The organism is Lysinibacillus sp. NPDC093197 (assembly GCF_044754025.1).
In the GTDB taxonomy this organism is placed as follows: Bacteria; Bacillota; Bacilli; order Bacillales_A; family Planococcaceae; genus Lysinibacillus.
Window position 1 is genome coordinate 116334 of record NZ_JBIVOH010000007.1, and the last position, 57671, is coordinate 174004.

The 57671-nt window shown below is 37.3% G+C and carries 58 protein-coding genes (2 of these 58 cut by a window edge); 43 read left to right on the forward strand and 15 right to left on the reverse strand.

Annotation, left to right across the window (positions count from 1 at the left end; genetic code table 11):
• Positions 1 to 78, forward strand: partial view of a CheR family methyltransferase gene (locus ACIP9G_RS17360; protein WP_340821651.1) — the 3' portion only. The gene continues 780 nt to the left of window position 1, outside the view; only the last 78 of its 858 coding nucleotides appear in the window; the start codon falls outside the window, past its left edge; it ends in the stop codon at positions 76 to 78.
• Between the two features lie 108 nt (positions 79 to 186).
• Here ACIP9G_RS17360 and ACIP9G_RS17365 read toward each other — a convergent pair whose 3' ends face one another.
• From ACIP9G_RS17365 to psiE, 3 genes are all read right to left on the reverse strand, one after another.
• Positions 187 to 1329 carry a SpoIIE family protein phosphatase gene (locus ACIP9G_RS17365; RefSeq protein ID WP_340821652.1) on the reverse strand — a complete coding sequence of 381 codons (1143 nt, stop codon included), beginning with the start codon at positions 1327 to 1329 and terminating at the stop codon, positions 187 to 189.
• 275 nt (positions 1330 to 1604) lie between these two features.
• A complete protein-coding gene (locus ACIP9G_RS17370; RefSeq protein ID WP_401021015.1) occupies positions 1605 to 2615 on the reverse strand; it encodes a hypothetical protein in 1011 nt (336 codons plus the stop codon).
• A 605-nt stretch (positions 2616 to 3220) separates the two neighbouring features.
• On the reverse strand, positions 3221 to 3670 hold the full coding sequence (gene psiE, locus ACIP9G_RS17375) for a phosphate-starvation-inducible protein PsiE (protein ID WP_401021018.1): 450 nt from the start codon (positions 3668 to 3670) through the stop codon (positions 3221 to 3223).
• 264 nt (positions 3671 to 3934) lie between these two features.
• Here psiE and ACIP9G_RS17380 point away from each other — a divergent pair, with 264 nt between their 5' ends.
• Positions 3935 to 4159 carry a phosphate-starvation-inducible protein PsiE gene (locus ACIP9G_RS17380; RefSeq protein ID WP_340821658.1) on the forward strand — a complete coding sequence of 75 codons (225 nt, stop codon included), beginning with the start codon at positions 3935 to 3937 and terminating at the stop codon, positions 4157 to 4159.
• 176 nt (positions 4160 to 4335) lie between these two features.
• Here the strand turns inward: ACIP9G_RS17380 and guaC are convergent, their stop codons facing one another.
• Positions 4336 to 5319, reverse strand: coding sequence for a GMP reductase (gene guaC / locus ACIP9G_RS17385; protein ID WP_340821660.1), 984 nt, complete (start codon positions 5317 to 5319; stop codon positions 4336 to 4338).
• Between the two features lie 291 nt (positions 5320 to 5610).
• Between guaC and ACIP9G_RS17390 the strand changes: the two genes are divergently transcribed.
• Positions 5611 to 6033: a VOC family protein gene (locus ACIP9G_RS17390; RefSeq protein WP_340821662.1), complete on the forward strand. Its 423-nt coding sequence runs from the start codon at positions 5611 to 5613 to the stop codon at positions 6031 to 6033.
• 53 nt (positions 6034 to 6086) lie between these two features.
• Here the strand turns inward: ACIP9G_RS17390 and ACIP9G_RS17395 are convergent, their stop codons facing one another.
• On the reverse strand, positions 6087 to 8036 hold the full coding sequence (locus ACIP9G_RS17395; RefSeq protein WP_401021022.1) for a methyl-accepting chemotaxis protein: 1950 nt from the start codon (positions 8034 to 8036) through the stop codon (positions 6087 to 6089).
• 228 nt (positions 8037 to 8264) lie between these two features.
• On the opposite strand from ACIP9G_RS17395, the gene ACIP9G_RS17400 reads away from it, so the two are divergent.
• Positions 8265 to 8639 (forward strand): VOC family protein, encoded by a 375-nt coding sequence (locus ACIP9G_RS17400; RefSeq protein ID WP_401021024.1) that lies wholly within the window; start codon positions 8265 to 8267, stop codon positions 8637 to 8639.
• 156 nt (positions 8640 to 8795) lie between these two features.
• Here ACIP9G_RS17400 and ACIP9G_RS17405 read toward each other — a convergent pair whose 3' ends face one another.
• Positions 8796 to 9542: a hypothetical protein gene (locus ACIP9G_RS17405; protein ID WP_340821666.1), complete on the reverse strand. Its 747-nt coding sequence runs from the start codon at positions 9540 to 9542 to the stop codon at positions 8796 to 8798.
• 278 nt (positions 9543 to 9820) lie between these two features.
• On the opposite strand from ACIP9G_RS17405, the gene ACIP9G_RS17410 reads away from it, so the two are divergent.
• From ACIP9G_RS17410 to ACIP9G_RS17440, 7 genes are all read left to right on the forward strand, one after another.
• Complete coding sequence (locus ACIP9G_RS17410) at positions 9821 to 10987, forward strand: acyl-CoA dehydrogenase family protein (protein WP_401021027.1); 1167 nt, start codon at positions 9821 to 9823, stop codon at positions 10985 to 10987.
• A 35-nt stretch (positions 10988 to 11022) separates the two neighbouring features.
• Positions 11023 to 11892 carry a transporter substrate-binding domain-containing protein gene (locus tag ACIP9G_RS17415; RefSeq protein WP_340821668.1) on the forward strand — a complete coding sequence of 290 codons (870 nt, stop codon included), beginning with the start codon at positions 11023 to 11025 and terminating at the stop codon, positions 11890 to 11892.
• 115 nt (positions 11893 to 12007) lie between these two features.
• Positions 12008 to 12715 carry an amino acid ABC transporter permease gene (locus ACIP9G_RS17420; protein ID WP_340821669.1) on the forward strand — a complete coding sequence of 236 codons (708 nt, stop codon included), beginning with the start codon at positions 12008 to 12010 and terminating at the stop codon, positions 12713 to 12715.
• A gap of 12 nt (positions 12716 to 12727) precedes the next feature.
• Positions 12728 to 13429 (forward strand): amino acid ABC transporter permease, encoded by a 702-nt coding sequence (locus ACIP9G_RS17425; RefSeq protein ID WP_401021030.1) that lies wholly within the window; start codon positions 12728 to 12730, stop codon positions 13427 to 13429.
• 12 nt (positions 13430 to 13441) lie between these two features.
• Positions 13442 to 14197 carry an amino acid ABC transporter ATP-binding protein gene (locus ACIP9G_RS17430; RefSeq protein ID WP_340821672.1) on the forward strand — a complete coding sequence of 252 codons (756 nt, stop codon included), beginning with the start codon at positions 13442 to 13444 and terminating at the stop codon, positions 14195 to 14197.
• Between the two features lie 820 nt (positions 14198 to 15017).
• The gene (locus tag ACIP9G_RS17435; protein WP_340821673.1) at positions 15018 to 16430 is read left to right on the forward strand and encodes a YfcC family protein; all 1413 of its coding nucleotides are present in this window, start codon (positions 15018 to 15020) and stop codon (positions 16428 to 16430) included.
• Positions 16431 to 16458: 28 nt separating this feature from the next.
• Positions 16459 to 17628, forward strand: coding sequence for a M20 metallopeptidase family protein (locus tag ACIP9G_RS17440; RefSeq protein ID WP_401021031.1), 1170 nt, complete (start codon positions 16459 to 16461; stop codon positions 17626 to 17628).
• A 327-nt stretch (positions 17629 to 17955) separates the two neighbouring features.
• Here the strand turns inward: ACIP9G_RS17440 and ACIP9G_RS17445 are convergent, their stop codons facing one another.
• Positions 17956 to 19146, reverse strand: a complete 1191-nt coding sequence (locus ACIP9G_RS17445; protein WP_401021033.1) for a coenzyme F420-0:L-glutamate ligase — start codon at positions 19144 to 19146, stop codon at positions 17956 to 17958.
• A 133-nt stretch (positions 19147 to 19279) separates the two neighbouring features.
• Here ACIP9G_RS17445 and ACIP9G_RS17450 point away from each other — a divergent pair, with 133 nt between their 5' ends.
• Positions 19280 to 20200, forward strand: a complete 921-nt coding sequence (locus tag ACIP9G_RS17450; RefSeq protein ID WP_401021034.1) for a LysR family transcriptional regulator — start codon at positions 19280 to 19282, stop codon at positions 20198 to 20200.
• Positions 20201 to 20235: 35 nt separating this feature from the next.
• Here ACIP9G_RS17450 and ACIP9G_RS17455 read toward each other — a convergent pair whose 3' ends face one another.
• Positions 20236 to 21123, reverse strand: coding sequence for a LysR substrate-binding domain-containing protein (locus ACIP9G_RS17455; RefSeq protein WP_401021035.1), 888 nt, complete (start codon positions 21121 to 21123; stop codon positions 20236 to 20238).
• A 114-nt stretch (positions 21124 to 21237) separates the two neighbouring features.
• On the opposite strand from ACIP9G_RS17455, the gene ACIP9G_RS17460 reads away from it, so the two are divergent.
• Positions 21238 to 22254: a YeiH family protein gene (locus ACIP9G_RS17460; RefSeq protein WP_401021037.1), complete on the forward strand. Its 1017-nt coding sequence runs from the start codon at positions 21238 to 21240 to the stop codon at positions 22252 to 22254.
• Between the two features lie 162 nt (positions 22255 to 22416).
• Here the strand turns inward: ACIP9G_RS17460 and ACIP9G_RS17465 are convergent, their stop codons facing one another.
• Positions 22417 to 22752 (reverse strand): heme oxygenase, encoded by a 336-nt coding sequence (locus ACIP9G_RS17465; protein WP_173479220.1) that lies wholly within the window; start codon positions 22750 to 22752, stop codon positions 22417 to 22419.
• Positions 22753 to 23067: 315 nt separating this feature from the next.
• Between ACIP9G_RS17465 and ACIP9G_RS17470 the strand changes: the two genes are divergently transcribed.
• The 7 genes from ACIP9G_RS17470 to ACIP9G_RS17500 all read left to right on the forward strand — a co-directional run bounded on the left by ACIP9G_RS17470 (position 23068) and on the right by ACIP9G_RS17500 (position 30476).
• Entirely contained in the window at positions 23068 to 23754 is a 687-nt protein-coding gene (locus ACIP9G_RS17470; RefSeq protein WP_340826394.1) for a response regulator, read from the forward strand.
• Positions 23738 to 25162, forward strand: coding sequence for a sensor histidine kinase (locus ACIP9G_RS17475; RefSeq protein WP_340821681.1), 1425 nt, complete (start codon positions 23738 to 23740; stop codon positions 25160 to 25162). The genes ACIP9G_RS17470 and ACIP9G_RS17475 overlap by 17 nt, the downstream gene beginning before the upstream one ends.
• A gap of 185 nt (positions 25163 to 25347) precedes the next feature.
• Positions 25348 to 26211: a peptidyl-prolyl cis-trans isomerase gene (locus ACIP9G_RS17480; protein WP_401021041.1), complete on the forward strand. Its 864-nt coding sequence runs from the start codon at positions 25348 to 25350 to the stop codon at positions 26209 to 26211.
• A gap of 19 nt (positions 26212 to 26230) precedes the next feature.
• Positions 26231 to 26932 (forward strand): polyphosphate polymerase domain-containing protein, encoded by a 702-nt coding sequence (locus ACIP9G_RS17485; RefSeq protein WP_401021044.1) that lies wholly within the window; start codon positions 26231 to 26233, stop codon positions 26930 to 26932.
• A gap of 16 nt (positions 26933 to 26948) precedes the next feature.
• Positions 26949 to 27632 (forward strand): DUF4956 domain-containing protein, encoded by a 684-nt coding sequence (locus ACIP9G_RS17490; protein WP_173479225.1) that lies wholly within the window; start codon positions 26949 to 26951, stop codon positions 27630 to 27632.
• A gap of 48 nt (positions 27633 to 27680) precedes the next feature.
• Positions 27681 to 29627, forward strand: coding sequence for a CotH kinase family protein (locus tag ACIP9G_RS17495; protein ID WP_401021047.1), 1947 nt, complete (start codon positions 27681 to 27683; stop codon positions 29625 to 29627).
• Positions 29628 to 29873: 246 nt separating this feature from the next.
• Entirely contained in the window at positions 29874 to 30476 is a 603-nt protein-coding gene (locus ACIP9G_RS17500) for a class I SAM-dependent methyltransferase (RefSeq protein ID WP_401021049.1), read from the forward strand.
• An 86-nt stretch (positions 30477 to 30562) separates the two neighbouring features.
• Here ACIP9G_RS17500 and ACIP9G_RS17505 read toward each other — a convergent pair whose 3' ends face one another.
• Positions 30563 to 32020, reverse strand: a complete 1458-nt coding sequence (locus ACIP9G_RS17505) for a cryptochrome/photolyase family protein (RefSeq protein ID WP_401021051.1) — start codon at positions 32018 to 32020, stop codon at positions 30563 to 30565.
• 50 nt (positions 32021 to 32070) lie between these two features.
• Between ACIP9G_RS17505 and ACIP9G_RS17510 the strand changes: the two genes are divergently transcribed.
• From ACIP9G_RS17510 to ACIP9G_RS17540, 7 genes are all read left to right on the forward strand, one after another.
• Entirely contained in the window at positions 32071 to 32505 is a 435-nt protein-coding gene (locus ACIP9G_RS17510; RefSeq protein WP_401021054.1) for a hypothetical protein, read from the forward strand.
• 307 nt (positions 32506 to 32812) lie between these two features.
• Positions 32813 to 34036: an ABC transporter substrate-binding protein gene (locus tag ACIP9G_RS17515; RefSeq protein ID WP_340821695.1), complete on the forward strand. Its 1224-nt coding sequence runs from the start codon at positions 32813 to 32815 to the stop codon at positions 34034 to 34036.
• 213 nt (positions 34037 to 34249) lie between these two features.
• Complete coding sequence (locus ACIP9G_RS17520) at positions 34250 to 35125, forward strand: branched-chain amino acid ABC transporter permease (protein ID WP_340821697.1); 876 nt, start codon at positions 34250 to 34252, stop codon at positions 35123 to 35125.
• Between the two features lie 13 nt (positions 35126 to 35138).
• A complete protein-coding gene (locus ACIP9G_RS17525; protein ID WP_340826395.1) occupies positions 35139 to 36074 on the forward strand; it encodes a branched-chain amino acid ABC transporter permease in 936 nt (311 codons plus the stop codon).
• Positions 36074 to 36853, forward strand: coding sequence for an ABC transporter ATP-binding protein (locus tag ACIP9G_RS17530; protein WP_340821698.1), 780 nt, complete (start codon positions 36074 to 36076; stop codon positions 36851 to 36853). Before ACIP9G_RS17525 ends, ACIP9G_RS17530 begins: the two co-directional genes overlap by 1 nt.
• Positions 36853 to 37560: an ABC transporter ATP-binding protein gene (locus ACIP9G_RS17535; RefSeq protein ID WP_139859965.1), complete on the forward strand. Its 708-nt coding sequence runs from the start codon at positions 36853 to 36855 to the stop codon at positions 37558 to 37560. Before ACIP9G_RS17530 ends, ACIP9G_RS17535 begins: the two co-directional genes overlap by 1 nt.
• A gap of 113 nt (positions 37561 to 37673) precedes the next feature.
• Positions 37674 to 38171, forward strand: a complete 498-nt coding sequence (locus ACIP9G_RS17540) for a cupin domain-containing protein (RefSeq protein WP_401021057.1) — start codon at positions 37674 to 37676, stop codon at positions 38169 to 38171.
• Between the two features lie 165 nt (positions 38172 to 38336).
• Here the strand turns inward: ACIP9G_RS17540 and ACIP9G_RS17545 are convergent, their stop codons facing one another.
• Together ACIP9G_RS17545 and rluF are read right to left on the reverse strand one after the other, a co-directional pair.
• On the reverse strand, positions 38337 to 39056 hold the full coding sequence (locus tag ACIP9G_RS17545) for a DUF6904 family protein (RefSeq protein ID WP_401021059.1): 720 nt from the start codon (positions 39054 to 39056) through the stop codon (positions 38337 to 38339).
• 22 nt (positions 39057 to 39078) lie between these two features.
• Entirely contained in the window at positions 39079 to 39780 is a 702-nt protein-coding gene (rluF, locus tag ACIP9G_RS17550; protein ID WP_401021062.1) for a 23S rRNA pseudouridine(2604) synthase RluF, read from the reverse strand.
• Positions 39781 to 40023: 243 nt separating this feature from the next.
• On the opposite strand from rluF, the gene adh reads away from it, so the two are divergent.
• From adh to ACIP9G_RS17585, 7 genes are all read left to right on the forward strand, one after another.
• Positions 40024 to 41544, forward strand: coding sequence for an aldehyde dehydrogenase (gene adh, locus ACIP9G_RS17555; RefSeq protein ID WP_340821702.1), 1521 nt, complete (start codon positions 40024 to 40026; stop codon positions 41542 to 41544).
• 21 nt (positions 41545 to 41565) lie between these two features.
• Positions 41566 to 41928 carry a DUF779 domain-containing protein gene (locus ACIP9G_RS17560; RefSeq protein WP_340821704.1) on the forward strand — a complete coding sequence of 121 codons (363 nt, stop codon included), beginning with the start codon at positions 41566 to 41568 and terminating at the stop codon, positions 41926 to 41928.
• Positions 41929 to 42254: 326 nt separating this feature from the next.
• The gene (locus ACIP9G_RS17565) at positions 42255 to 42470 is read left to right on the forward strand and encodes a hypothetical protein (RefSeq protein WP_401021065.1); all 216 of its coding nucleotides are present in this window, start codon (positions 42255 to 42257) and stop codon (positions 42468 to 42470) included.
• A gap of 280 nt (positions 42471 to 42750) precedes the next feature.
• A complete protein-coding gene (locus ACIP9G_RS17570; RefSeq protein WP_340821707.1) occupies positions 42751 to 43095 on the forward strand; it encodes a DUF3969 family protein in 345 nt (114 codons plus the stop codon).
• A gap of 121 nt (positions 43096 to 43216) precedes the next feature.
• The gene (locus ACIP9G_RS17575; RefSeq protein ID WP_401021067.1) at positions 43217 to 43468 is read left to right on the forward strand and encodes a hypothetical protein; all 252 of its coding nucleotides are present in this window, start codon (positions 43217 to 43219) and stop codon (positions 43466 to 43468) included.
• Positions 43469 to 43509: 41 nt separating this feature from the next.
• A complete protein-coding gene (locus tag ACIP9G_RS17580; RefSeq protein WP_340821710.1) occupies positions 43510 to 44937 on the forward strand; it encodes an aldehyde dehydrogenase family protein in 1428 nt (475 codons plus the stop codon).
• A 69-nt stretch (positions 44938 to 45006) separates the two neighbouring features.
• Positions 45007 to 45486, forward strand: coding sequence for an acyl-CoA thioesterase (locus ACIP9G_RS17585; RefSeq protein ID WP_340821712.1), 480 nt, complete (start codon positions 45007 to 45009; stop codon positions 45484 to 45486).
• A gap of 51 nt (positions 45487 to 45537) precedes the next feature.
• Here ACIP9G_RS17585 and ACIP9G_RS17590 read toward each other — a convergent pair whose 3' ends face one another.
• Positions 45538 to 46848 carry a protoglobin domain-containing protein gene (locus ACIP9G_RS17590; RefSeq protein ID WP_401021070.1) on the reverse strand — a complete coding sequence of 437 codons (1311 nt, stop codon included), beginning with the start codon at positions 46846 to 46848 and terminating at the stop codon, positions 45538 to 45540.
• A gap of 334 nt (positions 46849 to 47182) precedes the next feature.
• Between ACIP9G_RS17590 and ACIP9G_RS17595 the strand changes: the two genes are divergently transcribed.
• Positions 47183 to 47392, forward strand: a complete 210-nt coding sequence (locus ACIP9G_RS17595) for a hypothetical protein (RefSeq protein WP_139860492.1) — start codon at positions 47183 to 47185, stop codon at positions 47390 to 47392.
• A gap of 181 nt (positions 47393 to 47573) precedes the next feature.
• On the opposite strand, the gene corA is transcribed toward ACIP9G_RS17595, so the two are convergent.
• Together corA and ACIP9G_RS17605 are read right to left on the reverse strand one after the other, a co-directional pair.
• Positions 47574 to 48536 (reverse strand): magnesium/cobalt transporter CorA, encoded by a 963-nt coding sequence (corA, locus tag ACIP9G_RS17600; protein WP_401021072.1) that lies wholly within the window; start codon positions 48534 to 48536, stop codon positions 47574 to 47576.
• A gap of 141 nt (positions 48537 to 48677) precedes the next feature.
• Positions 48678 to 49355 (reverse strand): class I SAM-dependent methyltransferase, encoded by a 678-nt coding sequence (locus ACIP9G_RS17605; protein WP_401021074.1) that lies wholly within the window; start codon positions 49353 to 49355, stop codon positions 48678 to 48680.
• A gap of 124 nt (positions 49356 to 49479) precedes the next feature.
• Here ACIP9G_RS17605 and ACIP9G_RS17610 point away from each other — a divergent pair, with 124 nt between their 5' ends.
• From ACIP9G_RS17610 to ispD, 8 genes are all read left to right on the forward strand, one after another.
• Complete coding sequence (locus tag ACIP9G_RS17610; protein ID WP_340821720.1) at positions 49480 to 49785, forward strand: magnetosome magnetite crystal formation protein family; 306 nt, start codon at positions 49480 to 49482, stop codon at positions 49783 to 49785.
• A 330-nt stretch (positions 49786 to 50115) separates the two neighbouring features.
• Positions 50116 to 50586 carry a CtsR family transcriptional regulator gene (locus tag ACIP9G_RS17615; RefSeq protein WP_340821721.1) on the forward strand — a complete coding sequence of 157 codons (471 nt, stop codon included), beginning with the start codon at positions 50116 to 50118 and terminating at the stop codon, positions 50584 to 50586.
• A 13-nt stretch (positions 50587 to 50599) separates the two neighbouring features.
• Entirely contained in the window at positions 50600 to 51142 is a 543-nt protein-coding gene (locus ACIP9G_RS17620; RefSeq protein WP_340821722.1) for a UvrB/UvrC motif-containing protein, read from the forward strand.
• Positions 51139 to 52248, forward strand: a complete 1110-nt coding sequence (gene mcsB / locus ACIP9G_RS17625; RefSeq protein WP_340821724.1) for a protein-arginine kinase McsB — start codon at positions 51139 to 51141, stop codon at positions 52246 to 52248. Before ACIP9G_RS17620 ends, mcsB begins: the two co-directional genes overlap by 4 nt.
• Positions 52238 to 54682 (forward strand): ATP-dependent Clp protease ATP-binding subunit, encoded by a 2445-nt coding sequence (locus ACIP9G_RS17630; RefSeq protein ID WP_401021076.1) that lies wholly within the window; start codon positions 52238 to 52240, stop codon positions 54680 to 54682. Before mcsB ends, ACIP9G_RS17630 begins: the two co-directional genes overlap by 11 nt.
• Positions 54683 to 54793: 111 nt before the next feature.
• Positions 54794 to 56170, forward strand: a complete 1377-nt coding sequence (gene radA, locus ACIP9G_RS17635; protein ID WP_340821728.1) for a DNA repair protein RadA — start codon at positions 54794 to 54796, stop codon at positions 56168 to 56170.
• 365 nt (positions 56171 to 56535) lie between these two features.
• Complete coding sequence (locus ACIP9G_RS17640; protein WP_401021079.1) at positions 56536 to 57621, forward strand: PIN/TRAM domain-containing protein; 1086 nt, start codon at positions 56536 to 56538, stop codon at positions 57619 to 57621.
• Positions 57622 to 57633: 12 nt separating this feature from the next.
• Positions 57634 to 57671 carry the beginning of a 2-C-methyl-D-erythritol 4-phosphate cytidylyltransferase gene (ispD, locus tag ACIP9G_RS17645; RefSeq protein ID WP_340821732.1) on the forward strand. Its footprint extends 655 nt past the window's final position, so only the first 38 of its 693 coding nucleotides appear in the window; the start codon lies at positions 57634 to 57636; its stop codon lies beyond the right edge, outside the window.

A 57671-nucleotide genomic window follows, 5' to 3' on the forward strand; every position in this document is an offset into this window, starting at 1 on the left:
ACACTTCGCTGTGAAGCAATTATTTCGAAATATAAAGAAACCGTAGGCGTTGAGAAAATTTATCAAAAATTAGATTAATAAGCGATAGCAATAATAAAAATCCGCTATACTTTCTGCTTAGACATTGCTTTAATGCATGCTAGTAGCAGAAGTGTATGCGGATTTTTGTTTTTGTCGCTGTCTAATTCATTTTGCCTGTGCTTGAATCATTAATACACACATATCATCAGGTTGGTTTGTTTGCTTTTCTTTAGGAAGCAAATTATCAATCAGACATTGGGTATAATTCCATTTACTAGATGTTAGCGTTTGCAAATGTTTTTCAGACTCTATTTCACATGGGCCCATCGCCTCTAACACACCATCTGTATATAAAACAATTTGGATATCTTTTTCATATTTAATAAGTTGTTTTTCTACCTTTATTTCTTCAAAGAAACCGACAGCACAACTTCCTTGATTTAAAGGAACTAATGTTTCTTCGTCAACAAGAGCATATCCAGAAGGGTGACCCGCGTTTACGTATTCAATCGTTTTTTGTTCAGTATCAATCACTATGTAAATAGCTGTAAAGTAATGAATATTTTCTTCCTTAGCATTCTGTAAAAGCGTCATATAACGGTTCAATTCCTTTATGACCAACTCGGGTTCCACGAGCTGTTTAACAGCTTCTCTTAGGACGGACGAGATAAACATACAAACAAGTGCAGCTGAAATACCATGACCCATCATATCAAGCAAAATGATGGCATAGCGGTTATCGTTTATTTTGTACCAATAATACATATCGCCTGCTAAATTAGAGGATGGGAGGTAGGAAACCTCGATTTGAATATTATCCTCATGTAAAGGTGCACTTAATAAACTGCGTTGTACATGTGTAGCCAAATCTAATTCATATTTAATTTTTGCTTCTTGTTTTGTATGCCAATCTAATTCCGCCTTCAATCGTAGGGCAACACGAATTCTTGCAAGAAGTTCCGTCTTATTAATGGGTTTTGTAATATAATCGACCCCTCCAATATCAAGTGCTTCTGCGAGTTTGTTTTTATCTTCTAATGCTGTAACGAAAATAATTTGAATATCGTTGAATTTTTCATTTTGTTTAATTCGTTTACAAGCTTCAATACCATCTACCTCAGGCATCATAATATCTAATAGTATTAACTCTACGGAACTACCCGCTGGATTTTTAGCATCTAACTGAAGATAGTCAAAAAGCTCATAAGCTGATGAAAGAGATACACAGTTTTCATAACCTGCATTTTTTAAAATTTTTTCAATTACAAATAGATTGACTTGATTGTCATCTACAAGAAGAATTGTCATAGTTTTTACCCCTTATTCTGCTTGGATGTTGATGAAATGCAGATTATAAATTGTATTAAAAATACTCTTAATATCATTATTATACAAAACATTAGAAAATAACGGTATTTTAATGAAATTAAGGCATATTTTACTAGGTAATAAGTTTGCGTTATTATAGAGGGGACTATGTTTTTCATAGGTGAAAGTCGTCGATGAAAAGCGAAATAATAACAACTACATTAATACCCTAAAAAACCGTTTAACTAACCTATTTTTTTAATAAAGTTTCAACTTTATTTAATTTTAGCCTTCTTAAAGCCGCTATAAATATCAAACGCACTTGCTAGAATGGTAATAGCAATACAAACGAATAGTATACGATCTAATGTTACCATAATCTTTGCAGCTGTGGTTTCCATAATAGCTGCCATATATGGAATAGCAGCACTATGAATAAAATCAGGCTGGTTCGCCATGGCAATAAAAACAATGGTACCAATACAATGAAGAAATGCACTTGTAATGGCAATCGGCATGGTCCATTGCCGAATCTTCCATTTATATAGAGTTAAGGCAAAACTTAATATTATCCAACATAAAATAATGGGTTTAAAGGACAAAAGGGTATCTTGATTGAAAATTGGCATGACAAATTTTAAACCAATTCTGTCATCAGATGAGTAAATTCCGATAAGATGAGAAGCGTTAAAATAAATGAAAGAAAAAAAGGCTATTCCTAAAAAGCTAAATATAATATCACTTAGTGGTATGTTGTTGCTTTTAGAGTTTACTATAATTTTGTTTAAATCTTCAGGTGTCCATTCATTGCTCCCCGTGATAAAAGGAATTTGAATTTTAGTGGTACTATAGCGCTCCGCTATAATAAAGGTAATGGTAACCCAAAAAAGTACGTGGAATACTACGCCAATAACGCTGACAATTGTTGTAGTAAATGCTTTGATAATTGTAGTTAAAAATATTTCTTGTTCTGGAAATGAAAAAACACTACTAACAAGGTGAACAATCAATGTTATAAGAATTGCCCAGGGAATAATCATCTTAATTGTCTGAATGTAAGTATTGTACAATTCAGGACCAATTAAATATTTTGGGCCGTCTTGATAGTTCACAGCAAGCTTTGCAGGGTCCCCTAGCTTCAATAACACTTCTTTTACCTCTAATTCTGAATAATTGTCGGGTAACATATCCTCAATTGTTGATTTTAGCTCAAGCTCAATAGCATTTCGCTTGTTTTTAGCGATCCTTCTCGTCACTTCATAAATATATGCATCAATCAGATCCAACTTTTTCATCCTCCTCAGGTAATGTATATAGCTCTTACAACGTTGTTAGAAGCTGTACAAGAGCTAACGTACTGATACATAATCTTTTGGGGCCATCTTTTATACTGTGTTTGCTTTTTCACAGTAGGTTAATTTATAGAGAGTAATCATTGTTGTTTATGGATGCTCTCCGTTTGAGACGCAAGCTCATCATTTCATGGTGCTTTATTGTTATCATACAGCATTAAAAGTCTTGTGGTAATATATGTTATTAATAGATGCTTGAAATAATGTAAAAGCAATTGGCCTAAACCTAAATTATTTTGGACATTAGGAGGGTGTAAATGCGAATTGTAAAGAAATTACTACAGGAAGATGAGATTTTAAAGTATGTAAATATTGTGATTGGTGCCTATCCAGGGGTAGAACAGAATGATTAATATCTGTTTTTAAGCATAACCTAAGCAATGAACGTTCTATAAATGTTTTAGGGGAAGGACGAAATGGCTCTAATCATTTAATTCCAAGTGCATATCAGGCATTGCACAAACTTTTCTTTGTTTTTGAAAAACCAATGTGTTTGACAGCCTTTTAAGCGTAAAGAGAAGTACACTGCATATAGCAGATTACTCCTTTTTAAAAAGAATCGATGAACGAATAGGTCTTTCTAATGGGGTAATATTAATAATAAAATAGCTAATAATTAAAATTAAAATAATAAGGGAATAAATTAAAGTGTTAATAGGATGATCGTGCTCAACGATAATTAATCGAATCATGGCAGTTATGCCAATATAAATAAAGTATCTTAGTGGGAAATGATAATCCTCTTTAAAGTACTTAATAATCATCGTAATAAATTCAAAATACAAAAAGAAAATTAGAATATTCGCGAGGAAAAGTTTATAATCACCAGTACTATCTGCTAATAATATGTGTAGAAATTCAATTAGTTCTTTCATAAGCAGGAAGGCTAATATAAGAGCTAACAATACAAGGCATACGTTTAGAAACAGTTGTAAAGTTTTTGGCACAGCTTTCACGAGTTGCGTATATGTATAATGCTTTTGGTTCATGTTATTCCTCCATTTTCTTATTTAAAAATAATATTTATTTTATAGAATATGAAAAAAACATTATAAAGAGAATGGTGACTGACAGAATAATTGTTACTATTTCGTGTATTTTATTAATACTATAGAATATAACATGACAACGTAAACATGGAATGCGTAATACTGTAAATTACTGTATAGTATTGTAAAAGAAAGTTTTTAAAAAAATTAGGCGGTATGCTAAAATAGATGTGCATGAATATAAAATAAAAGGGGTTTTTTTAAATGGCAAATGCAGCAAAAAATGATGCAAAAATTACACCAGAGCGTTTGGAAGAAGCGTTAGATGTTCGTGACCGTCTTATTATTGAATTATTAGTAAAGGTACTTGACGAGAAATTAGTCATTGAACGTCCTGTATTACGTGAGCGCTTAGGTAACCTTGTTGAGCTTGCTAATCATGATGCAGAATTAAAAGAAACTTTACATGCAGTAATCAACAAGCTGTAAAAATTATTTCTGACTATAGACAAATTCAAAGCAATTTGAGTTTGCCTATAGTCTTTTTTTATTAGCATAAACGAGAGATAATCGCGTGCTCTACAAATAAAAAAACAAAATATCTCGAAAGTGCACGAGATATTTTGTCTATTTGAGCGACTTTGAAAACAGCCGTTTTTAAAATATTAATATACTTTATCGCCGTTGAAAATTGAATTCTTTACGATTACATAATCTACATTTCGAATAGCTTCTAGCTTAGTGCCACCTGCATACGAAATAGATGATTGAAGGTCTTGTTGCATTTCAATTAAAGTATCTTTTAGGCTACCTTTATGTTCTACAAACATTTTTTTACCTTCAACATTTTTCTTCTCACCTTTTTGGAATTCAGAAGCAGAGCCGAAGTATTCTTTTACTAATTTACCTTCGATTTCGATTGTTTCACCTGGTGATTCCTCGTGACCTGCAAATAAAGATCCAATCATAACCATTGAAGCACCGAAACGAACAGATTTAGCAATATCCCCATTTGTGCGAATACCACCATCAGCAATAATTGGTTTAGTCGCAGCCTTTGCACACCAGCGTAATGCTGCTAGCTGCCAGCCGCCTGTGCCGAAGCCTGTTTTAATTTTTGTAATACAAACTTTCCCTGGTCCAATCCCAACTTTAGTAGCATCTGCGCCAGCGTTTTCAAGTTCACGCACAGCCTCAGGCGTACCAACATTACCAGCAATAACAAAGCTATTTGGTAAATGTTTTTTAATATGTTGAATCATACGAATGACAGCGTTTGAATGACCATGTGCAATATCAATTGTAATAAATTCAGGAACTAATCCAGCAGTTGCTAACTCTTCTACAAATGCATATTCCTCTTCTTTTACCCCAACACTAATCGAAGCGATTAAATTGCGATTTTGCATATCTTTAATGAAATTAATGCGTGTTTCGGGATTGAAGCGGTGCATAATATAAAAGTAACCGTTTTCAGCAAGCTTTGCTGCGATATTTTCATCAATAATAGTCTGCATGTTTGCAGGCACTACAGGTAATTTAAATTTGTGTCCACCTAAAGTTACAGATGTATCACATTCTGATCGACTTTCTACGATACATTTTGCGGGAATTAGTTGAATATCCTCATAGTCAAATACGTTATCCATTATATACACTCCTAAAATACGAATATTTTTAAATGTTTGTTTTAAATTGTTCGCCATTTGGTAATTTACATGATTTTTAAGTAAAAGTCAAAGATTTTAACAAAATAAATAAAAAATATGTAGGAGGAGACAAGAAAGTGTTTAAAATATAGAAAATCGCAAACCTTTTTATAAGTATAATATGTAATTGAAATAGTAAACCTATACAGGATTTCACATGATAAGACTAGCTTATCGTTCGTAATCTAAGTACAATATAGTTGTTTCAGAAAATTCAGAGGAGTGGTGGAAATGGCGGTAGAGGTGTATTTAATTTTTAATGGGAATTGTCGAGAGGCTGTATCATTTTATGAGCAAGTTTTTAATACGGACAAGGCTGAAATTATGACATTTGGCGATTCACCAAGTGATCCAAGCTATCCATTACCAGAAGAAGCAAAAAATCTCGTTATGCATACACGTTTATCGATTATGGGAAGCACGGTAATGTTTTCAGATACTTTCCCTGGTTCACCATTTACAATTGGCAACAACGTAACATTAGCTGCTGTGTCTGATGATGAAGCCCAATTGCGAAAAGCATTTGAGGGACTTAAAGAAGGTGGCAAAGTAACGATGGAGCTACAAGAAACTTTTTGGAGTAAATGTTACGGGTCTCTTACTGATAAGTTTGGAATTGAATGGCAGATTAGCCATGAAGAAAAAGCTAAATAAATATATAAAGAAGCACGATGAGCAGAGAGAAACCTTTGCTCATCGTGCATTTTTTAATATTTAAAACGGTTTACATAGCTTTGTAATTCATCAGCCATATCGAGTAAAGCTTTGGCAGATGCAGTCATTTCCTGCATTGAGGATAGTGTTTGTTCAGTTGAAGCAGCAACTTCCTCTGAAGCCGCTGCATTAAGCTTAGCATGGTCAGTTAACTCAATAGCAGTTGCTGAAACTTCCTCCACTACCGCTGAAATTTCTTGCGCAGAAGCTGAGATACCCTCCATTTTTGGTGCAATATTACGTAAGCTTTCAGTAATACTAGCAAATTTTTGGCTTGTGTCTTCTGATAACAGTATACCTTCTTGTACATCTGAAGATGCTTTCACCATTGTTTCAACAGACTTAGCAGTATCTTGCTGAATACCTGTAATGAGCGAGGAAATTTGCTCTGCAGATTGATGTGACTGCTCGGCTAGTTTTCTTACTTCATCGGCCACTACGGCAAAACCTTTACCATGTTCACCTGCTCTAGCAGCCTCAATTGCAGCGTTTAAAGCTAGTAAATTCGTTTGGTCTGAAATAGCACTTATAATTTCTAAAATGGAACCAATTTCTTTTGAACGATCGTAAAGCGACTTAATCATTTTGTCTGATTGCGCAACCGACTCATTAATTGAATTCATTTGGTTGACAGTCCGTTCAACAGATTGACCTCCTTCTTCTGCTTGCACAATAGCGTTGCTAGAAAGATCTGTAACTTGCATGGCGCTATCAGCCACTTCAACGACGCCTTGTGCAATTTCCTCAATAGAGATAGCATTTTGGTCACTACCTGTTGTTTGACTTTCTGCACTAATTGCTACTTGTTGCATCGCCTGTGCAACTTGCTCTGAAGATGCAATATTTTGTTCTGCATGTGCAGATAATCCGTGTGCAGATGCTTGTACATGTTGGACGCTTCGATCAACATTGCGAATAAGCTTTTTCAAATTAACTTTCATTGAAACGAAAGCCTCTCCAAGCTGTCCAATTTCATCCTTAGAATGTATTTCAATAAATTCCGTTAAATCGCCTTCGCTAATTTTAATAGCACTATGCTTTAGTCGATTAATCGGATTCACAATAGATTTAATCATCAGTAGCATAAACACAACGCCGACAATAATTGAAATAACAATAATGATTAAGTTGATATTAAAGGTTGAAGCTGCAGCTTTTGTTGCTTCAGCTGAAAACATTGTACCAACAAGCTTCCAACCTGTTAGTTCATTGGTGATAAATTGTAGCTGTCGATCCTTTTCAACAATTGTGCCACTGTCTTGCTCATAAATTTTTGAAATGTAGCTTTCAGTAGCCTCTGAACCACTTTCTTTATCATGTTGGGAAATATACGTTTTGTTGTTATCTAAAAGTGAGGCAAAGCCCGTTTTTCCAATGTGAATATCGTTGGTAATGTCACTTAGTGTAGATATATTGAGATCTAAACCAATGACACCGGAACCATCTGGTAAAGCTTGTGTAATCGTAATAACCATGGCACTTGAAGCTTGTGAAATATAAGGTGCTGTAATGGCTATTTGCCCCTTATTACTTAATGCTTGCGTATACCAAGGTCTTGTACGTGGATCAAAGTTACTTTGGTATTGTTGTGCAGGCTCATCTATAATCTTACCTTCATTAGTGCCGAGATAGACGAGCTCAACTTCTGGGTGCATATTTACATATTCTTGTAATAGCGATCGAAGCTCTGGAACTTTACTTTCTTGTAAATAAGATTGATTAATTTTCTTGGTAAAATATTGAATGTCCTCAATCTTCGGTTTAATAGTACCTGTAATATTCGTATCAAGCATGCGAATACTTTCGGTAGCACTTGCTTGCTGTTCCTTAGAAATTTGCTTCTCCGCACTTTGGTATGAAATGATACCAATGATTAATGTTGGGATGAGAAGTATTGCTAAGAATGAAAAAATGAGCTTTTTTCGTAAACTTAGTTTTGTCACTTGTGTTATCCTCACTATAATATTATTGTTCTATACATTTCCCGAGAAGGTAAATAATAGATGACTAGCTCATTTTAACAAAAAAAAAATAAAAGTTAAGTCTTTATCAGTTTTTCTTTTATTAAGATAATTAAGAAAATCTCAAAATTACACTAAAAATAATAACTGCTACAGACATATAAAATTATGTTTTGATGTATACTATTGTTCAAAAGGGAGGGCTTTGTCATGATTCAAAAAATTGGACAAGTAATGTTGTATGTAAATGACCAAGATGCAGCTGTAGCGTTTTGGACAGAAAAAATTGGATTTGTAGTAGTAGCGGATAATACAGAGGCGGAAATGCGCTGGATTGAAATTGCCCCTACAAAAGACGCACAAACGTCATTTGTACTACACAACAAAGAAATGATTGCTAAAATGCAGCCCGAATTAAATTTAGAAACACCTTCTATTATGTTTTATGCCGATAATATAACGGAGATGTACCAAGATTTCCAAACGAAGGGAATTAAAGTGGGCGACTTAGTAATGATGCCAATGGGTAGAGTTTTTAATTTCGCGGACCACGAAAATAATTACTTCGCTTTAGTTGAAAAATAACATGTAGGTCGTTTTTTACGTCCTACAAAATTAAAAATCCGCTTGCTTTCCGTTGAACATTGCGTAGGACAGCCTTATTTTCTCTCAGGGCTTATGTTTTATGCTGTGTTCGCAGGAATGTATGCGGACTTTTTAGTTTATTTCGGTATTCTCGTTTTATGTTAAATCCTCGCCATATATGGACACGGATTGTCGATCAACTACAAATTCTCGACCATTCCATTTTAAAATGTTTTCAACAAATCCTAAACCATCCGCATGATATCTGCCCGCAATTTCTTGATAGGCTAATAGTTGATATGTTCCTTCCCGAGCATAATCAATAGGATATAATCCGCTAATAGGGTCAACCCAGCCTTCAATCGGTTGCTTCAATGTACCATCTTTATTATAAATTTCTGCTAAATATTCGGCTCCTTTATATTGTAAATCGAGAATATACTGTTTTTTAGGATTCGTGCTACGAACGGATGCTTTGTAGTTATTTAAATAATTGACCGAGTAAGTGAGTTTATTATTAAATGACTCCGTATCAAATATCGAAAGCAATTTCCCATTTATCGAGGAAAAAATCTCACCATTAATAATGCCACCACTGCCACCAGTATCAGAAATAATAAGAATATCCTCTATATGATCCCCTGTAAAATCGCCTAGAAAAATCGTAGGGTTATAGCCAATGTTTTCTTTCAGCCCAATTTGTTGGAATTGTCTTGTTTGTCCGTAAAAAACAACTAGTGTTAGATTCTGCCATAGGGGACTTTCCGGCGTCTTAGTACCCATTAAAAAAACTGTATCGAAAAAGCCATCACCGTTTATATCTCCAAATTTCGTTTGAATAATTTGAGGAGCTATATGTGTGATGTTTACAGTATTTGGAGACGGACTCGTATTTTTGGTCATTTATACACCTCTTTCTTAGTGTTAGCATATGTTTTAAATACAGCTTGGTGCACAAAATAAAGAGCTGAAATAAGGAGAAAATAAAACCCTATAATTCTTACAAAAAAACTTGTGATTAACCATTGACAATTAAACATGTTGAAAGTATCATAATGACAATGAATCTGAAAATTCAGTACTAAAGTGATCTCACCACTAATGTAGGTAGAGATTTTTTTACAACATTAATTCTTAGTAAATATATATGTTTTATATAATTTAGGAAGAAGGAGATTTTCTTGAAAGAGTTATTTATTAAAACTGAGCGCCAGCAATACTGGCTGGAGCAGCTCGCTTCAATTGCGGAACCAATTAAATCAGAGGCTGTAGAAGTCGATGAGCAATCGCGTTTCCCATTTGAGGCACATAAGCTATTACTGCAAATAGGCTATCCAAAACTAACATTACCAAAACAATATGGAGGAGAGGGACTATCTGTTTACGATATGATCCTCGTTCAAGAAACACTAGCTAGCTACGACGAGAACGCCTCTCTTTCACTAGGATGGACTCTAGGCGTTGTTGGTGAGATATATGATAAGAAGCTGTGGGCAGACGATATTCTCGAAGAGTTTGCTTTGGAAGTACAAAAAGGTGCCATCATAAATCGAGCTGTCAGTGAATTAGCAACTGGTAGTCCGACACGAGGTGGTCGCCCTGGAACAACTGCTGTATCAACAGATAATGGCTGGTTATTAAATGGCCGTAAAATATTTACGACTGCATCACCTGTACTAGATTATTTCTTAACGTCTGCTTGGATTGAAGAAAAAGGGCAAATAGGCTTCTTTCTCATTCATAAAGATGTAACAGGGCTATCGATTGTAGAAAACTGGGAAATGTCTGCGATGCGTGGCACAAGCAGTCATGATTTAGTGTTAGAGAATGTCGTTGTCCCTAAAAACCATTTAGTAGAATTGCCGAATCACCCAAGCGGTGGCAAAATCAATGGCTGGATTTTACATATTCCAGCAACTTACTTAGGGATTGCACAGGCAGCCCGAGACTATGCGTTGCATTTTGCTAATCATCATCAACCAAATAGTTTAAATGCTCCGATTAGTACATTGCCTAATGTGCAGCAGCTATTAGGTGATATTGAATTGAAGCTTCATCAGGCACGATTTGTGCTATATGGAGTAGCGGAAGCTTATGATGATCCAGCTAGACGCGATACTTTAACGAATGAAATGGCGGTTGCAAAGCACACCGTGACAAATATTGCGATAGATATTGTAGATAAGGCGATGCGTGTAGTTGGAGCAAAAAGTTTGCAGCTTACGAATCCATTACAGCGCTATTATCGCAATGTCCGTGCAGGTTTACATAACCCGCCAATGGATGATATGACAATTATTAAATTAGCGACAGCTGCTATTGAGCAGCAGAAACTAACGGAACATTAATATTAAAATCACTTGAGATTAAGGGGAAATGACATATGTTTAAACAGAAGAAAAAATTATTACAATTTGCAGCAGTCGGGTTGGCTTCTCTTGCTATTTTAGCAGGATGCAGTTCTGGCGAAGCATCTAAAAATGAAACTGAAGATGGGGTTAAAGTTCGTACTGTAAAGGTAGCTTACGATCAAGCTTCTAAGCCAATTAGCTATATTGATGATAAGGGAAATCCAACTGGTTATGATGTGGAAGTAATGAAGCTAGTAGATGAATTATTACCAGAATATAAGTTTGAATACGTAGGGACTACAAGCGATGATTTACTAATCGGTGTAGAGCAAGGAAAGTACCAAGTAGGTGTAAAAAATGCATTCTTTACGCAGGAGCGTACAGAGAAGTTTATTTTCCCTAAAGAGTTTTTAGGGTTAAGTAGTGCAGGTTTAGTGCTACGCAAAGAAGATGAAGGTATAAAAACATTAGCTGACTTTGCGACAAAGGGCTACTCGCTAGCGCCAATCGCTGCAAACAATGCACAGTATACAATTATTGATGAGTACAATAAAGCAAATCCAACTAACGAAGTTAAATTACAAGCTGGTGATGCATTTACTGTCGATGTGGTGCAATGGGTAAATGAAGGTCGCGTTGATGGTGGTGTCATGATTGAAGGGCCATTCAAACAGCAAGTATTAGCCGATGATGGCGCTTATCATAACTTAAAAGATGAAGTTGTTTACAATGAATTTGCAGTGATTAAAACATGGCCATTGTTCAACAAAAAAGAGCAAGAATTTGCGGATGCTTACGATAAAGCTATTGCCCAAATTAAGGAGCAAAAGAAAACAAGTGAATTAAGTAAAGAATTTTATGGCCGTGATTTATTTGAAGTGTTAGAAAACGTAAATCGATAATTTTTTAAAGGCTGCCTGAGTCAACATACTCAGCAGTCTTTCTTAATAAACGGAGAACAAAGGTGTTGTTTCGTAGCAGCCTTTAGTGAAGACATTTTATAAAGTTGGTGAGGAAATGGAGAAATATTTTGATGCATCGTACATTTGGAACGCTATTCCCTTATTATTGCCGTTTTTAAAAGTAACCTTTTTAGTTGCAGGTTCTTCCATTGTGTTAGGTACATTTTTCGGCTTGTTATTAGCTGCAGCAAAGTTAAGTTCAAAGAAAGTGTTACAAAAAATAGCGAATTTGTATACAACGGTTATGCGTTGTACGCCATCTATCGTTCTATTATTCCTTGTATATTACGGGGTACCTGCATTAGCAGAAAACGTTGGTTTAAATCTTCATGCGATAGATACAGCGTTCTTTGTTGTCGTAACATTCACATTGCAGTTTGCTGCAATCATGTCAGAAGTGATTAGATCTTCTTATTTAGCTATTAACAAGGGGCAGTATGAAGCGGCTGTCAGTGTAGGGTTAACACCATTTCAAGCCTATCGTCGTATTATTTTCCCCCAAGCACTTGTTATTGCATTGCCGAACTTCGGGAATGGCATGATTGCGTTATTACAAGAGGGTGCATTAGCTTACACAATCGGGTTAATCGATATTGTTGGGAAAGCGAATTTAATTATAGCTAGTAATATCAATGCGCATGCACTAGAAATTTATATTGCACTTGCGATTGTCTATTGGGTACTATCCATTGTTATTGAAAAATTCTTTGCTATGTTGGAAAAGTTTTTCGGCAAGGGGAAAAGAACGTTAGAAACGACGTAAGGAGGCGTAATCATGAACTATCAATTTTTAGTTGAAACCCTTTTTGTGGCATTATCCGGCGTACCGATTGCACTCCTTGTAACGGTTGTTGCGTTGCTCGTTGCCCTACCACTAGGATTTTTATTAGCACTAACACGCATCAATAAAATTCCGGTTATTCATCATCTAGCAAAAATTTATGTATCCTTTGTTCGAGGTACTCCAATTATTATTCAGATATTCATTATTTATAGTAGTATTCCACTAATTCTAAAAATGATTTTTGAAAAATATCATATTGCCTACGATATATATAAAATCAATCCGATTTGGTATGCATTTATTGTCTTTGCTTTTAGTACAACAGCTATTTTAATAGAGGTATTCCGCTCGGCTTTAAGTACTATTGAGAAGGGCCAGCTTGAGGCAGCACACGCGGTCGGTTTAACGACATTTCAAGCATATCGACGAATTATTATTCCACAAGCTTTAGTCGTTGCTATGCCGAATATTTGTACAGCAACAGTGAACTTAATAAAAGCGACGTCATTGGGTTATGCAATGTCATTGCCAGAAATTACACTGAAGGCCAAAGTAGCTGCTAATGTCGGCTACAATTATGTGGAAGCATATCTTGATATTTTCATCGTGTATTTAATTTTGTGTAGTACGGTTGAATACCTGTTTAAGCGATACGAGAAACATTTGAGCAAATACAAAATGGCAAATGCCTAAGGGGCGATTATCATGTTAAAAATCAAAAATATTCACAAATCATTTGGCAACAATGAAATTTTAAAAGGTGTAGACTTATCAATTGATAAAGGTGATGTAGTTGTTATTTTAGGTCCGAGTGGCTCCGGTAAAACGACATTATTGCGTTGCATTAACTTTTTAGAAAAGGCTGATCAAGGGCATGCAACGTTTGGGAATATCGATGTAGATTTTCAAAACGTAAAGAAGAAGGATGTTCATGCTATTCGACAACGTGTCGCTTTTGTATTCCAAAATTACAACCTCTTTACTAATAAAACAGCTTTAGAAAATGTTACGGAAGGGCTTGTTATTGGTCGGAAAATAGCAAAGGCTGAGGCTATTGAAATTGGCAAAAAAGCGCTCGACAAAGTAGGTTTATCAGAAAAATATGATGCTTATCCAAGTCAGTTATCAGGTGGTCAACAGCAGCGTGTTGGTATAGCTCGTGCAGTTGCCTTAAATCCAGATATTATTTTGTTTGATGAACCAACCTCTGCGCTTGATCCAGAGTTAGTAGGAGAAGTGTTGACCGTTATGAAAAACATTGCGAAAGAAGGCACGACGATGCTTGTAGTAACGCATGAAATGGGTTTTGCAAAGGATGTCGCAAACCGCGTTATTTTCATGGACGGTGGTGTTGTGGTGGAAGAGGGAAGCCCACATGATATATTTGTTAGTCCGAAAGAAGAGCGGACGAAAAAGTTTTTAAAGCGTGTAACACCAGAAGACTATACGTTTTATATTTAGCTTTCTTTAACAAATGTTCACTACTTCTATAGCGGTAAGGGTGAATGTACTTAAAGTTAAATGCTCGGGAATTTTTAAAGGTCCTTTTAAGCCGGCTCTAAAAATCTGATTGCAAGCCAATGCGTAAAGCCGACAATATAGATGTTCCGCAATTTCTACGTTTCAATATATAGTGAAATCTGCTAGACAATTAATGAATGTCAAGTGGATTTTTACTATTTTTTACAGATTGAAAATGGGTAGCAAACGAGGAAGATTGTTATTGTATTAGTTGCATAAATATTCATTATATACATTTGGTATGCATATAAACTATTAGGATGAATGTTTTATTGTTTGTCTGGAAAGAGACTGCTCCGAAAAAAACGGGCAGTCTTTTTTCTTTTTCAAATGATAGATTTTTATTAAAAATGAGCCTGTTTTTGGATAGCTATGTAACGGGAGTTTATTCAAAAGAGGGCTAAAATCGCACTCTTACTTTTTAAACATAAACGTAGAATGATAGTGAAATGAGTTGATAGCGAGCGAAGTAATTACATATTTTTTAATATTAAAATTGAAATGATTTTGCATTGTTCTAATTGATTAAAGTAGTAGATTTTCGCTGTATTATGTATAAAATTTTAATACTTTATTAAACAGAATTATCAAAAAATATTGACATTTAAGTTTTAATTTTTTATATTTTTACTAATATATTTCCGTTTATCGGAATATATTTCCGTGTAACGGAAAAGGGGGTGGAGTAGATTTCTTGTCTAATGTAGCAAGTTTCTACTTTTGAAAAGGTTTTAAACTACGAATGTAAAGGGGAGAGAGAATGGCAAATCTACAGGAAGAAAATAATTTAGAAGAGCCAAAAACTAAAGGTATTAATGCGTTTGTTTTAATGTTTATCATTATTTTGGTAATGAGCGCCCTTACTTATATTATTCCAGCAGGTCAGTACGATCGAGTAGAGAGTAATGGTCGAATGGTTGTGAATCCTGAATCATTTCAATATATTGATTCGAGCCCAGTTGGTTTTCTTCAAATATTTAATAGTGTCCATTTAGGGTTGCTGGAAGGTGCCTCCATTATTTTATTTGTATTTTTATTTGGTGGCGCACTTGGTATCATGCAAAAAACAGGAGCTATTGATTCATTTATTAAAGTAATGGCTTCTAAGTTTGGCAAGAAGGAGTATGTATTAATTCCGATTCTTATATTAATCTTTGGTAGTTTAGGCACTTTAATCGGTTCAGCTGAGGATACACTAGTATACATTGCGATTATTATTCCATTAACGATGGCTCTTGGAATGGACGCAATTACAGGATTTGCGATAGTAATGCTAGGGACATTAGCTACTGGATTTACATCGGGGATTACGAATCCGTTTAACATCGGGGTTGCTCAAACGATAGCTGAATTGCCAATGTATTCAGGTATGTCCTATAGAATTATCGTATTTTTTGTTTTTTATCTTTTAACGGTAATCTATATTATTAGACATGCTAAAAAAGTTAAAAAAGATCCGTCTAAAGGGATTTACGGGAAATTTAAGCCAGAAGAAAGTGTTGAAATATCATTAGACTTTAAAATGAGTGGGCGCCACTTATTAGCATTGCTTGTGTTATTGGCGAATTTTGTCGCATTAATTGTTGGGGTTATTAAGTTTCAATGGTATATCAGTGAAATTGGTGGCGTGTTCCTATTAAGCAGTATTATTATGTCAATAATTTGTAAAATGAGCCCGAATAAAATGGCTGAAGGCTTTATTTCAGGAGCTAGAGATATGGTAGAGGGTGCGCTTATCATCGGCTTTGCTCAAACTATTTTAGTTATTACTACATCAGGTGGCTTAATTGATACGATTTTACATTTTGTAGCGAATGCAGTAAGTGTACTACCTGCTTCCATTAACGCTGTGGGCATGTTCTTACTACAGCTTTGCTTAAATTTCTTAGTGCCATCAGGAAGTGGACAAGCGGCTTTGACAATGCCAATTATGACACCGTTAGCAGACTTAATTGGTGTATCAAGACAGACAGCGGTATTGGCTTTCCAGTTTGGAGACGGTATTTCAAACATGGTAATCCCTACAAGTGGTGTATTGTTAGCAGGTCTAGCAATCGCAGGTATTCCATTCTCTAAATGGTTTAAATGGGTGTTCCCATACTTCGCTATTCAAACAGCTTTAGCTATAATTTTACTAATTATCGCTCACGCTATGAATTACGGACCGTTTTAACTTGGTAGAATGATAGGAGGATTCGAAAATGATAGAAACAAAAGATTTAAAACAACAAGTCATTGCCTGGAGACAGCATTTACATATGCATCCAGAGTTATCACATCAAGAATATGAAACAGCAAATTATATTTATAACCAATTAATAACATTTCCACATTTAGAAGTGAAGCGCTTAACTGAAACGAGTGTTTGCGCATTTTTAAAAGGAACGAAAACAGACGGTAATGGTCAAACTATTTTATTACGTGCTGACATCGATGCATTGCCAATTGAGGAAGAGACCGATCTGCCGTTTAAATCAAAAAATCGAGGTGTCATGCATGCTTGTGGGCATGATGCACACCCAGCCATGTTATTGGGGGCTGCAAAAGCATTAGCAGAGCGAGGAACAGATTTCAATGGTGAAATTCGTTTTGTTTTCCAACACGCAGAGGAGGTAACACCAGGGGGAGCGGCACAACTTGTTTCTCTAGGTATCGCAGAAAATGTAGATTATGCATTTGCATTACATGTAAGTCCTGATTATAAAGTTGGTCAGTTTGCCATGAAGGATGGGAAATTTACAGCGGCGGCGGATGATTTTGAGATTAAGATTTATGGACGTGGTAGCCATGCCTCTATGCCTGAAGTAGCGATTGATCCGTTGTTAATTGGTTCAGAAATGGTTGTTGCACTGCAAACAATCGTGTCGCGTAAAGTACCAAGTATCCATGCTCCTGTCTTAACGGTAGCACAATTCCATTGCGGCACAGCATTAAATATTATTGCTGATACTGCTGAGCTAGGTGGTACAATACGTTCACTAGACGCGACAGTACGTGTCGATGCTCGTCATCATTTAGAAAAGATTGTCAATGGTATAGCGGCAATGCACGGAGCAACAGTAGAGATTAAATGGGAGCTTGGCTGTCCTTCAGTGACAAACGATAAGGAGCTAACGGCATTATCACGTCGCATAGCGGGCGATATTGTTGGAGCAGAGGGTGTACAAGAATTAGCTGCACCAATGTTCGGCACAGAGGATTTTGCAGATTTTTCTGAGGCTGTCCCTTCTTCTATGCAGTTTATAGGGGTGCATAACGAGGAGTTTGGTGAAGCATATCCGTTGCACCACCCACGCTTTAAACTAGATGAGGATGCCCTTATTTACGGTGTACGCTATTTTGAAAATATCGCGCGGACATTATGTCCATAAAAAATACCCGCCAGTGTTGGCGGGTATTTTTTTGTAGAGGTCTTCCGCTGTTGATTTCCGCTACGGGCGGACGCTTTCCGCGGGCACACCGTAAGCCGTAACCCACGCTAACGCGCGATCTGTTGCGGCTTACGTTTTGTGCTGTTCTCGCAGGAGTCGCGCCCTCCGCTCCAATCAACTAAACCAGTAGGCAGGGAAATTCTACTTTTGGTCCACGGTATGGATAAAAATAACAAAAGATATAACAGGAGTGAATTTCTTGTTGCCTTTTGTCGACATTTTAAAACTCCCGCATATGAAGGCGGGAGTTTTTCTTGTTAAAGCGTATTATTTTGTATAGTTATCGAAGTAACCTTGAATATAAATCATTGGTGTTCCTTTGTCGCCTGAGCCTGAAGTTAAGTCAGAAAGAGAACCGATTAAGTCTGTTAATTTACGAGGTGTTGTACCTTGAGCGGCCATTTGACCAGTTAAATCCTCGTCTTTATTTTGAATATATTCAGAGATAGCTGCTTTTAATTCTTCTCCACGAAGATCAGCAAAATCGTTATCTGCTAAGTATTTTAATTTCACTTCATTAGGTGTACCATCTAAGCCTGCAGTAAAGGCAGGAGATACAACTGGGTCAGCAAGCTCCCAAATTTTACCTACAGGATCTTTGAATGCGCCATCGCCATAAACCATTACTTCTACTGTTTTACCAGTAGCTTCTTTGATTTTTGCTTGAATGCCGTCAACGATAGGTTGGCAAGTATGTGGGAATAATTTTACACTTTCTTCTGTCGCTTTGTTTGAACCAAGTAAGCCGTATTCAGCATTGAAGCCTGAACCATTTACAGATACAGCTAAAATGTTATCTAACGAGAATACTTTTTCAGCACCATTTGTTGTTAAAATACGTTTTGTACGGAAGCGAGTGTGAATATCACATGTTAGTACGCTTTTTGTATAGTCTAAAATTGTTTTCGGGTTGTTTGAGAAGATTACTTCACAAGCAGCTCCTTCAGCTTCAATTAATTCTTTGTAGTATTCGATATAATCGACACCTGTAAATGTGTGTTTTTTATAGCCGAAATGTTCACGGAATTCAGCTTCCGTTAATGTATCTGTCCAAGGGTTAATACCTTTTACATCTAGTTCATCGATATCAACTAAGTGGTTACCAACTTCATCAGATGGGTAGCTTAGCATTAAAACAACTTTTTTAACACCTTTCGCAATACCACGTAAGCAGTTTGCAAAACGGTTACGGCTTAAAATTGGGAAAATAACACCAACAGTATCATCACCGAATTTAGCAGCTACGTCCACTGCAATGTCATCGATTGAAGCATAGTTACCTTGTGCACGAGCTACAACTGATTCTGTTACTGTAACAATATCACGATCTTCAATTGAATAGCCTTCCACTTTAGCGGCATTTAACACTGTATCAACAACGATTTGTTCAATATTATCGCCTTCGTTAATAATAGGACCACGAAGACCTCTTACAACTGTACCAACTACACGTTCCAAAATAATCTCTCCTCATAAAAAGCTATATGTTAATTTAAATAATATGAATAAAATCAATATGATTTTACTATACGCTCAGTTAATGATATAAGTAAAATTAATAGTTCGTATAATAGCTATAAGGAGTACTTATATGATAGGGAAATTAGATTTATATCGTGTTTTTAGTGTTGTTGCTAAAAATAGTAGTTTTTCTAGGGCGGCTAAAGATTTATTTATGACGCAGCCAGCAGTTAGCCAAGCAATGATGCAATTGGAAAAAGAACTTGGTACACGACTCTTCAATCGTACACCGAAAGGCGTAACATTAACGACAGAGGGGAAGCTGCTGTATGAATATACAAATTCGGCATTAGGTCTTTTAGATGCTGGAGAGGAAAAGCTTCTGGAATTTAAAAACTTAACGACGGGGCAATTAAAAATAGGTGTAGGAGATACGATTTCACGATTCTTTTTAATGCCCTATCTCGAGGCTTTTCATACGATGTATCCGAATATTAAGCTACAGATGCTAAATGGTACGACCTCTGAAATATGTAACTTTATTAAATCTGGTGAAGTGGATGTAGGGCTTTGCAATTTTCCGATAGAAGATGTGAGTCTACAATTAACAGTGTGCACGGAAATACAGGATATTTTCGTATGTGGAGAGAAATATAAAACACTGCAATCAAAAAGCTTACGTTTTGAAGATCTACTTAAGTTTCCACTTATTTTTCTAGAGAAGAAATCTAACTCAAGAAATTATGTAGAAAATTATTTACTGTCGAAAGGAATTCAAATTGCACCTGAGTTTGAACTCGGCTCGCATGATTTGGTGCTTGAATTTGCACGTAGTAATTTAGGGATTGCTTGTGTAACTAAAGAGTTTTCACAGGATTATTTGCAACGAGGACTACTATATGAGCTTCCATTAACAGAAAGCATTCCAAATCGTAGCATTGGTATGTGTTATTTAAAAAGTGTTCCATTGTCCCGTGCTGCTACAAAATTTATAGAGATTATCGAGCGTAAACAGGCTCGTAAAACGATAAACCCTAGAACATTAAAATAAGCTTAGCGACTAAAATATAGCCAGCTAAGCTTTTTTTATGTCTCATTTTTCCTCGTAATAAATTCAATAAGTGCTTCAACATTCCGTTTATTCTTCATCGTAGGTGAGTGAAGGTAAGAAAAAGTCCGCATAAAACGTTGTTCCGCAAGTGGCAAAATGGCAATATCGCCATTTCGGATATCACGCTCAATAACACTGCCAGACAGTAAAGACAGGCCGAGTCCTTCAATGACACTTTCCTTCACGCCTTGATTGCTACTAATTGTTAGAAGTGAATGTACTTGAAGGCCATTTGTGCGAAATAGATGGTCTAAATAATTGCGTGTTCCTGAGCCAACTTCTCGTGCAACCCATTTTTGTCGTTGTAATTGTGAAATAGTAATAGAGGGTTGCTCAGCAAGGGGATGGTTACTTGCACTAACTATAAATAATTCATCTTGCATAAATGGCTGAATGACGAGCTCATTGTCATGTGCTTGCCCCTCTATAAGCCCAATATCTACTTGTAATAGCTTGGTAAATTGAATAATTTCATCTGTATTGCCAATAATAACTTGTAACTCTAATTGAGGAAATTGTTGTTGAAGTTTTGACAAAATGGATGGCAGAATATTTTCGCCAATCGTAAAGCTTGCTCCAATAATGAGCGTTCCTTGAATAGAGTGATGATAGGCTAAAATATCTTCCTGTGCAGCCTCCGCAATGGCCATAATTTGCTTTGCACGTTTATATAAAATTTCACCAGTAGGAGTAATTTGCACAGACTTTGGCGAGCGAATAAATAATGTCGTGTGAAACTCTTGTTCAAGGTTTTTAATATGTAGACTCACACTAGGTTGGGAAATATGTAAAATTTCTGAGGCTTTCGTAAAATTGTTTACTTCAACTAATGTAATAAAAGTTTTTAACGCATCGTATTGCATCACATCACCCCTTATAATTAGAAAAATTAATGATAGTAATTATATATATGTATTTTACTAATGATTACCTTTTTTATAAAGTAATATTCATAAAGAATGAAAGAAGTGGACAACATGGAACAACAACAAGGGATTAAGAAATTCCTAACGCCACCTTTTATAAAGGGCATTATATTGACGTTGGGCCTTGCCTTAGTGGCTAAGTATATTTCTACATTTCCTTTCTTCTCAATTTTAGGGCAGCTTGTGATAGCAATTATACTAGGTATGGCTTGGAGAGCAGCGTTTAGTGTGCCAGATGCGTGGCAAACAGGTATATCCTTTTCGAGTAAAAAACTATTGCGTTTCGGTATTATTTTGCTTGGTATGCGGTTGAACTTAGCTGATATTTATCATGCAGGGGCAGGCGTTTTTCTTATTGCATTCATCAATTTAGTATTTGCACTGTTTGTTGTTTACGGCTTAACGAAGATATTTAATGTAGATAAAAAGCTCGGCATTTTAACAGCCTGCGGGACAGCTATTTGTGGGGCTGCGGCTGTAGTTGCAATTGCGCCTCAAATTAAAGCAAATGAAAAAGAAACAGCAGTAGGTGCAGCGATTGTAGCGTTGCTTGGTACAGTATTTACACTTGTTTATACGCTGTTGTATTCAATATTTGGTTTAACGCCAACCGAATATGGTATTTTTGCGGGAGGTACATTACATGAAATAGCTCATGTCATTGCAGCAGCATCTGCAGGTGGTGATGAGGCTGTTGATATGGCAGTCATAGTAAAATTAACTCGCGTAGCATTACTTGTGCCAGTGGCAATAGTAATCGGTATTATGTATCAAAGAAGGGATAAAGAACAAGGAAATAAAGCATTTTCTCTTTCTATTATTCCTTGGTTTATTCTAGGGTTTTTAGTAATGAGCGGGATTAATTCATTAGGAATAGTACCACCAGCAGTTGCGCAAACTTTTGTGAACTGTGCGTATATTTTAATTGCGATGGCGATGGCAGGATTAGGATTAAATGTAGAGATTAAAACGTTTAAGCAATTGGGCATTAAAGCATTTATCGCAGGATTAATCGGTTCTGTTTGTTTATCAGTTGTCGGCTACATTTTACTAGTCGTGTTTCAATAATTGTGTGAGTGACTGACACTTGTATTCCATATTACCTGGGGAATATTCAAAATTGTGTGAGTGCCTGGCACTTAAATAATTAAAAAACCATGCATATTTCTAGAAATATGCATGGTTTTTTAGATAGAATCAGAAGATATTTAAAAGGTTTACAATTCGTTATTAGCTTTGTGCTTCGATAGAAGAAGCAAGCTCAGCAATAACAATTTTACTGCCGATAATAGGGCTATTCTCAGGTTTTGCACCTTCTGAGCCAGGCTCTGGACGGTGATGTGCCGCAGCAAAAGCATCACTATTACGCCATGCTTGGAAATGTTCCTTAGATTCCCAGTACATATTGACGCTCATTTCGTCATATGTAGGATCATCTGTCGAGATTAATACCTCTACTTTATGAAAGCCCTCAAACTGTTGTAGAGGACCTGGCTTCGTAAAGTTTGGTGCCATTTTTGCTGCAAAGCCAGGCTTTACTTGAATACGATTTGTAACAATAATCATACTATTACCCCCTAATCATTTTATTGAAGATAGTCTAAACTACAATTGAATGAATTATCAATGATTATCATTCGCAATCAATGATAAGTGTCCAAAGAAGCCATTGTCAACCGAATTGCAATAATTCAAGAGAAGAATAATAACTTTTTCTATAAATGCATTAGATGAATAGGTTGTATGGTGGATCGTTATAAGTCTGTTTTCAAATATACAAATATACATATAGAGCATTGTTCTGTAGAGCTTGCTGACATTTAGCTGACATAAACAGATGCTATAATAAAAAATCAACAAGCCGTGGCGGGGTGAAAAATGATGACCAAAATATTAGTGGTGGAAGACGAATTCGCAATTAGCCAAGTATTGAAGGCTTATTTGCAAAAGGTTGGATATGAAGTTGTACAATGCTTTACGGGTGGTCAGGCAATAGAAGTGTTTACGGAACATCAGCCTGATTTAGTATTATTAGATATTATGTTACCTGAAAAAAACGGCTGGACGATTTTACGAGAAATTCGCAATGAGAGCGCTTGTCCAGTTATTATGCTAACTGCGTTAGGGGATGTAAATTACCGTTTAGAAGGTTTCGATCAAGGTGCAGACGATTATATTCCTAAACCGTTTATAGCTGACGAAGTTGTCGCGCGAGTAAAGGCTGTATTAAGGCGAGCTGAAAACAATCATGAAACAACTTTAAAGAAGCGATTTGGTCAGTTGGAAATTGATATGCAGGCGCATCAAGTGCACCTCAATGGTCAAGAAATTGTGTTAACACCGCGGGATTTATCGGTGCTCTTATTTTTAGCAGAACATCCAAATCAAACATTTACAAGAGATCAGCTCATTGAACAAGTATGGGGCTGGGAATATGATGGCAGTGATCGAGCCGTCGATTTAGCGGTGAAGCGATTACGGAAAGCGCTTATAAACTGGGATGAAGCAGAAGGAGAGATTAAAACATTACGTGGATTGGGGTATCAGTTAAGTGTTCAAAAAAAATAGGCGAATCTCCTTACTCAACTATTGGACGAGACGTTATTTACTTACACTCTTTATAGGGCTAGCCATTATCTCTTTAATTTCCGCTAGCTGGATACGTCACACAGCTTTTGAAAATCGGCTTGATTTAATGAATTTTATAGCGGAAGAAACAGTTTATCGTTTGACGGATACAACTGGTTCAAATGCACCTACAGACGGCATACCAGGCTTTATCGGTAATCGTGAACGATATAATATGAGAGAAATTGATCCGATTTTATATGTAGTCGATGTAAAAGGCAATGTTCTGACAAGTAATCGACCGATGCCTCCAGGAAGCACTAATAATGTTGCTAACTTATTAGATAATGAAGAAGGAACAAAGAAGATACTAGTCGAAGTCGATAGCAAAAAGACAGTTCAATATGTAGTGAAAAAGAAGATTGAAAAGGATAATAATGTAGTTGGATGGGTGCTTGTGCTAGAGAAAAAGGAAAATTTGACGAAAGTTCAACAAGAATATGGTCAACTTGCCTTACTAATTGGAGCTCTTGCTGTCCTAGGCTGGGGAGCGATCTATTTCTTATCAAAGCGCTTAGTACGTCCTATTAAGCAGGTAGCTGAAGCGGCTAAACAAGTACAAGAAGGCAATTATACATTTGATTTACCTCAAAATAATAAAGAAGAAGAAATTTTCGAGCTTGTCACATCCTTTAAGGAAATGGCCAATAAGCTAGAACAATTAGAGAGAACGCGAACAGAGCTGCTTGCTGGTGTGACGCATGAGCTAAAAACGCCTGTTACGTCCATTAGTGGACTTTTGCAGGCTGTAAGAGATGGTGTTGTAACTGGTAAGGACGCTAAAGAATTTATTCAAATGGCTTTGCTAGAAACGACGAAAATGAAAACGATGGTTGGAGATTTACTAGCTTTTAATAGTTTTGCAGTAGATGCGATTCCTGTTAAGCTCGTCACAGTGAATGTCAATCATCTTGTGCGAGATGCTGTGGCACAGTGGGAAGTGATGGAGGATGAAGAAAACGTTAAAATACAAGTAAATTATCTTCTGGAGTCAGTAAATGTGCAGGCAGATGTCGTACGTATGCAGCAAATATTCACAAACCTTTTAACAAATGCAAAGCAAGCAATGCAGGAAGGGTTAGTGACGATTACATTAAGGCAAAAACTTGATAGGGTCATTATTGCTGTTAAAGATACAGGGAACGGAATAACTCAAGAAGATCAGGCATTTATTTTCGAACGATTTTATAGAGGGGAAAATAAAAAATACGCTGTTCGAGGGCTAGGCTTAGGTTTACCATTAAGTAAAATGATGGCTCAATCAATTGGTGGTGATTTACGTTTAGTTGAAAGTAATCCAACAGGAACATGCTTTGAAATAACCTTATTAAAGGCTACTACGCTGTAACGGCGTGGTGGCCTTTTTGTTGTGCTGTATAGGAGAAGAAGGGGATTTGTAAAGCTAGTATAAAGATTCACAAATGGAAATGTAAAAATTTTTGAAGGAATTGTAAAGCTGACATCTGACTGACACATAAGCACTTTATAGTAAGCAATGTAAACGAGAAAATAAACGAAAGGATGTTATAGAGAATGACTATAAATTCAAGGTTTATCAAGATATTTGCTGTTCCCGTTGCATTAGCAATGCTATTAACTGGATGTGGAGAGAGTAGCGATTATGTGGCAACGGTGGACGGTGAGAAGATTCTCCAGACAGAGCTAGATGAGGCATTGCGCAGTCAATATGGCACAGACATGTTAAACACACTCATAGACAATAAAATCATCGAACTTGAGGCAAAAAAAGAAGGCATTACTATATCGGATGACGCCATTAAAGTGGAATATGATGAATTGGTTGAATCGTATGGCGGGGAGGATGCTTTACAAGAAGCACTCGATGCAAATGGTCTAACGAAGGAGAGTGTCAATGATAATATTCGAATGTATCTGATGACGAAGGATGTAATTGCAGCAAGCATTGACATTACAGATGAGGAATTAAAGCAATATTTTGAAGAAAATAAGGATGACTACGGTCAACCAGAACAAGTTGCAGCTAGTCATATTTTCCTTGAAGATGAAGCAACTGCAAAAGAGGTTGAAGCGAAAATAAAAGCTGGTGAGGACTTTGCTGAGCTAGCGAAAGCATATTCAACTGATACAGATACAAGTGAAGACGGCGGTGATTTAGGCTATATTAGCCGAGGGCAGATGGATGAGCAGTTTGAAGAGGCAGCCTTCGCTCTTGAAAAAGATGCCGTTAGCGGGGTAGTGCAGTCAGCAGAAGGCTATCACATCATTAAAGTGACAGGTAAAGTGCCAGCAGAAGAAGCCGTATTTGAAGATGTTAAAGATGAAATTTATGAAACAGTATTGGAAACACGTATCAATGAAGAATATACGACTTGGTTAGCTGAAAAACAAGAGCAATACAAAATTGAAAAGAAATAGTAGGAAGGAGAAAATTATCATGCCTAAACTGACATCATTTAATCCAAATGGTCGCAAGGAAATTAAACAGGCTATCTCATATCCAGACTACGCACTTTTAAAAAGCAAAATCCAGCATTTGATGCGGCTGGATCACAATGCAGGTCCGGACGGTAAGTATTTAATTCGAAGCACATACTTCGATAATTTTGCTAACAAAGTTTTGAATGAAAAAAAAGAAGGGTTTATTAATCGAGATAAATACCGAGTACGTATTTATGGGAAATCTGCTGCTTTGGTGAATTTAGAGCGTAAAAGTAAGCGTAATAATTTAACGTTTAAAACGAAGTGTGTAATCTCACAGACGGAGTACGAAAAAATGCGTACTGGTGAAATTGCATGGATGGAAAATGATGATCGTGTTTTAATACGAGAATTATTTCATGAGATGAAATATCACCAAATTAAGCCGACGACGGTTGTCGATTATGAGCGAGAGGCGTACATTTATCCCTTTGGCAACGTACGTGTAACATTCGATAGTAAGGTGCAGTCAAGCCTTCGCAATACAGATATGTTCAGTAAAAATCTGCCTATGGTTGATGTGCTAGAACCGAACCTTGTCATTTTAGAAGTGAAATATGATGAGTACTTGCCAGATATTGTTAAATATTTACTACAATCAGTGGATACACGTGCTGAAGCATATTCAAAATACCAGCTTAGCCGTATGCATGTATAAAAAGGAGAAATGAAAAATGGATAATATGAATTTTAGTGATATTTTTAAATCAAATTTTCTAGAGAAAACAACATCATTTTCATTAACAGATTCAATTATTGGACTAGTTGTTGCTTTCTTTGTTGGGCTATTTATTTACGCAGTATATAAGAAAACATTTAATGGTGTGATTTATTCGCACTCCTTTAATATTTCGTTGCTCATTATGACTATGGCAACATCGCTCGTTATTATGGGTATTAGTTCAAACGTCTTGTTGTCACTTGGTATGGTAGGTGCATTATCAATTGTTCGTTTCCGTACACCTATTAAGGATCCAATGGATTTAGTGTATATTTTCTGGGCAATAGTGTCAGGTATTCTTTGTGGAGCAGGATTTATTCCACTTGTTATTATTGGCGCAATATTGATTGGTTTAGTTCTACTAGTATTAGTAAATAAAATTACGATTGAAAATCCTTACTTATTAATTGTGAAATTTGAAGAAGATTTAGCTTGTGAAGAAGTGGAGCGTATCATTGCTGCACAGTCTAAAAAGTACGCGTTAAAATCAAAATCAATTATACAAAATGATGAAATCGAAACAACATATGAAATTCGCGTGAAGCAAAATGATGCAAAGTTTATGGACAATTTAACAAAAGTACCTGGTGTAAAATCAGCAATTATGCTTAGCTACGATGGTAACTTCACAGCGTAATGAAAGTGAATGATTGTTTTCTAACTACGAGCAAGAGAGGTGCAGTCAATGATTAAAAATCGAATTGTCTATACCAGTATGGCGATTCTCCTCCTACTCTTTGGCGTGATGGTTGCTGTACTTCCAAACTTAGGCATTGAAACGAAAAATACGGAATATTCCTATGAGACGCTTGTGTTCAATAAAAGCAAAGTAACAACTGTTGATATTGAAATACCTCAAGAGGACTGGGAGGACATGCTGGAAAACGCTGCTGATGAGGAGCTAAAGCAGGCCAATATAACAATAAACGGCAAGACAATAGAAAATGTAGCGATTCGTACAAAAGGTAATTTATCGTTACGTTCTGTTGTCAATAGCGACTCAGATCGTTATAGCTTGAAAGTCGATTTTGACTATTATGATGATACGCAAAGCTTATATGGCTTAAAAAAATTAAATTTAAACAATAACTACAGTGATTCAACTTTAATGCGAGAATATCTTTCATATGAGCTCATGGAAAAAATGGGCTTACCGACACCTGCCCATTCCTATATGTATGTTACGGTTAATGGTGAAGAACGTGGCTTATATTTAGGGGTAGAAGCGGTCGATGAAACATTTTTAGCGAATAATTACGGAACCAATGACGGGTTTTTATTTAAACCAGATGGTACAGGTAGTGATTTAAAATATATTAGTGATAATATTGCCGACTATACGGGAATTGGTTTGAAAACGAATGAAGACAATATTGAGGACTCGAAGTTAACTGACATGCTTGATGCTATAAATAATGGCGGAGACATCGAACAATATATTGATGTCGATGAAATGCTACGCTACTTTGCTGTTAATACAGCACTAGTAAATTTAGATAGTTACCAAGGAAATATGAAGCACAACTACTATTTATATGAGAATAATGGCGTGTTTTCTATAATACCGTGGGACTATAATATGTCATTCGGCGGCTTTGGTGCTGGCGGTGGTGGAATGGGCGGCGGCAATCCAAATCAAATGCGGGGAAATGCGAATAATGAATTACCTGCAGACGGACAGACGGAGGAAAACGCAGACACACCAGCTATGAAGCAACCACAAGAGGGTCAGCCAAATGGTGAGCAATTGCAAGAAGGACAGCCAAATGGCGGGCAACCGCAAGAAGGACAGTCAAATGGTGGGCAACCGCAAGAGGGTCAACCAAATGGTGAGCAATCGCAAGATGGACAGCAAAACGCTAATCGCAATAAAGGGAACTTCGACATGGGCGGTGGCATGTCTAGTAATCTAATGGCAGATAGTGCAATAAACTTTAGCATAACTACACCTGTATCTGGGACAACTCTAGAAGATCGCCCACTTTTAAATGCTTTACTGTCCAATGAAACATATCGCGCTAAGTATGAAAGTTATTTAGAACAACTCGCAACAACTTATTTAACAGAAGATTATATTCAGTCGATTACGAACAACTTAGCGATGCTATTAACAAGCTATGAAGAAGCAGATCCTACAAAGTTTTATACAACAGAGCAGTTTTTAGAAGGTGTGTCAGGGGACAACAGTCTACCTGAATTTGCTAAACAACGTTCTGCATCAATCTTAAAGCAACTGTCAGGTGAATTAGTTGTAGAAACAAGTGCGACTGCTCAAGGTAATATGGGTATGCCAAATGGCGACACAAACAATGAGGCAAATGGAAATCAAATGCAAATGCCTGACGACTTTGATCCGAGTCAATTACCAGAAGACTTTGATCCAAGCCAATTACCAGCAGACTTCGACCCCTCACAAATGCCTGAGGGTGGCATGGGCAATGAGCAAGGTGGAAAAGCTAATGGTGGTCCAATGCAACGTCCAGATGGAATGGGTTTCCCTAACCAAGGCAATGGACAGGCAACTCAAGAAACAGGAATTGATAAAAGTACAGTGCTAACAGCTACCGCAACGTTTTCATTTTTAGTGGCTGCACTCCTCTTTGTTTTTAGATTTAATCGTAGAGGACGTTAAAAACACACCATAGGCAAACATTTTAATATGGTCAGAGTGTCAAAAATGGCATCAAGAGGCTCACTCTTGATGCCATTTTAGTGCCAGGCACTCAAACAATTTGCCGTGCCAGTTTTTACAGTGTGCTGAGGGCAAGTCAACCGTAGTTAAAAGAAAAATGGATTGTAGATAATCTTTTGGATATGGTGTTTGCTTTTTTTCATGCTAAAATAAAGCATTCTTTTTTTCGAGGAGTATCTAAATATAATGAATGAACAACAGTTTGATAAACTTTTGCACATTAATACAATCGGAGAACAATATGGATTTCCTAAACTAGCTCATTACCATCGTTATGAGCCAACTCCTTATGCTGGATTGGAACAATTATTTACACAATATGATTTGCCGGAAAATCCAGTATTTATTGATATAGGCTGTGGAAAAGGAAGGGTCCCAATTTATATTCATCATAAATTTCACACTCCGGCAATTGGAATAGAAATGGACGCAGGCTTTTATGCAGAGGCAGAGCATAATAAGGAGAGCTACTGTCGAAAAAATGGCTCACAAGGTGCCATTTCTTTTGTTCATACTATTGCAGAAAACTACAAAATAAAGCCGTGTGATAATGTTTTTTTCTTTTTTAATCCGTTCTCCATCAATATTTTCCGAACTGTCATTCATAATATATGGGAGTCTTACGAGCAAAATATGCGTGATATTCACATTATTTTATACTACCCACCATATGATTATTTGCAGTTTTTACATCATGGTACACCTTTTGAATTAATACATGAAGTACATCTAGAAAATGAAACAAATATTAATGAACGTCTTTGCGTTTTTGCATTAAAAAAGGCGTAACTTCCATAGTGGGTTGATTGCCGATCGGTGGAAAGCACCACCGCGACGAACATCGATGTTTACAGCAAAAAAGTGTTAGATTGCTTTCAATCTAACACTTTTTTATCTTCTGTCCCAGTAGCTTTTTTTATGGCGTTGTACCGTTCCAATGCACGGGCTCTTGCCGTTTTATGGTCAACGATGGGCAGCGGATAGGTGTCACCTAATGTGATATGAGCCTGCTCTAAGATAGCAGCTGGAGCTGTATGTGGAGCGTTTATATATTTTGATGGTAGGTTTGCTAATTCTGGTACCCATTTTTTTATATATGTACCATCTAAATCAAACTTCTCACCTTGTAAGGAAGGATTGAAGATACGGAAATAAGGTGCGGAATCGATACCCGTGCCGCTTACCCACTGCCAGCCCATCGCATTATTTGCTGCATTAAAGTCCAGTAGCGTATGCTCAAACCATGAATAGCCTTCCTGCCAAGGCTGTAGTAAATGTTTTACTAGAAATGAGGCAACAACCATTCTTACTCGATTATGCATATAGCCAGTTTCCCAAAGCTCACGCATACCAGCATCAACTAACGGGTAGCCTGTTTGCCCTTTTCTCCAAGCAGCCAGATGTAGAGAATTAGGCTCCCATTCAAAATGCTGAAAATTACTGCGTAAAGAGATGGTAGAAAATGAAGGATAGGACAACAGCTGATAGATTGAAAACTCTCGCCATATTAGTTGTCTTAAAAAACTTTCGATTTGTTGACCGAACGCTGCGTTATCCTCAACTTCTATTAACTCCTGACAAGTAGTCCACAGAAAACGAATACTAATATTACCCGCTGCAATAAATGGAGACATTTTTGAAATTTTTTCCTTGGTTAGGTAATCTCGCTTGTCCTTGTAGTCATATAAACCTCCCTCTATAAAAAGCTCCCATTGGTCTAATGCGCCATCCATCCCAGGGCGCCAATAATTATGAAACTTGTTATACCAGTTACCATTCAGTAGCTGCAACTGTTCTAATGACAGAGATGATACGTTCATAGGAAAGGCTTGCATGTTAGCAGGACGTCCAAGTGGCTTACGTGCTAGCTCCTGTAAACAGCGTTTATAAAAGGATGTGAAGATAGCATATGGCTTGTTTTGCTGATTTCGAATGGAAGTCACGTCAAATAACGTATCACCATAAAACGCTTTTACTTCAATATCATTTGCACGTAATATATTGGCTAAATGTTCATCTTCGGAACGCTCAGTTTCACTAAAACGTTCGTTAAAATAAACAGCGTCAGCCTGCGTATCTAATGCCAACTGAAGAACTTGTGAAATGACATCGCCCTTTTGTAAAATAAGCTGCATGTCGTAGTTACTAAATGTAATTTGGAGATTTTGAAGCGAATAGTACGTCCAAAAATGTTGAGCGGAGTCTTGCTCTGGCAATTGGTCATTCTGAATATAAAGGGGTAAGATGGCACCTGTATTGGCTGCATGCCATAGAGCGGGGTGATCATCTAGACGTAAATCATTGCGGAATAGCACAATTATTTTTTTATTCATATTGAATCATCCTTTTATGGATTTATTTAGATTGAAGCAAGGAGGAGCACATGAAAATACTCATCAATCGTCAAGTAATAATAGCGTCCTTTGTTGCAGGTTGTATATTTGGGGCTTTCTTCAAAGTTGTTGAAAATTTAACAGGCAGCCGTGTATATACATTACTATTAAACGTCGATTATATACCGATTATAAAGAACTTTCGATTTCCTGAAGTAATAGAATTCATTTTTCATCTCATTATATCGTGGTTAATAACAGCCGTATTATGCGCGATTCGTAATAAGTATAAGTGGAATAATTCTATGTTAATGAGAAATAGTGTCTTTATACAAATTTTTATAGGCTGTATGTTGTTCCCTACAACAATTTTCTCAAAACGGACACCGATTATTACTGATTATTTCGCTTTGAGTTGGTGGCTTATTGGTCATATTGTGTACGGGGCATTGATAGGTATACTCTTAAAAAGAAAAAATAGCTAAGAATTAAAAAGAAAGCAATTTTCGCAAAATGGATGTTAGTTTTATAGTGACAAAAAATTTGCTTAATAGCTTTCTATTTAATTTAGTCCTAATTAATAGATAATTCACAAATAACTAATTATACTGAAAAATCACTCTAGACTAAATATAAAGAATGTTTTACAATGTAAAAGGCTTAATTGAATATTATTTTGTTTCAAAAATAGATAGTTATAAATAATTATTTTTGCTATTGAGCATTAGCGAAAGATTGTTTATAATTATCAGAAATATCTAACATTTGAGAATTTTCAGGGGGAATTTAATTATGAGAGAGTACAATAAGCTTAAAAAGTTCGGTTCACTTCTAGTAGCTTCTTCACTACTTGCAGGCGTACTTGCAGGTTGCGGCGCTGGAGACAGTAATACAAGTTCAGGTGGAGGCTCATCATCAGGTGGTGGCTCAAAAGATGGAGATACGATTAAAATCGGTGCAAACTTAGAGCTTTCAGGTAACGTAGCTTCATACGGTTCATCAATTGGCTTAGGTGCAGAATTAGCTGTTAAAGAAATTAATGATGCAGGCGGTATTGATGGCAAGAAGATTGAACTTATTAAAGTAGATAACAAGTCAGAAAACTCAGAGGCAACTGCGGCAGCTATTAAACTAGCAACGCAAGATAAAGTAGTAGCGATGCTAGCTCCTGCAACTTCTGGTAATACTGTTGCAACAGTTCAAATCGCAAATGATAACAAAATTCCGATTGTTACTGGTTCAGGTACAGCTCCAAACATTACAGTAAATGACGATGGCAGCATTAATGAATATGCTTTCCGTACTTGTTTCATTGATCCATTCCAAGGGATTGTGGCTGCAAACTTTGCATCAGGTGAACTAGGTGCGAAAAACGTAGCTATCTTTGGAGATAATGCATCTGATTATGCAAAAGGTTTAGCAAAATCATTTAAAGATACAATCTCTAAAAGCGGTGGGAAAGTTGTAAAAGAGGAAGCTTATGTAGCGAAGGATACAGACTTCCGTACACAATTAACGAATATTAAATCAGCGAATCCAGACTTCATCTTTATTCCTGGATACTATGAAGAAGTTGGTCTGATTGTAAAACAGGCGCGTGAAATGGGTATTACAGTTCCACTTATGGGAGCAGACGGTTGGGATTCTCCAACTTTAATTGATTTAGCTGGAGCAGATGCACTGAATAATACGTTCATTACAAACCACTACTCTGCAGAAGACCCAGATCAAAAAATTCAAGACTTTGTAAAATCATTTAAAGCAGCGAATGGCGATAAAGCACCGGATGCATTTAACGCACTTGGCTATGATTCAATTTACTACATTGCAGATGCTATTAAACGTGCAGGCTCTACTGACGGCGAAGCAATTAAAAATGCATTAGCTGAAACAAAAGATCTTTCTTTAGTAACAGGTACTTTCTCAGTTGACGAAAACCATAACCCAATTAAAACAGCAACGGTTCTTGAATTTAAAGACGGTAAACAAGTGTTCAACTCTAAAGTAAATCCTTAATTTTTTTTAAAAAAGCAAGGGGGAGGCGGGCAACCTGCCTTCTCTTTTATTTTTTAACAGACAACTAGACTAATAAAAAAAAGCATAGATTCTAGCATAAGGAATCGGAAATAACTTTTTATGAGGGACACGAGTTTTTCTGCATTCAATTCAACTATGTAGAAATAGGTCCCGTTTTTGCATTCCTCAAAAAAAACAAAGGAGTGAACGCTCATGGAATGGATACAGCAACTTGTGAATGGTGTTTCACTAGGTAGTATCTACGCGTTAATAGCGTTAGGGTATACGATGGTATACGGTATTATTAAGCTTATTAACTTTGCCCACGGTGATGTTTTCATGATTGGGGCATTTATTGGCTTTTACGCAATTGCTAAATGGGAGCTGGGCTTCTTACCAGCATTATTATTAGCAATGGCAGTTTGTGCAATCTTCGGTGTGTTAATCGAACGAATTGCATATAAGCGATTACGAAATGCAACGCGTATTGCGGCTTTAATTACAGCAATCGGTGTGTCGCTATTAATCGAATATACGACAATTTTCTTCAGAGGAGCTCAGCCAGCAGCATACCCTGAAGTTATTAAAAATAGAACATTCGATGTGTTCGGTGTTCAAATAAGCAGTACGTCTATTTTAATTTTATCTGTCGCTATCGTACTGATGATTCTATTACAATTCATCGTACATAAAACTAAAATTGGGAAGGCGATGCGTGCAGTTTCACATGATGCAGATGCAGCACGCCTAATGGGCATTAACGTAGATAATACAATTTCAGCAACATTTGCAATAGGTTCTGCTTTAGCCGGTGCTGCGGGTGTTATCTTCGGTGTGTATTATACGAAAATTGACCCGTTAATGGGTGTTATTCCAGGGGTTAAAGCGTTCATCGCTGCGGTTCTTGGTGGTATTGGTATTATTCCAGGTGCAATGGTTGGCGGTATGCTACTAGGTGTCGTGGAATCAATGGTAAGTGCACTCGGATTCTCTTTATGGCGCGATGCAGCGGCATTTGTCATTTTAATTTTAATTTTGATTTTCAGACCATCGGGTATCTTTGGTAAAAACGCCCGCGAGAAAGTGTAGGTGAGCGGTAATGATGAAGAAGTCTAAAGTTTTCTGGGGCTACGCCGTATTAGCGCTAGTCATCTATGTAGTTATTCAGGCACTTATTACAACAGAAATAATTGACTTGTATTACAAAAATATGTTAATCACAATGTGTATTAACATCATGCTAGCTGTCAGCTTGCACATCGTTATCGGGGTTACTGGCCAATTCTCTATTGGGCATGCTGGTTTCCTTGCAGTTGGTGCTTATATTTCAGCTATTATTACAACAAAACTAATGCTTCCGTTCCCGTTAGCCATTTTATTAGGAGCGCTTGCAGCAGCAGTAGCTGGTTTGATCGTAGGTATTCCAACGCTACGTTTAAAAGGGGATTATTTAGCCATTGCAACACTTGGTTTTGCTGAGATTATTCGTATTGTCTTTTTAAATACGGATTATGTTGGTGGAGCAGCAGGGATGCAGGTTAAATATTTATCGAACTGGACATATGCATTCATTGGTGTTGTATTAACTATTTTAGTGATTTCTAACTTTACAAATTCTCGTCATGGACGTGCTTGTATTTCCATTCGAGAAGATGAAATTGCTGCGGATGCGATGGGTATTAATACAACTTACTATAAAGTTGTAGCATTCGCGATTGGATCTTTCTTTGCTGGTCTTGCAGGGGCCATTTTTGCACATAACTTCTACATTATTCAGCCAACAACATTTGGTTTCTTAAAATCATTTGATATTTTAATATACGTCGTTCTTGGTGGGCTAGGAAGTCTTTCAGGTTCTGTTATCGCCGCAGTATTTTTAACGTTGATATCAACATACTTAGCGAACTTCCCAGAAACACGAATGATTATTTACAGCTTAGTATTAATCATTGTAATGCTATATCGTCCGACTGGTTTAATGGGTACAAAAGAAATTACGCACTTATTTAAGTTTGGTAAAAAAGGAGGTACAAAATAATGACTGGAAACCTTCTAATCAAAGTAGAAAATATGGGCATTCAATTCGGTGGTTTAAAGGCGGTACAGGGCGTTAATATGTACCTAAATCAAGGTGAATTAGTCGGTCTAATCGGACCAAATGGTGCAGGTAAAACAACAAGCTTTAACATGCTAACTGGGGTGTATACACCGACTGAAGGAACAATTACTTTTGACGGTTTAAAGATCAATGGCCTTGCACCATATCAAGTAACGCAAAAAGGCATTAGCCGTACGTTCCAAAATATCCGTCTATTTAAAGAATTATCTGTTTTGGATAATGTAAAAGTAGCGAACCATTCACTCGCTAAACATTCAATGTGGTCATCCATTTTCCGTTTACCTAGTCACTTTAAAGGTGAAGAAGCAATGGAACAGCAATCAACGGAATTCTTAAAAATATTTGGCTTAGATATTTATAAGAATGAACTTGCAAAAAACTTACCTTACGGAATGCAACGCCGTCTGGAAATAGCGCGTGCATTAGCTGCCAATCCAAAGCTCTTATTACTGGATGAGCCAGCAGCAGGGATGAACCCACAAGAAACACATGACTTAATGGAGTTAATAGCGTTTATTCGTAAAGAGTTTGGTTTAACGATTCTGCTAATTGAGCACGATATGAGCTTAGTAATGGGAATTTGTGAACGTATTTACGTACTGGATCACGGGCAATTAATCGCTGATGGGACACCAGAGGAAATTCGCAACAATCCAAAGGTAATTGAAGCTTACCTTGGTGAGGAGGTTATCAGCTAATGCTAAAAGTACAAAATATTGATGTATTCTATGGGAATATTCAAGCATTAAAAGGCGTCTCTTTAGAAGTAAACGAGGGAGAAATTGTTACATTAATCGGTGCAAATGGTGCTGGTAAAAGTACATTATTAAAAACCTTGTCAGGCTTGCAAAAACCTAAAGGGGGCATTATCGAATATGAAGGCTTCTCGATTGCAGGTAAGGCTGCGCAAACAATCGTAAAATCAGGTATTTCACATGTTCCTGAAGGTCGCCGTGTATTCGCTAATATGTCAGTAGAGGAAAACCTAGAGCTCGGAGCATATCTTCGTAATGATAAGGCGGGTATAAAGAAAGATATGGATCATGTCTTTGAGCTATTCCCTCGTCTACTGGAGCGTCGTAAACAACAGTCTGGAACATTATCTGGTGGTGAGCAGCAAATGCTTGCAATGGGGCGTGCATTAATGGCAAAACCAAAGCTATTATTAATGGATGAACCATCAATGGGGCTTGCACCACTTATGGTAAAAAATATCTTCAATATTATTGAAAAGGTCAATAAAGAAGGTACAACCGTATTGCTAGTAGAGCAAAATGCCAATATGGCTTTATCGGTAGCTGACCGCGCATATGTACTTGAAACAGGACGTATTGTGTTATCGGGAACTGCAAAAGAACTGCAAGAGAGTGAACAAGTAAAAGCAGCTTATTTAGGCGGCTTGTAATAAAGGGGGTGTCTCGGATTTATTCGGGATACCTCTTTTTATGATGGGATGGTAGATGGAAGTAGCGTTTGACCTTTACTTTTTGGTAAGGTGGAAAAAAGGAGTGAAGTTAGATGCAATATTCTGCACAATATTTTATTGAAAAATTAGCGTTAGATCAACATCCCGAGGGAGGATACTATATTTCTTCGTTTCGATCAACAGAGGAGATAGCTGTAAGAGATGTAACAAGACCAATTTATACAAGCATTTATTTTTTATTACAATCTCAGGATATTTCCCATTTGCATCGTTTAAAATCAGATGAACTTTGGTATTATCATGCTGGTAGCCCATTAACTGTGCATATGATTTACCCTGATGGTACATATGAGGGGAAAAAGTTAGGGTTAAATTTAGAAGCGGGTGAGGTTCCTCAAGTGGCAGTGCCAAAAGGTACGATTTTTGGATCTTCCGTTGATGATGCAAATACATTTAGTTTAGTAGGCTGTATGGTAGCACCAGGGTTTGATTTTGAGGACTTTGAGCTATTTACACAAGGTGAACTTTTAGCTGATTATCCGCAACATGAAACAGTTATTCGTAAAATGGCATACGAGACGATTGAATAGCAATAGCAGAAGTGGCAGATTGCATGCAATCTGCCACTTTTTTGCTATGCCGTTGTTGTCCGCTACGGCGGTAGCTTTCCGCGGGCACACCGTAAGCCGCAACCCTCGCTTGCGCGCGGATTGTTGCGTCTTACGCTACGTGCGTTCCCGAAGAAATAGTAGCATCTACCATAAAATTTCTTCAGGGTAGTTTGCGTTGATTGGGATTTCGTGTAGTGCTTTTTTTGTCGTACTGGCGACTTCGATTAGCTTGGATTTTAGAGCGGTGTATTCCTCATCCTCGAGCATTAAGCGAAGAGCAAAGGACGCTAATTGCGCTTTACGTGTTTGCGTATGCAATTGTATGTATTCCAAATTTAGTACGTCTACATATTGCGTGGCATAACGGAAAGTTAATGGACTCTTTGTATGAAGCATCCTTAAAAATACTAAGTATTGCTCTTCAGTAAGCTCCTGCTCTAAGCAGTCAGCAACCGCTGCTTGGAATTTGCGAATTGTGGCAACTTGACCATTCCAAGCAGAAGAATCGATTAGCTCCTGATGTAAGCGAATAAAATCATTTAAAGCAATTGCAGTGAAAAGAAGCTCCGGCCATAAAACCTCTGCCCCGTAATAGACATTTTTATTTGGAAAAATAATTTCATGTCGAGAAAGTATACTTTTGTTAAGCCCATTACTCACAAATTCAAGCTGATGCTCACCCAGCATTGCTTGACGGAGATTATGACAAAGACCGAGGATGCGAAGACGTGCACCTTGGTAATCATAATATTTGTTTTCATCTCCAGTTACTTTATAAATGGCGTGAATGAGTGCATCTAAATCCCAAAAATCACCGCTTATCCGTACACCTGTAAGTTGTTCAGTACTTTGAATGGAAAGCATCTCTCTATCCCCTCCAATTGCTTTATTTTGCTGTGTAATTAAGTAATTTGAATAATTCTGTTCGCTCCTTATCAGTTAAATCGCGCCATTGTCCAACCTTTAAATTTCCAAGCTTAATGTTCATAATACGTATGCGCTGTAATCGTTTAACGGAATAGTCTAATGCTGAACACATACGGCGAATTTGTCGATTTAAGCCTTGTTCTAAAATAATTTTAAACACTTTATCTGAGATTTTTTCAACACGGCAAGGCAATGTCGTCGTATCTAAAATATCAACTCCAGCGCCCATTTGTTTTATGAATTGATCTGTAATAGGCTTATCTACTTGTACAATATATTCTTTTTCATGATGGTTTTCAGCACGTAAAATTTTGTTAACAATATCGCCATCATTTGTTAGTAATAATAATCCCTCTGATTCTTTATCCAGTCGTCCGATATGGAAAATGCGCAAAGGATGATTAATAAAATCCACGACATTTCCTTTGATATGGCTCTCTGTCGTACTTGTAATACCAACTGGTTTGTTTAAGACAATATAAACGAGTTGTTCTTCTTTTGTTACCTCTTTTCCTTCCACACAAACAATATCGCCAGTCTCTACTTGGCTGCCGACAGTAGCAAGAACACCATTAATGGTTACTTTACCTTCTTCGACCCATTTATCAGCACCGCGACGAGATACGATGCCTGTTTCACTTAAGTATTTGTTAATTCTCATATTGTTCTCCTATACATTTCATATTAGCTTAAGTATACCCTATCGTTGTAAATACCGTGAATTCTAGAAGCTTTTCTATTAAAAATAAATATTATAAAAATTTATTTTAAAAAGTTGAAATAAACATTAATTTCTGACAATATAGTGGGTAAGAGAGTCTCTATGAAAATATCGTTATTTCGATATAAAATTACGATTTTTCTAGATATTTTCTCATTATTTTGTGTAAAGGGGAGAAGTAAAATGGTTTATGCATTTCCAAACACTGAAGGATCGGTAGTTCAATTCAAAGAGAAATATGATAATTACATTGGTGGAGAATGGACACCCCCAGTGAAAGGTCAATACTTCGATAATGTTACTCCTGTTACTGGACAAGTTTTTACACAAGCAGCACGTTCCTCTGCTGAGGATATCGAACTTGCACTTGATGCAGCACATGCAGCAAAAGATGCATGGGGACAAACATCCGCTACAGAGCGTGCTAACATTTTACTTAAAATTGCGGACCGTATTGAACAAAACTTAGAAAAGTTAGCCGTTGCAGAAACATGGGATAATGGTAAAGCGGTTCGTGAAACATTAAATGCAGATATTCCTCTAGCAATTGATCATTTCCGTTATTTTGCAGGTGCTTTACGTGCACAAGAAGGCGCCCTAAGTCAAATTGATAATGATACAGTTGCTTATCATTTCCATGAGCCAATTGGGGTAGTCGGTCAAATTATTCCTTGGAACTTCCCAATATTAATGGCTGTTTGGAAACTAGCTCCTGCTCTTGCTGCTGGTAACTGTGTTGTATTAAAACCAGCTGAGCAAACACCAGTTTCGATTATGGTGCTTGTGGAGTTAATTGGTGATTTATTGCCACCAGGCGTACTAAATGTTGTGAACGGTTTCGGCTTAGAAGCTGGAAAACCGCTTGCATCTAACCCACGTATCGGCAAAATTGCCTTTACTGGTGAAACTACAACTGGCCGTTTAATTATGCAATATGCGTCACAAAACCTTATTCCAGTTACATTAGAATTGGGCGGAAAGTCTCCGAATATTTTCTTCGAAGATATTATGGATGAAGATGATGCCTTTTTAGATAAAGCAGTAGAAGGCTTTGTATTATTCGCCCTTAACCAAGGTGAGGTATGTACATGCCCTTCACGAGCGTTAATTCAAGAATCCATTTATGATAAGTTCATGGAACGCGTTATACAACGTGTCGAAGCTATTCAAGTTGGAAATCCACTTGATCCTAACACGATGATGGGCGCACAAGCTTCAAGTGAGCAGATGGAAAAAATTCTGTCTTATTTAGATATTGGTAAGCAAGAAGGCGCAGAATGTTTAATTGGTGGCGAGAAAAATAATGTAGGTGAAGGCTTTGAAAATGGCTACTACGTTAAACCAACTGTCTTTAAAGGACATAATAAAATGCGCATATTCCAAGAAGAAATTTTTGGTCCAGTTGTTGCAGTAACAACATTTAAAACAAAAGAAGAAGCATTAGAAATTGCTAACGATACATTATATGGACTAGGCTCTGGTATTTGGACACGTGATATGAATACAGCATATCGCTTCGGTCGTGGTATTCAGGCGGGGCGTGTTTGGACAAACTGCTACCATGCATATCCAGCACATGCAGCGTTCGGTGGCTATAAAATGTCAGGTATTGGCCGTGAGACGCACAAAATGATGTTATCGCATTACCAACAAACGAAAAACTTATTGGTGAGCTATAACGAAAATAAACTTGGTTTCTTCTAAACAGTGAGGAGGTGCTAAAGCGTGGTTGAACGTGTTTTAGCAACGGAAGAAGCGCTGGCACTAATTGAATTGTTGAAGGAAAAGCATGGACCGGTTATGTTTCATCAATCAGGTGGATGCTGCGATGGCTCGTCTCCGATGTGTTATCCTGACGGGGACTTACTATTAGGTGATCAGGATGTATGCTTAGGTAAGATTGGGGACACACCATTTTATATGCACAAAAACCAGTACGATTATTGGAAACATACGCAAATTATTTTAGACGTAGTTGATGGGAGAGGCGGTATGTTCTCTCTTGAAGGCGTAGAAGGTAAACGTTTTTTAACAAGGTCTAGAGCATTTTCTACAGAGGAACTAAAAGAGTTAGGTTTAATTAAATAGTTTAATGACAGCGGCAAAAGCTTTTTTGTCGCTGTTTTTTTATGCTAATTTTTCTGGAAAAGTAGTTGTAGGTTTACGTTATTTGGGGAGTTTCGCAATAATAAATAACGTTGTAATCGTTCTTGTAGGGTCTGGGTTAATAGTAATTTTCTGATTGTCCGTTCAATCATAATATAGCCCCCGTTCATCTTTGTTTATATTAATTAAACCATATAATACCTATTTACAAACATTAAATTATGTTTACTTTTTATGTTAATTATTACAAAACGATTGAATCTTTTCGACAGAATGTTACGTAAATAGTGAAAAAGAGTGTGTTGAAGATGAATATTGTTATAATTGAAAACCAATTTTCACAAACTGTGGAGGCAGTTTCGAAAGTTGCAGGCTGGACAGTGGATCGGAAAATTATATTAGCTATTGCCAGCACATATGTTGCCTCGGATAAAGTGTTTGATTCGGAAAAATATAAAGATGCTGTAGAAGAAATGAAAAAACAAACTTCGTGGATGTCGCCATTGCGAACATCGATAGGGTAGCAAATATGATGGAGCAAGATGGTACGGAGAAAGCATTAAATACGCTATTGAAAAACGAAAAGATATAATGGAGGAATGCCAACTTATCCAGATTGTTATCACATTATTGAAGAAATGAAGAATCGTCATCCAATTACGTGTCTTACATGATAACTCTTTAATTGGGTACCTAATGAACAGATTATAACCCAATTTAGTCATGAAAAATAAGTGAAGTAAAAGTAGTTAGAACTAACCTGATGTTAAAGCTAAGCAAGGTTGGAGTGTGAAATAATTAAATATGAATAAATTATTATTGAATACTACAAATAACGAAGAATTAGAAAAACTACTACTCATAAATGTAATAGGTTTAATTGAGGCTTTAAAAAAAGATTTATTAACAATCGAAGAAACTGAAAAAGTTTTATTTAACCCATATACTATGGATTTATTACAGTCTAAAGGAATTTCAAAAGAAATATTAGAAATTATTCACTTAGGCACTGAATTAGAAGATATAGTGAGTCTAATGTCTGAAAAATTATTTGAAAGTTTAAGCGAAATTGAATATGAAAGTATTGCTCAATTAGAACAAAGAAAAGCATATAAATTTCGAAATAAAGTTATTGAATCAATAAATTGATTCATTTGATTTTAAGTAGTAGTAGAAAGAGGACAATTGGTACTTCTCTAGAGCAGCTCGTTTTATCATGCTAAACGAGCTGCTTTTTCTATACTGTGTTATACAAAGATTAATTTTTCAAATGATTAAAGGTCAACTTCAGCAAATTGTTGATTTATATCATGAATTAAAGGGAATGAAATTGGTGAAGTGGCATCTTGAATTTGTATTGTTTATGGCTGTACAAATCGCTATTTATGATATGGCAAAAATACAACAATCACTGTCAATGGCTATTATGTCTTCTATTGAATTACTAATCCAAGCACAGCAGGCAGTGATGATATCCGCAGTTACAGCAGCCGCGGTAGCGTCAAATTCGAGCACTTCATGATAAACTAAAGAAGAACAGATTATTTGGAGGTGTATTTGAAGATGAACGAAACAAAGCTTTGGATAAATGGACAGTGGCAAGATGCTAAGGAAACTTATGAATTAACGTCACCTTATAACGGTGAGGTAATTGCAAAGGTTGCAAAGGCATCTGTTTCAGATGTTGAACAAGCCATAGAAGGTGCCCAAGATGCATTTCTTTCATTTAAAAAAACAACCGCCTACGAACGTGCCGAAATATTATATAAAGTAGTCGACATTATGCGACGTCGAAAAGACGAATTGGCGGAAATTTTAGCGCAAGAAGCGGGCAAACCTATATCAGCAGGTTTACCTGAAATTGAACGTACAATAGCGACGTATCAGTTTGCAGCCGAAGGAGCTAAGCAGGTGAAAGGTGAAACGGTACCGATGGATGCCGCGCCAGGAGCTGGTGATCGAATTGGCTGGACAAAGCGTGAGCCATTAGGCGTTATTTCTGCAATTACTCCGTTTAATTTTCCTTTTAATTTAGTCGCACATAAATTGGGACCTGCCTTTGCGGTTGGAAATACAGTCGTGTTAAAGCCGGCAACACAAACACCACTTAGTGCAATTGTGATGGCGGAAATATTTAAGGAAGCTGGACTACCAGATGGTGCATTACAAATCGTTACAGGTAGTGGTGGCGAACTAAGTGATACACTCGTAACGCATCCATTCGTGAAAAAGGTGACCTTTACCGGAAGTGGTAAGGTTGGTTTAGGTATTAAAGAAAAAGTAGGTTTGCGTAAAGTAACATTAGAGCTAGGCTCAAATGCAGCAGTTATTGTTGAGCCATCGACACCTATTGATAAAATTATTGCGCGTTGTGTTAGCGGAGCATTTAGCTTTGCTGGACAAGTATGTATTTCTTTACAACGTATTTATGTACATTCCTCAATTATAGATGCGTTTACGAAGGAATTTGTAGCGCAAACAGAAAAACTTGTTGTTGGTGATCCGCTAGACAAAAATACAGATGTCAGTGCAATGATCAACCCAAATGAGGTTAGCCGAATTCGTGAATGGATTGAAGAGGCAAAAACGCAAGGTGCTGTAGTTGCGACGGGTGGAACGTTTACAGAACGTACATTAACGCCAACAGTTATGACAAATGTAACTGCTGATATGAAGGTTGTTTGTCAGGAAACATTCGCACCAATCGTCTCAATTGTTTCATATGAAACATTAGACGACGCAATTCGACTAGTGAATGAGTCGGAACTTGGCTTAAATGCAGGAATTTTTACGAATGTATTACCAGATGCATTGTATGCTGCTGATGAATTGCAAGCAGGTGCTGTTATTATAAATGATATTCCAACATTCCGAGTTGATAATATGCCTTATGGCGGCATAAAAATGAGTGGCTATGGTCGAGAAGGTATTAAATGGGCGATTGAAGAAATGACCGATATGAAGTTTATTACGATGAAAAAATCCTTCTAAATTTGCATCAATTCTTTTTCTACGATACGATGACGAAAGAATAATACATGAAGGGAAGTTACAAGAACTATGACAACCAATGCTGTACCAATGAGCCAATCGCGTACACTTCAGACGCGTCTTGTGTTACCACCTGATACTAATAATCATAATTCCATTTTTGGTGGAAGAGTGTTAGCTTATATTGATGAAATTGCTGCAATTACAGCGATGAAGCATGCAAAAGGACATGTTGTAACAGCCTCCATTGATTCTGTTGATTTTTTATCAGCAGCACATGTAGGTGATATTCTTGAAATTGAAAGTATTGTTTCATCCACAGGGCATTCATCTATGGAAGTCTATGTCCGCGTTATTTCTCGTAATATTGAAACAGGCGAAGAAAAGTTAACAACCGAATCATTTGTAACGATGGTTGCAGTGGATGATAGTGGGAAACCAAAGGCCATTCCTGCAATTTTCCCAGAAACGGATGCGGAAAAACGACTGTTTGAAACAGGCCCTGCTCGACGAGAGCATCGCAAGCAAAAACGTGCGTTGGCACATTAAATAACAAAAAGGAAATTGACACGATGCAGTCAATTTCCTTTTTTATTTGTGTTAAATATTTAATTCATTTACAACATTAATTAATGAGTCTGACGAAGAGGAAACGAGTGTAGCTCCCTGTGATAGCTCTGTAATTAAAGTAGAAATTGCTGAAATATCCCTTGCTGTGTTTACATATTGTTGTTGAATGCCTGATACAGCATCCGCAATATCATTGAATGATTCAGATAAACTTGTTTGTGTATCAACGCTATGTTGGATTTTCTGGTCAACATTGACGACAGAACTTGCCATTGTTGAAATATTACTTTCTGTTTCTTTAATAAGGTGTGACACATTTTGTACCGCATTTTTTGTTTCTTCGGCAAGCTTGCGGACTTCCTCTGCTACGACAGCAAAGCCTTTACCATGTTCCCCAGCGCGAGCAGCTTCAATTGAAGCATTGAGTGCTAATAAATTAGTTTGGTCAGCGATGCCTGTGACAAGCCCGACAATTTCAGAGATTTTTTGCGAAGATGTACGTAACTGGTTCATCGTCACTTCAAGGCCATTAACACTTTGCAAAATAACGTGGATTAATTCATTTTGCTCTTGTAATTGCTGCTGCCCCCGTTTAGATTTGTCCTGCGTATCTGCAACGAAGTTTAAACCTTGTTTAGTTGCTACTGCAATATCATCCGTTTGCGAAGATATAACTAAAAGGGAAGCGGCTGTTTCCTCACTTATCGCATTTAACTCCTCAGCGGTACTTTGAATCGTAGTTACAAGTGCATGCTTTGTTTGATCTGCCACACTACGAATACGTTCTTCTTCTTTTTCGTATGCTTCGATAACGAGCTGCTGTTCGAAGTTAATGATTTTGCAGAAAGCATTGATGGCACGTATAGCATCATGCTTTGAAATATCTAAATCATTCGCAAAGCTTGTAAAAGTCGAAGTTAATGATTGGAATGAAGCGATATACCATTTTGATTGGAGTCCAATTCGAACATGTGTCTCAGCGATTGCTTTTCTTTCTTTAATGTACTCGTCATTAATGTGACTCTCGAAAATATCGCCTAAATGCTTATGTAAAGTCACCTTTAAACGTTCAATTTGTGATGTTCTGTTAATAATATCTAATAAGTTTTGACTTAAGCTAATCGCTGCATAAAATTGATCGACCATTTCAGGAATGACATTTTTCACTAAAGGTTGTAATTGTTTAATAATAGCTAAATCTTCAGTTGTTAAGTCTAATAACTGTAATTGTTTTTGTAGTTTAGGATAGTTTGAAACATCTAATTGTACGTGTTGCTTAAACTCCTCAGGTGTTAATGTAATTGAATAACCATAATTGTTCTTCTTTGTAAACCAACTCATTGTGTCTGCTCCATTCTTTATAAATCCATATTAATGATAATAATTGAAGACTCATTGTATATATATTGTTAGGTTTGTAAATTTGGTGAATATATGGTATTAAATCTATTCTACTATTTTTTGTAGTATATTTGGTTAAAAATTTCCGATATTTCTATATTTTTTTATTATTTTTTTATTTATAAGGCTGACGTTTGTCGGATTACCTGCTACATACTAATTTTTTGTAGAAATAGCGCAATTTGAATTTCATTTAGGAAACATGTAAAATACGAACTGTTTGGATTTACAAATAAATGCATGTGAGAGAAAAATAGTATTGAGGAGGTATTACATGGAGAAGAAACGTTTTAAGTTTGTAATTCCTGTGATGGTAATTGTAGCAATTGGATCTGTTTATATGTTAACCAAATATTATGCAGATGTACCCGACCTAAACCAACTATTGATAACAATTTGTGCAACGATAGTATCGGGCGTGCTAGCATACTTTTTATTCCCGCAACAAGGTGAAAATAAAGTGGATGATCGAGGTCCATATTAAATAATTTTGGAGACATCTATGTCCCTAATTTTTTATAAGTTAAAAATCCGCGACTGCCTTCTGTGGGCAAAGTATGAGTAGGGCTTTTTGCCAATGCATTTAGCTAATACTCATGCCCTATTTCTCCTCAGAAGTGTGCGCGGATTTTTTTGTAAGTGAGTTTTAGGACGGTTCAACACACTTATGGTTTAAATAGTTTGAACCAGCCTTTAGATTTAAAAAATGCTAGCATAGATAGTGCAAGCAAGAGCATGATGCCAAGCACGATAAAGTAGCTGTACCGTCCATGAAGTTCGGGCATATTATCGAAGTTCATGCCGTAAACACCCGCAATAAACGTTAAGGGTATAAAAATGGTGGAGACAATCGTCAACATCATCATAATGCCGTTCATACGGCTAGAGCTCATGGCCATATAGCTATCGCGCATATCTGCTGTAAGCTCACGATTAGATTCGACCATTTCTGTAAGCTTTGCTAAATGATCGTGAATATCACCGAAGTAGGCTCTTTCCGATTTTTTAAGGGCAAAGCGATAGGAACTAAGTATTCGGTACAATAGGTCGCGCATTGGTAAAATTGTACGCCGTAAATGGAGCAAATCACTACGGAATTCAAAAACAATTTGCATTGCATTCACATTACTTTGATAGGTCAGCTCATCTTCAAGTGCATTTAAATGATCCTCAATTTTATAAACAAGTGGGAAATAACTATCGACTATTTTATCGATTGTTTGATAGGTCAGAAAAACAGTGCCTCGTTCCCAATATTTCGGTTGCTCTTCTAAAAGCTTCTGTACCTTTTCAATTTCGGCCGCTTCATTTTTGTGGAATGTAACAATAAAATGATCGGAAACAAAAATATTTAATTCCTCAGCAATTAATGTTACTTCATTCAATTTATGAATAACGAAGAAATGATAATCATCATAAAAATCGAGTTTTGGTCGCTGTAAACGCATTAAGCAGTCTTCGATTGCAAGTGGATGGAAATGAAAAAATGTATCGAGCAAAAGCTCCTCTTCTACAGTTGGGCAATTAAAATCTACCCAATACCACTCATAATCGTTTTGCTTTATGTCTTCAAGTGGGAAGTCCTTTATTAATTGTTGATCTTTCGTCATAGCCATCGTGCGAATCATGGCATTCACCTCAAATCTGTTTATCTCGTATTAAGTAAGCACGAAGTCTCGCTCCTAAAGCAGAGAAGGAAGAGGAGACAATCAACGGAAGATCATTACCTCATGAACTTATAGTACACTACTATATTATACGGATAAAAGTTACTCTTTATAGCATATCCAACCGCCGAATAGTGTCGTTGCAAAAAACCTCGAAGGCTGTGAAAAACCTGCCTGTTGTAAGAGTGTCACTATCGCCTCCTCACGCATAAATGAAAGTGAGCGGATAGATTGCTCCATACTAGCTAATTCCGATGCTGAAAGTTTTGTATGCTGTTGCCAATACGCGCGCCATAGTTCAAATTGCAGCTCTGTTTCAGTTGAGTTCAGTTGACCGTATTTAGAAACAAGGACGAATGGTGCACCTGATTTTAAGCGTTGTGCAATTCCTTTTAATGTAGCAAGTTTCTCCTCATATGATTCAATAAAATGGAGTACTAGTATACAGCTAGCCGCATCAAAGTTCGTAGCAGGCACCGCAGCAGTTAGTATTGTACCTTGTAGTAAAGAAATATCATTTGATAATGATTGAAGACGGTTTTCTGCAATTTCCAACATCGCTTCAGAAGGATCTATACCGACAAATGACCAATCGGGTCTTTGCTCAGCTAACTGTATAATTTCATTGCCACTACCAGAGCCAACAACTAAAAATCTAGCTTTTTCTTGTAGTGCGGATTGATAAAAAGCTTTCGTTAAACGCAGCATGGCATCGTAACTTGGTAATGTACGTCGGATGCCTTTTTCATATTCGTTAGCAAGTGTGCTATTAAATTCCATCTAGTATCACATACCTTTCAAAAAAATTTTAAAAATTTACGCAGCATTTGAAACTATTTAGCGTATAGTTCCGTAAATAGGAGTATTAATAATAATGACATACCATAAAGGAAGGTTGATATATATGGAAACAAAATGGTCTAAGGTAATCATACATGCCAGCGCGTTTTTTGCGCCATTTTTAGTGCCGATTTTATTTTTCCTAATTAGTTCAGATGAAGAAGTGAAAAGTGTTTCGGTGCAAGCTTTATTGTTCCAAATCGTGATGGGCATATTGATTGTAATTGCTAGTATCCTATCTTTTGTATTAATCGGTTTACCGTTCTTACTAATTTTCATCGCTATGGTTTACATCGTACCTATTATCGGAATCGTGAAGGCATTTTCAGAGGAACCTTGGCGTTACCCGATAGTTGGACGCTGGGTATAATTTTTAATGACGCAAGTATATGCTATGTGCATATGCTTGCGTTTTTTCTATAAGCAAAAAGGGTACATTATAGGCAAAATCAATTTTAATTATTAGGGACAAGCCTTTTTTAATCGCCAACTCCCTTTTTTACACAGATATAAAAGTACATCATGATTAAGTTAATATGTCCCTGCCGTCTGTTTTTTTGAAGACAATCTGTTAAACAATGCGCTTTACACAAATCATTGTGCGAAATAATTGCAATTATTTTCAAGCGTTTTGTATAATATACTCAAAGATAGTCAAAGATAGTCAAAGTCAGTGAGGTAAGCGAGGTGTATTCCTAAAGTGCGTAATATTTCAGACATCATAGAAGGCTACTTAAAGCAAGTACTTGAATTAGGTGGAGAAGGGCATATTGAAATTAAACGTAGTGAAATTGCTGATAAATTTCAATGTGTGCCCTCACAAATAAATTATGTGATCAATACAAGATTTACAGCTGAGCGGGGTTACCTTGTTGAAAGTAAACGGGGTGGCGGTGGATACATTCGTATTTTGCGTGTCCGTGCAAACTCACAAATTGATTTGATAGATGATGTGCTCTTGCAAATTGAAGGGGGAGCCTCGCAAACGGTTGCGGAGGGTGTTGTATATCGTTTGATTGATGAGCAGGTAATTTCGAAGCGAGAAGCGAAATTAATGTTAGCAGCGGTTGATCGTTCGACTTTAGATTTACAACTACCTTTACGGGATAGCATTCGTGCAAAAATTTTGCGAGCGATGTTAACAACCATTAAATATGAAAAGCAAAAATAAAGAGGTGATGGAAATGATTTGCGAACATTGCAAGCAGCGCAATGCGACAGTAACTGTGACACAAGTACAAAATGGGCAGAAGGTGGAACACCATTATTGCGATGTCTGTGCATCACAGTTCCATCCGTTCCATGCAGAGTTTAAACAAGAGCCTGTATCGATTCAACAATTATTATCCAACTGGTTTGGCTCACCTACATGGCAAAAAGTCGGTGAAAAACAGCAAGCGCCACCTCAGCAACAAACATGTCCACAATGTGGATTTACGTATAAGCGATTTTTAAAAGAGGGTAAATTTGGTTGCCCTAGTTGTTATGACACGTTTAGCGAGCATTTGCCAAAGCTGTTTAATCGTATTCAAGCAGGACCACAGCATATAGGTAAAATGCCTGGTGCTCAAAACAATGTTTTTGTCATTAAAAAGCAAATTGAAGATATTCGAAAACGCATGAAGGCTGCAGTGGACGAGGAGCAATTTGAGGAAGCGGCGAAGCTTCGTGACGAGGCAAAAAATCTTGAGCAACAGCTACAATTCGAAGGTGGTGATGTGTCATGATGATTGAATCGTTTTTAGAGCGTGCTACACCTGCCTGGATGGATATGGAGGATGATTATTCAGATATCGTCATTAGTACACGCATCCGCCTTGCGAGGAACTTAGATGGTTTTCGTTTCCCTTTAGTTTTCTCGGAAAACGAAGCATTACAGGTAGAGCAGGCTGTCACCCACGCAATACAGGACAGTTCCAAGCTTCAAGAAAGATATTCTTATTTTTCTATAAAAGATTTAACATCGTTACAACGACAAATTTTAGTTGAAAAGCATTTGATTAGTCCACAGCTTGCAAAAAAAGAGCAAGTCGGCGCTATGTTGTTGTCTGAGGATGAATCTATTTGCATTATGGTGAACGAAGAAGACCATTTACGCATTCAATGTATGACGGCGAGTTTTCAACTTCAGAAGGCCTACGAGCAAGCAAATAAGATTGATCGAGCCTTAGAAGGAGCCTTGCCATATGCGTTTCGTGATACTTTTGGATATTTAACAAGTTGTCCAACCAATATTGGTACTGGATTACGTGCTTCTGTTATGATGCACCTTCCCGCGCTTACACTGACAGGTCAGATGAATCAAATCATCAATGCAATGACTCGTTTAGGGATGACCGTTAGGGGTATATACGGTGAAGGTAGTGAAAATTTAGGGAATATTTATCAAGTATCAAATCAAATTACACTAGGAAAAACAGAAGAAGACATTTTAGCAGACATCCAAAGTGTTGCAGAAAAAATAATTCAAAAAGAACGACAAGCAAGAAGCAAGCTAATGGAAAAGGCGGAACTTGCTTTAGAAGATCGTGTATACAGAGCTTTAGGGACATTAACACATGCTCGAATTTTAACGAGTGAAGAAGCTGCTACTTGCATATCAAATGTACGTTTAGGAGTGGATTTGCAGTTGATTGATAATATTAAAGCAACATCTTTAAACGAATGCGTTGTCAGCATGCAACCAGGTTTTTTACAGCACTATGCAGGAGAGGTTTTACCGCCTGCTGAGCGAGACAGAGCACGAGCAAAAATGTTGCGAGAGGCATTATTTCTAGAAACTAAGAGTAAGCCTATTATAGGGGGAAAAGGAGAGGATTCATATGATGTTTAATCGTTTTACACAACGCGCACAAAAAGTATTACAGCTTGCACAGGAAGAGGCAATTCGTTGGAAGCACGAATCAATAGGAACAGAGCATATTCTTTTAGGGCTTATTCGTGAAGGCGGTGGTATAGCTGCGAAAGCATTAGAAGCCATTGATATTAGCCCTCAAATGATTGAAGCAGGTATTGAAGAGCTAGTCGGTAAAGGAACAGAGGATGTTGGACCAATCGTGCACTACACGCCTCGTGCGAAAAAAGTAATTGAATTATCGGTTGATGAGTCGCGTAAATTAGGCCATTCCTATATTGGCACAGAACATTTACTATTAGCGCTTATTCGTGAAGGCGAAGGGGTAGCTGCTCGTGTATTAAACAATGCTGGTGTGGGCTTAAATAAAGCTCGTCAGCAAGTATTATTGTTATTAGGTAATAACGACAATGCACAATCTGGACAACAAGCGACACAGGCTGCAAATACGCCTACATTAGATAGCTTAGCGCGCGATTTAACACAAATTGCTCGTGAAGGTTCGTTAGACCCTGTTATTGGACGTAGTAAAGAAATTACACGTGTTATTGAAGTGCTATCACGTCGTACGAAAAATAACCCTGTGCTTATTGGTGAACCAGGGGTAGGTAAAACAGCGATTGCTGAAGGCTTAGCGCAACAAATCATTAACAATGAAGTGCCAGAAATTTTGCGTGATAAACGTGTAATGACGCTTGATATGGGAACGGTTGTTGCCGGCACTAAATACCGTGGTGAATTTGAGGATCGTTTGAAAAAGGTAATGGATGAAATTCGTCAAGCGGGCAATGTCATCTTATTCATTGATGAATTGCACACGCTAATCGGTGCAGGTGGGGCAGAAGGTGCAATTGATGCTTCAAACATTTTAAAACCATCATTGGCACGTGGTGAATTACAATGTATTGGTGCTACAACATTAGATGAGTACCGCAAATACATTGAAAAAGATGCAGCTTTAGAGCGTCGTTTCCAACCGATTCAAGTCGATGAGCCAACTGTTGAAGAAGCTATTCAAATTATTCACGGCTTGCGTGATCGTTATGAGGCGCATCACCGTGTGAAAATTACAGATGAGGCGATTGAGGCAGCGGCAAAAATGGGTGATCGTTATATTTCAGACCGCTTCTTGCCTGATAAAGCAATCGACTTAATCGATGAAGCTGGTTCAAAAGTACGCTTACGTTCATTCGCAGTGCCACCAAATTTAAAGGCACTGGAAGATAAACTTGAAAATGTTCGTTCTGAGAAAAATGCGGCTGTATCTGGTCAAGAATTTGAAAAGGCAGCGTCTTTAAGGGATACAGAGCAAAAGCTAAAAGACGAAATTGAAACAACGCGTAAAACATGGAAAGAAGAACAAGGTAAAGCCGAATCGAAAGTAACGGTAGACGATGTGGCAGCTGTAGTTTCTATGTGGACGGGAATCCCTGTAGCAAAAATTGCACATGAAGAATCATCTAAACTATTACAACTTGAGGAAGAATTGCATAAACGAGTTGTTGGGCAAGGTGAGGCTGTTGAGGCAATTTCTCGTGCGATTCGACGTGCAAGAGCTGGTTTAAAAGATCCGAAACGTCCAATAGGTTCATTTATTTTCCTTGGTCCTACAGGGGTCGGGAAGACAGAACTTGCAAGAGCACTTGCAGAAGTAATGTTCGGTGATGAAGATGCGATGATTCGCGTTGACATGTCAGAATATATGGAGAAACATTCGACTTCACGTTTAGTGGGCTCGCCTCCGGGATATGTAGGCTTTGATGATGGTGGTCAGCTTACAGAAAAAGTGCGACGCAAACCGTATTCCGTTGTGCTACTTGATGAAATTGAAAAAGCTCACCCAGATGTTTTCAATATTTTACTTCAAGTACTTGAAGATGGTCGTTTAACTGATTCTAAAGGACGTGTCGTTGATTTCCGCAATACGGTTGTCATTATGACTTCTAACGTTGGCGCGGACGCGTTAAAGTATCAAAAAAATCTTGGCTTCAGCTTAGGAAACTCGGAGTCGAAGCATAAAGATATGAAGGGTACAATGCTAGAAGAATTGAAAAAAGCATTCCGTCCAGAATTTTTAAACCGTATTGATGAAATGATTGTGTTCCACTCACTAGAAAAAGAACACTTAAAAGAAATCGTTTCAATGATGGCTAATTCCTTAACCAAACGTCTACAGGAACAGGATATTACGTTAGAGTTAACCGATGCTGCACTAAATAAAATTGCAGAGGAAGGCTATGATCCTCAATATGGTGCTCGTCCACTCCGTCGTGCATTGCAAAAACAAGTGGAAGACCGTCTATCGGAAGAACTGCTTAAAGGCAATGTAGAAAAAGGAAACCAAGTTGTAATCGATTATGTAAATGAAGAATTTGTCGTTAAGAAAAAAGAGGGCGTTTCAATTTCTAAATAAGCAGATCGTTTATTGTTAACTTGTTGATTTGAGAAGACAGCGAGGCCAAGAGTGCCAAGCTGTCTTTTTTTATGTAAAATGAATATAAGAACAAATATTCGAGGTGGTACTATGGCGAAGAAAAAAACTAAATTTGTCTGTACAGGTTGTGGATATGAATCTGCAAAGTGGATGGGTCGTTGTCCAGGGTGTGGAGAATGGAATAAAATGGTTGAAGAAGTAGAGGTCGTTGCGAAAGGTCCTCGAGGAGCATTCCAACATTCGGCTACAGTAACACAAAAGGCTATACCTATTATACAAGTGGAAGCAGCTGAGGAATCTCGGGTAGCTACTGAAATGGGAGAGCTCAATCGAGTTTTAGGCGGTGGTATCGTGCCAGGATCCCTTGTATTAATCGGTGGTGACCCTGGGATTGGGAAATCGACGCTTTTATTACAAGTATCAGCGTTGCTATCAAATAAAGGGCACCGTGTGCTGTATATTTCTGGGGAGGAATCTATTCGACAAACGAAATTGCGTGCAGAGCGTTTAGGAGTAATATCTCAAGAACTTTATATATATTCGGAGACGAATTTAGAGTTGTTAAACCAAACGATTGATGATGTTCAGCCGAAGTTTGTGATCGTCGATTCCATACAAACTGTTTTCCATCCAGAGGTGACAAGTGCACCTGGTAGTGTGTCGCAAGTGCGTGAATGTACAGCAGAGCTAATGCGAATTGCAAAAACGAAAGGCATTGCCATTTTCTTAGTAGGGCATGTAACGAAAGAAGGGCAAATTGCTGGACCACGTATTTTAGAGCATATGGTGGACACCGTGTTGTATTTCGAAGGAGAGCGCCATCACAACCACCGTATTTTACGGAGTCAGAAAAACCGCTTTGGCTCTACAAATGAAATTGCTATTTTTGAAATGCTTCAGGGGGGCTTAAAGGAAGTGTTGAATCCGTCTGAGTTGTTTTTACAGGAACGCTCACAAGGGGCGGCAGGCTCAACCATTGTGGCATCAATGGAGGGGACAAGACCAATTTTAGTAGAAATTCAATCACTTGTGACGCCGACGAGCTTCAATTATCCAAAACGTATGGCAACAGGGGTGGACCAAAACCGCGTGCAATTGCTTATGGCGGTGCTTGAAAAGCGGATGGGCCTCATGCTGCAAGCGCAGGATGCATATATTAAAGTTGCTGGCGGTGTGAAGCTAGATGAGCCTGCAATTGACCTAGCGGTGTTGACGAGTATTGTTTCTAGTTTTAAAGATCAGGCGGTGCGTGGTACAGATTGCTTTATTGGTGAAGTGGGCTTAACAGGAGAGGTTCGTCGTGTAACACGTATTGAACAACGTGTCATTGAGGCGGCAAAACTAGGCTTTAAGCGAGCGTTTATACCTGCCTCTAATATTGGTGGTTGGGATTTCCCACAAGGTATCGAAATTGTTGGTGTAGAGACAATTAAGGACGCATTGAATGCCTGCTTTAGAGAGCTATAAATAAATTATTAGGTCAATTTTATAAATAGTTCCTAAAAGAATTCCAACATTGAAGTGGAGCGAAAGGTTAGCGGATAGCGTTCTACCTGTAGTGTAACGTTACAAAATGATAAAAGTGAATTATGAAATTGATTGAATAAATAAGGTGCATGCTGGGGGATATCCTAGCATGCACTTTTCCACCATTTATAGCGGTCATAAAAATTTTATGAAATTGGATAATAATTATTGCAAAAATAATGCATCTCTTCAGGCTTCTGTAACGTCCCATAAACAGCAGTAAAAATAATAATGTTTTGATGGGCTCAAAAAAGATTTTCTGCTGAAAAATATGTATAATCATTATAAGAATTGGAGGTGACAGTATGAAAAAATTTATTCAGATTGCTTTTTTACTGATTGGGGGAGCTTTAGGCCTTGTTTTCTTACCGCCATTATACGAATTGCTTCATTTATCATCTAATCCTTGGCTTGATAATCCTTATGTATCAGTTGCTTTAGGGGCACTTTTACTATTTACATTATCGTTTGCATTTTCCGACTATTTTGTTCGGCTTATTAGCTGGATGGAAGAGGTGCTATTTAAAGTACCAGTTGGAGATTTATTATTTGGTACGCTTGGCCTTATTGTAGGACTTATCGTTGCATATTTCCTAGGCTTTGCGATTAATAGCGTTCAGATTCGCGGTATTACAGAAGTGATTCCAATCATCCTGTCGTTTGTGTTTGGATATTTGGGCTTCCGTGTAGGCTTTAAAAAGCGAGATGAGTTACTACAGTTATTTACATTACGTGGGAGTAATGCGAAGAAAAAAGCAGCTGAAGGTATTGATGCTCCAGAAATTCGTGGTAGTTATAAATTGCTAGATACGAGCGTTATTATAGACGGACGTATAGCGGATATATCTGAAACAGGCTTTATCGAAGGTGCCCTAGTGGTGCCGCAGTTTGTGCTAACGGAGCTTCAGCATATTGCAGATTCCTCAGATACTTTAAAACGTACAAGAGGTCGCCGTGGTTTGGATATATTAAAAAAACTGCAAGATGAACGTATGACAAAAGTAGAGATTACTGAAGAAGATTTTGAAGATGTGCAGGAAGTCGATTTAAAACTTGTACGTCTTGCAAAGAAAATGGGCAATGATACACAAATTGTTACGAATGATTTCAACTTGAACAAAGTATGTGAGCTACACCAAGTGCAAGTGCTGAACATCAATGATTTGGCAAATGCAGTGAAGCCAGTAGTTATTCCTGGTGAGGATATGCAAGTTGTCGTTATTAAAGATGGGAAAGAGCATAACCAAGGTGTCGCTTATTTGGATGATGGCACGATGATAGTTGTAGAAGGTGGTCGAAGTTATATAGGACAGGCAATTACAGTAACTGTAACGAGCGTTCTACAAACATCAGCAGGTCGTATGATTTTTGCCAAGCCAAAGGATGATTAGGAAGTGGGAAATGTGCAGTATGAAGTAGTACTTCCGGCGGCAGGTAGCGG

Bases quoted from the DNA above. Each gene is read 5' to 3' on its own strand.
- ACIP9G_RS17640 (WP_401021079.1), top strand. From the start codon at position 56,536: ATGAAAAAATTTATTCAGATTGCTTTTTTACTGATTGGGGGAGCTTTA.
- ACIP9G_RS17540 (WP_401021057.1), top strand. From the start codon at position 37,674: ATGCAATATTCTGCACAATATTTTATTGAAAAATTAGCGTTAGATCAA.
- ACIP9G_RS17510 (WP_401021054.1), top strand. From the start codon at position 32,071: ATGAAAATACTCATCAATCGTCAAGTAATAATAGCGTCCTTTGTTGCA.
- ACIP9G_RS17405 (WP_340821666.1), bottom strand. From the start codon at position 9,542: ATGACCAAAAATACGAGTCCGTCTCCAAATACTGTAAACATCACACAT.
- ACIP9G_RS17520 (WP_340821697.1), top strand. From the start codon at position 34,250: ATGGAATGGATACAGCAACTTGTGAATGGTGTTTCACTAGGTAGTATC.
- ACIP9G_RS17435 (WP_340821673.1), top strand. From the start codon at position 15,018: ATGGCAAATCTACAGGAAGAAAATAATTTAGAAGAGCCAAAAACTAAA.
- ACIP9G_RS17595 (WP_139860492.1), top strand. From the start codon at position 47,183: ATGGAGAAGAAACGTTTTAAGTTTGTAATTCCTGTGATGGTAATTGTA.
- ACIP9G_RS17495 (WP_401021047.1), top strand. From the start codon at position 27,681: ATGATTAAAAATCGAATTGTCTATACCAGTATGGCGATTCTCCTCCTA.
- adh (WP_340821702.1), top strand. From the start codon at position 40,024: ATGGTTTATGCATTTCCAAACACTGAAGGATCGGTAGTTCAATTCAAA.
- ACIP9G_RS17425 (WP_401021030.1), top strand. From the start codon at position 12,728: ATGAACTATCAATTTTTAGTTGAAACCCTTTTTGTGGCATTATCCGGC.
- ACIP9G_RS17420 (WP_340821669.1), top strand. From the start codon at position 12,008: ATGGAGAAATATTTTGATGCATCGTACATTTGGAACGCTATTCCCTTA.
- ACIP9G_RS17580 (WP_340821710.1), top strand. From the start codon at position 43,510: ATGAACGAAACAAAGCTTTGGATAAATGGACAGTGGCAAGATGCTAAG.
- ACIP9G_RS17630 (WP_401021076.1), top strand. From the start codon at position 52,238: ATGATGTTTAATCGTTTTACACAACGCGCACAAAAAGTATTACAGCTT.
- ACIP9G_RS17535 (WP_139859965.1), top strand. From the start codon at position 36,853: ATGCTAAAAGTACAAAATATTGATGTATTCTATGGGAATATTCAAGCA.
- ACIP9G_RS17465 (WP_173479220.1), bottom strand. From the start codon at position 22,752: ATGATTATTGTTACAAATCGTATTCAAGTAAAGCCTGGCTTTGCAGCA.
- ACIP9G_RS17400 (WP_401021024.1), top strand. From the start codon at position 8,265: ATGATTCAAAAAATTGGACAAGTAATGTTGTATGTAAATGACCAAGAT.
- ACIP9G_RS17485 (WP_401021044.1), top strand. From the start codon at position 26,231: ATGCCTAAACTGACATCATTTAATCCAAATGGTCGCAAGGAAATTAAA.
- ACIP9G_RS17605 (WP_401021074.1), bottom strand. From the start codon at position 49,355: ATGGAATTTAATAGCACACTTGCTAACGAATATGAAAAAGGCATCCGA.
- ACIP9G_RS17500 (WP_401021049.1), top strand. From the start codon at position 29,874: ATGAATGAACAACAGTTTGATAAACTTTTGCACATTAATACAATCGGA.
- ACIP9G_RS17610 (WP_340821720.1), top strand. From the start codon at position 49,480: ATGGAAACAAAATGGTCTAAGGTAATCATACATGCCAGCGCGTTTTTT.
- ACIP9G_RS17430 (WP_340821672.1), top strand. From the start codon at position 13,442: ATGTTAAAAATCAAAAATATTCACAAATCATTTGGCAACAATGAAATT.
- ACIP9G_RS17470 (WP_340826394.1), top strand. From the start codon at position 23,068: ATGACCAAAATATTAGTGGTGGAAGACGAATTCGCAATTAGCCAAGTA.
- rluF (WP_401021062.1), bottom strand. From the start codon at position 39,780: ATGAGAATTAACAAATACTTAAGTGAAACAGGCATCGTATCTCGTCGC.
- ACIP9G_RS17575 (WP_401021067.1), top strand. From the start codon at position 43,217: ATGATTAAAGGTCAACTTCAGCAAATTGTTGATTTATATCATGAATTA.
- ACIP9G_RS17450 (WP_401021034.1), top strand. From the start codon at position 19,280: ATGATAGGGAAATTAGATTTATATCGTGTTTTTAGTGTTGTTGCTAAA.
- ACIP9G_RS17415 (WP_340821668.1), top strand. From the start codon at position 11,023: ATGTTTAAACAGAAGAAAAAATTATTACAATTTGCAGCAGTCGGGTTG.
- ACIP9G_RS17590 (WP_401021070.1), bottom strand. From the start codon at position 46,848: ATGAGTTGGTTTACAAAGAAGAACAATTATGGTTATTCAATTACATTA.
- radA (WP_340821728.1), top strand. From the start codon at position 54,794: ATGGCGAAGAAAAAAACTAAATTTGTCTGTACAGGTTGTGGATATGAA.
- ACIP9G_RS17380 (WP_340821658.1), top strand. From the start codon at position 3,935: ATGGCAAATGCAGCAAAAAATGATGCAAAAATTACACCAGAGCGTTTG.
- corA (WP_401021072.1), bottom strand. From the start codon at position 48,536: ATGATTCGCACGATGGCTATGACGAAAGATCAACAATTAATAAAGGAC.
- ACIP9G_RS17480 (WP_401021041.1), top strand. From the start codon at position 25,348: ATGACTATAAATTCAAGGTTTATCAAGATATTTGCTGTTCCCGTTGCA.
- ACIP9G_RS17545 (WP_401021059.1), bottom strand. From the start codon at position 39,056: ATGCTTTCCATTCAAAGTACTGAACAACTTACAGGTGTACGGATAAGC.
- ACIP9G_RS17460 (WP_401021037.1), top strand. From the start codon at position 21,238: ATGGAACAACAACAAGGGATTAAGAAATTCCTAACGCCACCTTTTATA.
- mcsB (WP_340821724.1), top strand. From the start codon at position 51,139: ATGATGATTGAATCGTTTTTAGAGCGTGCTACACCTGCCTGGATGGAT.
- ACIP9G_RS17390 (WP_340821662.1), top strand. From the start codon at position 5,611: ATGGCGGTAGAGGTGTATTTAATTTTTAATGGGAATTGTCGAGAGGCT.
- ACIP9G_RS17505 (WP_401021051.1), bottom strand. From the start codon at position 32,020: ATGAATAAAAAAATAATTGTGCTATTCCGCAATGATTTACGTCTAGAT.
- ACIP9G_RS17620 (WP_340821722.1), top strand. From the start codon at position 50,600: ATGATTTGCGAACATTGCAAGCAGCGCAATGCGACAGTAACTGTGACA.
- ACIP9G_RS17565 (WP_401021065.1), top strand. From the start codon at position 42,255: ATGAATATTGTTATAATTGAAAACCAATTTTCACAAACTGTGGAGGCA.
- psiE (WP_401021018.1), bottom strand. From the start codon at position 3,670: ATGAACCAAAAGCATTATACATATACGCAACTCGTGAAAGCTGTGCCA.
- ACIP9G_RS17455 (WP_401021035.1), bottom strand. From the start codon at position 21,123: ATGCAATACGATGCGTTAAAAACTTTTATTACATTAGTTGAAGTAAAC.
- ACIP9G_RS17570 (WP_340821707.1), top strand. From the start codon at position 42,751: ATGAATAAATTATTATTGAATACTACAAATAACGAAGAATTAGAAAAA.
- ACIP9G_RS17525 (WP_340826395.1), top strand. From the start codon at position 35,139: ATGAAGAAGTCTAAAGTTTTCTGGGGCTACGCCGTATTAGCGCTAGTC.
- ACIP9G_RS17490 (WP_173479225.1), top strand. From the start codon at position 26,949: ATGGATAATATGAATTTTAGTGATATTTTTAAATCAAATTTTCTAGAG.
- ACIP9G_RS17530 (WP_340821698.1), top strand. From the start codon at position 36,074: ATGACTGGAAACCTTCTAATCAAAGTAGAAAATATGGGCATTCAATTC.
- ACIP9G_RS17365 (WP_340821652.1), bottom strand. From the start codon at position 1,329: ATGACAATTCTTCTTGTAGATGACAATCAAGTCAATCTATTTGTAATT.
- ACIP9G_RS17440 (WP_401021031.1), top strand. From the start codon at position 16,459: ATGATAGAAACAAAAGATTTAAAACAACAAGTCATTGCCTGGAGACAG.
- ACIP9G_RS17515 (WP_340821695.1), top strand. From the start codon at position 32,813: ATGAGAGAGTACAATAAGCTTAAAAAGTTCGGTTCACTTCTAGTAGCT.
- ACIP9G_RS17585 (WP_340821712.1), top strand. From the start codon at position 45,007: ATGACAACCAATGCTGTACCAATGAGCCAATCGCGTACACTTCAGACG.
- guaC (WP_340821660.1), bottom strand. From the start codon at position 5,319: ATGGATAACGTATTTGACTATGAGGATATTCAACTAATTCCCGCAAAA.